The sequence below is a fragment of the Micromonospora sp. CPCC 205539 genome, from assembly GCF_036906815.1.
Classification (GTDB): Bacteria; Actinomycetota; Actinomycetes; order Mycobacteriales; family Micromonosporaceae; genus Micromonospora.
The window spans coordinates 112,973-153,489 of the sequence record NZ_JBAKHW010000010.1; the positions used below are offsets into that span (position 1 = coordinate 112,973).

Here is a 40,517-nt window from a genome sequence, read left to right on the forward strand (position 1 = left end):
TCATCGGCGTGGCGCTGCTGACCCCGCTGATCAGTCGGCCGGTGGTGAGCCTGCTCGGCGCGATCTTCTCCTGGTCGGTGCCGGGCAAGCTGGGCCGGCTCAACTCCGGGCGCAACCCGCGCCGGACCGCGATCACCGCCGCCGCGCTGATGGTCGGCATCGCGCTGGTCACCGGCGTCACGGTGATCCTCGACTCGGCCAAGGGCAGCATCAGCGCGCTCGCCAAGGACACCATCAAGGCCGAGTTGGTGATCGCCGGGCAGCAGGGTGGTCCGCGTCCGCCGAGCTTCGACCCGGGTGTGCTGGAGAAGGCGAAGGCCCTGCCCGGTGTGCGGCTGGTCGACGGCGAGTACGGCGACATGGCGAAGCTCGACGGCGAGAGCACCTGGGTCGCGGCGAGCAGCGAGATCGCGTCGCTGCGGCAGATCTTCGGCGCGAAGGCCACCGCCGGCGACATCGACCGGCTCGGGCCGACCGAGATGCTGGCCAGCTCCGACACCGCCAAGTCCCGTAACTGGTCGGTGGGGTCGACGGTGAAGGTGCAGCTCAACCGGGGCGAGGCACGGACGTACACGGTCAGCGGCATCTACGAGTCGTCCCAGCTCACCAACCCGGTGACGCTGCCGGCGCAGGCCGCGAAGGACTTCGCCATCCCGCAGCCCATCCAGGGCTTCATCCAGCTCGCCCCCGGTGCTCGGGTGTCCGACGTGCAGCCGCAGGTGGAGACGCTGCTGGCGGACAGCCCCGAGGTGTCGGTGGCCGACATGGACGCGTTCATCAAGCAGCAGACCAGTCAGCTCGACGGGCTGCTCACGATGATCCAGATCCTGCTGGCGTTGGCCATCGTGATCGCCGTGCTCGGCATCATCAACACGCTGGCGCTGTCGGTGCTGGAGCGGACCCGCGAGCTCGGGCTGCTGCGGGCGATCGGCCTGCGCCGGGGCCAGACCATGGGCATGATCACCGTGGAGGCGGTGGTGATCTCGGTGTTCGGCGCGCTGCTCGGTGTGGCGGTCGGCACCGGTCTCGGCGCCGCAGTGGTCGAGGCGCTCAAGGACGAGGGGATTACCGACCTGATCCTGCCCTGGGGGCAGATGGGTGTCTTCCTCGGTCTCGCCGCGATCATCGGGGTGGTGGCCGCGGTGCTACCCGCCATCCGTGCGGCGCGGATCAACGTCCTGGGCGCGATCGCCCACGACTGAACGGTGACACCCGGAGGCCCCCGATCGCCGCTCACGGCGGTCGGGGGCCTCCGGCGTTGACCTGGCCGAATCGCCCTCGTGACCGGCGTCGAGCTGCCAGGCTGGCCGTGCCAGCGTGCCGCGGCCTGGGGGCGGCGGCCTGGGGGCGGCGGCCTGGGGGCGGCGGTGGCCGAGCCGGGAGGGCGACATGACCGATCAGGACGCGTACCAGCGGGCACTGGGTCACGCCGAGCGGCTGCTCGGTAAGCCGCTCGTGCTGCCGCTCGGCGAGGGCGAGCCGCCGGTGGGGCACGACTTCCGCCGTCTGGCCACCGTGCAGACCTTCGGTGAGGTGTGGCCTCGGGAAGGGCTGGACCTGCGCAGCCGTTGCCTGGTCTCGGTGGCGATCGCCGCCACCCTCGGCACCCACGAGCCGCTGCGTGGCCAGCTGCGCATCGCCCTGGAGTCGGGCGTGACCAAGGAGGAGATCGTCGAGTTGTTCATCCACCTGGCCGCCTACGCGGGGGCGGCCCGGGCGTTCGACGGCTACCAGGTGGTCACGGCGGTCTTCGCGGAGCGCGCCTGACCGGTGGCGGTCAGCCGGTCGCGCCGGCCCGGGCGGCCAGCAGCGCGGCGAGCACCTCCAGGTCCACGGCGGTCAGGCTCGCCACCTGGTGTACGCCGTCGGCGTGCGGCAGCGGCACCTCCGCGGGCACCGCCAGGACCGCGGCGCCGGAGGCGAACGCACTGGCGACCCCGGTCGGTGAGTCCTCGATCGCCACGCAGTTCTCGATCGGCACGCCGAGCAGTCGGGCGGCGGTCAGGTACGGCTCCGGGTGCGGCTTGGCCGCGTCCACCTCGTCACCGCAGACCACCGCGTCGAAGCTGTCCCGGCCCAGTGTGTCCAGGGCGATCTCGACAAGTGGCCGGCCGCTGGAGGTGACCAGCGCGGTGGGGATTCCCGCCGCGCGGACCGCGCGCAGCAGCGCGAGCGCGCCGGGGCGCCAGCGCAGCCCGGTGCGGAACAGCTCCAGGATCCGGGCGTTGATCCACGCCGCGCTGACCGCCGGGTCCCGTTCGGGTTGACCCAGGTCGTCGTGCAGGATCCGCATCGACTCGGCCATGCTGGTCCCGATGATCGACTGGCGGGCGGCGGTGGACATCTGGCCGCCGTACTCGCGTGCCAGTTCCTGTAGCGCGACGTCCCACAGCTTCTCGCTGTCGACCAGCGTGCCGTCCATGTCGAAGAGCACGGCGGCGGGATGGTGGCTGCTCAGGGGATCCTCCAGGGTCGTGGTCGACACTGGCGATCCTGCCAGGGCGGGTCGCGGCCGATGGCGGCGGAGTGCGACCAGGTGATCCGGGCAACGCTGGTCAGCCCAGGTCGCAGGCACCCAGGGACTGCTCGTAGCCGCGGAAGAACGAGTCGGTGCGTTGCTCGGCGGTGCCGTGCGCGCCCTCGGCGAACCAGGGCTGGTCGGGGTCGTCACCGACCGCCGCCAGCCCCTCTCGGAACTCGTCCAGGTCGCCCTCGGCCAGGGTCAGGGCGCCCGAGCGCACCGAGTCGCCGAGGTACGCCCCGGCCATGCAGTCGGCCTGCAACTCCTGCTGGATGGTGAAGCTGTAGTTGATGCCGAGCCGCACCTGGATGCCGTGGGCGTACTCGTGGCCGAGCAGGTAGAACACGAACGCGTCGCCGACCTGGCGGAACGCCGCCACCGACCACCTGACGTCGTAGGCGATGAAGTCGCCCCGCGAGCAGTAGACGGCGTTGTTGCGGGGCAGCGGCTGCCCGCCGCAGGACACCTCGCCCTCCCGCTGGTACGGGGTGATTCGCTTGACCGGCTGGAAGCGCTGCCCGGACGCCTTGAACTGGGCCGCCCAGTACCGCTCGGCGATGGCCTGCGCGTCGGCGACGTCCTGCTCGAACTCGGCGACGCTGGTGGTGCTGTCGGCCCGGGTGGTGCTCGGCCCCGGGGAGGCCGCCGATCCGCTCGGCGCCGGGCGCTCACCCTCGGGATCGGCGAGGCCACCGCCGGAGCAGGCGACCGATACCACTGCGGCGATCAGCAGGCCCACCAGCGGCCACCGGACGTGCCGTCCCGACCGTGCCTCCACTGTGCCCTCCCCTGGTGCTGGTGCCGCGCTGGGCAGTACCCCGACGATACGACCGCCATGCCCACCACCACACTCACGCGCGTCGGTGCCCGCCGGTTCACCGCTGCCCTGTCCGTCAGCCGGTGGAGTCACGCCCGCGCTGCCACGTGTCGCCCTGCTCGCCGTGCCGCTGCGCCTCGTAGCGCTGCTGCCGGGTACGAGCGTCTCGACCGGCCACGCCGTCCTCGACCGACGTCACCCGTCCCCGATCACGCCGAGCGACAACCCCGAACAGCCCACCCCCGACCACCGCGACAAACCCGAGAACCACCCAGACCACCGTCATTCCCCCAACCTAACGACCTCCCGCCACCCGGCCCGGCCCCCGACCACGGCCCGGCCCCCAACCGCGGCCCGGCCCCCGACTGCGGCCCGGCCCCCGACCGCGGCCCGGCCTCGACCCCGCCGAGGATCCGGGGTGACCGGTCCAGTTGTCCGTCCTTTGCTCTGCTTCAACGGTCGCAACGAAAAGATGCCGCCCGTGTTGCGTCGGGTGAAGCAGAGCAAAGGACCCGAACCAGGGGTCCGGACCCGCCCCGGCAATCACGTGGTTGCGGCGGCCCGGCCCGGCGCGGCGGGTGGCAACGCCAACCTCAGGACCGACCACCCGGCCGGGTACTGGGGTCGTAGCGTGTCCGGATCGGGTTGGTGGCTTCGACGTCTCTGGTGAGCGGCGTTGGATGTCGGCGCCGGCGACAGAGGAGGCAGGCACGGTGAAGTACATGATCATGCTTTACGGTTCGCAGCAGGACTACGACATGCTGTCCGGCCGGGCGACGGACCGGCCGGCCATGTCGGCCGAGCAGATCGCGGCGATGCACAAGCACATGGAGACGGTTCACCAGGCGCTCGCCGAGTCCGGCGAGTTGGTCGACGCGCGGGGCCTCAGCGAGCCGGTGCACGCCCGCCGGGTGCAGGTGCGCGAGGGCGCGCCCGTGGTCACCGACGGCCCGTACCCGGAGACGCAGGAGGTCCTGGCGGGCTACACGATCGTGGAGTGCGCCAGCTTCGACCGCGCCACCGAGATCGCCTCGGGCCTGGTCGACCCGGACACCCCCGGCGCGTACGTGGACGTGCGGCCGGTGTTGGACGGCGTCGAGGACCTGGCCGGCTGATCCAGGGTGCCGGCGACCGGTCGACCCGTCGAGGACCTGCTGCGCGAGCTGGCGCCGCAGGTCCTCGGCGCGCTGGTACGACGCTACGGGCACTTCGACACCGCCGAGGACGCCGTCCAGGAGGCGCTGATCGCGGCGGTGGGCGGCTGGCCGCGCGACGGCGTACCGGCGAACCCCCGCGGCTGGCTGATCACCGTCGCGTCTCGCCGGCTCACCGACCTGCTGCGCAGTGAGCAGGCCCGGGTGCGGCGGGAGGACACCGTGGCGGGCTGGGCGCTGCCGGAGCAGTGGCACGCCGCCGCCGCCGACCAGCCGCCGGTGGACGCCGACGACACCCTCATCCTGTTGTTCCTGTGCTGCCATCCAGCGCTCTCGCCGGCCTCGCAGATCGCGCTCACCCTGCGCGCGGTGGGCGGGCTGAGCACCGCCGAGGTGGCCCGCGCGTTCCTGGTGCCCGAGGCCACGATGACCCGGCGGATCAGCCGGGGCAAGCAACAGATCCGGGACAGCGGGCTGCGGTTCGCGCCGCCCATCGGCCCCGACCGTGCCGACCGACTCGTCGCCGTGTTGCACGTCCTCTATCTGATCTTCACCGAGGGGTACGCCCGCACCGCCGGGCCCGGGTTGCTGCGCGGCGACCTGACCGCCGAGGCGATCCGGCTGACCCGGCTCGTGCACCGGCTGCTGCCCGACGATCCCGAGGTCACCGGGCTGCTCGCGCTGATGCTCCTCACCGACGCCCGCGCCCCGGCCCGGATCGATGCCAACGGCGAGCTGGTGCCGATGGCGGAGCAGGACCGGAGCCGCTGGCGGGCTGACCAGATCACCGAGGGAGTCGCTCTGATCAGCGCGGCGCTGCCGCGCGGGGTGGTCGGGCCGTACCAGCTCCAGGCGGCCATCGCGGCGGTGCACGACGAGGCGCCCAGCGCGGCGGCCACCGACTGGCCCCAGATCACCGCCCTGTACGAGGTGCTGCTCGGCATCTCCGACAACCCCGTCGTGGCACTCAACCACGCCGTGGCGGTGGCGATGAGCCGGGGCGCGCCCGCCGGGTTGGCGCTGCTCGCCGAGCTGGCCGAGGACGCCCGGCTGGCCGACGATCCTCGACTGCCAGCGGCGCGGGCTCATCTGTGGGAGCTGGTCGGCGAACGTACCGCCGCTCGGGACGCGTACCGGATGGCGGCCGCGCGGTCGACGAACCTGGCTCAGCAGCGCTACCTGTACGCCCGCGCGGACCGCCTCAGAGACGGCCCGCCGGCCGCCGACTGAGTTTGCACCGGGTCACGGGCTGGCGGCCAGGAAGACGAACGCGGCCAGCAGCACCAGGTGCACCCCGCCCTGCAACAGGGTGGCCCGGCCGGGCACCACGGTCAGCACGCCGGTCACCGCGGTGAGCGCGAGCAGCGCGAGCTGGGTGCCGCCGAGGCCGAGCAGCAGCGGCCCGTCCAGCCAGATCGAGGCGATCGCGATGGCCGGGATGGTCAGGCCGATGCTGGCCATCGCCGACCCGAGCGCGAGGTTCAGGCTGATCTGCACCCGGTCGCGGCGGGCGGCGCGGGCCGCGGCCAGGGTCTCCGGCAGCAGCACCAGCAGAGCGATGATCACGCCGACGAACGCGTGGGGCAGGTTGGCCGCCGCCACCCCGGCCTCGATGGTCGGCGAGACGGTCTTGGCGTCACCGACCACGGCGACCAGCGCGACCAGCAGCAGCCCCAGGCTGACCAGCGCGTCCCGGGTGGACGGCGGCTTGGCGTGCTCCTCGGCGTCGACCACCTGGCCCGCGCTGTCGACCGGCAGGAAGTAGTCGCGGTGCCGACCGGTCTGCACGAGCACGAACAGCCCGTAGAGGGCGAGCGACGCGACGGCGGCGAAGGTGAGCTGCGCCGGGCTGAACTCCGGGCCGGGCCGGCTGGTGGTGAAGGTCGGGATCACCAGGCTGAGGGTGGCCAGCGTGACCACAGTGGCCAGTGCGCCGCCGGTGCCCTCCGAGTTGAACACCGCCACCCGTCGGCGCAGCGCGCCGAGCAGCAGCGACAGACCGAGGATGCCGTTGCACGTGATCATGACGGCGGCGAAGACAGTGTCCCGGGCCAGCGACTGGGTCTTCTCCGGTCCGCTGATCATCAGCGTGACGATCAGGGCCACCTCGATCACGGTGACCGCGATGGCGAGCACCAACGAGCCGTACGGCTCCCCCACCCGGTGGGCGACCACCTCCGCGTGGTGCACGGCCGCCAGCACCGCGCCGCCCAGCAGCGCCGCGACCAGCACGACGACTACCGCCGGCAGGTCCCGGCCCCAGGTCACGAGAAGCACCAGCACGGCGAGCACGGGTACGGCGACGGTCCAGTCGGTCACGCGGGAGCGAAGCAGGGCAGCCATGCCCGCAAGACTGCCAGGCGAGGTGATCACCTGCCCACCTTCGACACAGGGCTGTCCCATCGCGCAAACCTGTAACCCATAGGTTACGCTTCTGCTGTGGACGAGGTGGTCACGGCGATCGCGGACCCGGTACGGCGGCAGATCCTGACCATGCTGCACGCCGAGCCCCTCGCCGCGGGCGACATCGCCCAGCGGTTCGCGATCAGCCGGCCGGCGATCAGCCGCCACCTGCGGGTGCTGCGCGAGGGCGGGCTGGTCCGCGACGAGCTGATCGGTCGGAAGAGGATCTACCGCCTCGATCCCGGTCCACTCGCCGAGTTGGTCGACTGGCTCACCGGGCTCGTCACCACCGATCGGTGGGAGCGGCACCTCGACGCACTGGAGACCGAGGTCTATCGAACCCGTCGGGAACGCCGCAGCGGCGCTCCGGCGGCGCACCGAAGGGAGCACACGGCATGACCCGTACGTGCAGCACCTGACCAACCTGGAGTCGATCGCCGAGATCGGTGCCGGCTGGGAGTACTACCTCGACATGTTCATCGCCGCCCGCGACGGCTCACCCCGCCCCCAGTTCGACGACTACCACCCCGCCATGCAGTCGTACTACCAGGCGTTGGTCGGCTAGCGCTCGGTCTGCGGGCGCTCGGTCGCCTGGCGCAGCAGCGCGAACTCGGCGGTCAGCGCCGGCAGCGGGAAGTGCGCGTTCAGGCCGCTGGGGTTGGGTAGCACCCAGACCCGGGCTGGGCCCAGTCGATCCGGCTGCGGACCCAGCCCGGCGCCGGGCCGCACAAAGGCGATCCGGTACGCGGTCACCCCGAGGATCGCCACCCACCGGGGCCGGTACCGCTCGGCCTTCACCGCCAACCCCGTCACCCCGGCCACCAACTCCGCCGACGTCAACTCGTCGGCGCGGGCGGTGGCCCGGTTGCTCAGGCTGGTGATGCCCAGGCCCTGCCGCAGCAGCTCGTCGCGTTCCCACGGCTGCACCTCCCGCTCGGTGAAGCCGGAGCGGTGCAGGGCCGGCCAGAAGCGGCTGCCCCGGCGGGCGAAGTGCTCCCCCACCGCCGCGGAGTAGAGACCTGGGTTGAAACCGCAGAACAGCACCCGCAGATCCGGCCCGATCACGTCCACCAGGCCCCGGCCGGCGGCCGCAGCGACCTGCGCCCGGGTCGGCCGCCGAAACGGCCCCGACCGGTCCGCGTCCATGGCACCGATTCTGCCGTACGCCCCGACGCACGGTTGCGGCTTCCGGCGTGCCGGGGCCGGCCCGGCGACCACCGACGATCACGACTGGCACCATCTACGGATGCAGTCAGCCGACGACCTCGCCGCCAGCCGCTACGCACGGATGCGCTGGAACACGCCGCTGTCGGAGGAGCACGCGGCGCTGCTCCTGCGCCGGCTCGACGTCCGCCCCGGAGCGCGCGTGCTCGACCTGGGCTGCGGCTGGGGTGAGCTGCTGCTCAGGGCCGTCGCCGCCGGTGGGGTGGTCGGCCCGGTCGCGACGAGGGGCGTCGGCGTCGACACCGACGCTGCCGCGCTCGCCCGGGGGCGGCAACTGGCCACGGCCCGCTCCCTCAACCGGCACGTCGCCTTCGTGATGGGAGAGGCGGCAGACTGGCACGAACCGGCCGACCGCGTCCTCTGCGTCGGCGCCACGCACGCCTTCGGCGGCACCGCCGCCACCCTCGACGCCCTCGCCACCCTGGTCCGGCCCGGCGGGCGGTTGCTGTTCGGCGAGGCGTACTGGGAGCGTCCCCCGACGCCGGGGGCCGAGCAGATCTTCGGCACCGAGGTCACCGCCCTGCCGGGCCTCATCGAGGCCGTCCGCGAGCGGGGCTGGCGGGTGCTGCACGTGAGCACCGCTGACCAACGGGAGTGGGACGACTTCGAGTCCACCTGGCTCGCGGGCCGCCAGGAGTGGCTGCTGCGGTACCCGGAGGACCCCCGCGCGGCAGAGGTCCGCGCGGAACTCGACGACCGGCTACGCCAGTACGTCGAGGTCTACCGCGGGGTTCTCGGTCTCGCCTACCTCGTCCTCGGTCGCTGAGGGTCCGCGGTTGACGCCGGTCGCTACGCTGCGCGTGGTGGACACGGTTCGCACCGCCCGCCTCGCCCTGCATTGGCGAATCCTCATCGTGTTCGCCGGCGCTCTCGTGGTGTGGCTGTTCCTCTACCACGGCGCTGTGCTCGGCCGGGACTACGACCGCCCGACCCATGTCATCCGGGCCATCGTCACGACGGCTCTCGTCGTACCCCTGGTGGTTGTCGCTCGTCGTCTGCTGGACCGACGCCCCTGGGCCGGCCTCGGCCTGCCCTCCCTGCGGACCGGCTGGCGGCACCTGCTGCTCGGCATGGCGTGCTGGCTCATTCCGGCCGCCGTCGGGTTCGCGCTCTGCCTCGGCTTCGACTGGGTCGAGATCGGCCTGCGCACCTCCGTCGGGGACGTCGTGCGCGTGGCCGCGCTCCTGGTCGTGCTCGTCTTCCTCTACGAGGCGCTGCCGGAGGAACTCATCTTCCGCGGCTACCTGCACCGCAACCTGGCCACCCGGCTGTCGGCCTGGCAGGCGGTCCTCGGGCAGGCCGTGTTGTTCACGCTGTTCGGGTTCCTCGTCGGCGCTGCCACGTCCCTCGACCGGCTCGCCATCTTCTTCGTCTTCGCGCTCGTCCTTGGTGGTTTCCGGGTCGCCACCGGCGACATCTGGGCCGGCATCGGCTTCCACCTGGCCTTCCAGACCGTTGCCCAGTTGGTCGGGGACATCGGCGCCGTCTTCGTCGTGACCGGCGCCGGCGTGCTGGCGCTCGTCGCCCTGGGCGGCCTGCCGTTCTCGCTCGGCTGGCTCTTCCTGGAACGGCGGTACCGGGATCGTTTGAACTGGCAGGTCATCGACCCGGACCCGGCTCACTGACCACTTCCTCAGGTGGCGGGGTTACCGGGCGGGGTGTACCGCAGGCGCATGAAGTAGGAGACGGCGGCGATCGTGACCGTCTTCAGCAGCGAAATGCCGACGACCGTCCAGTAGGCGCTGGTGAACGCGCCGTCCCAGCCGGACACCGCAGCGTAGATGGCGGGCAGTAGGGCGATGGCCACGTCGGCGCTGAGGCCCTGCACGAAGGTGCGGAGGGCCCGGTTGCGGGCGTCGAGCTTGGCGGGCAGCGGAGTGATGGTTGCGCTGGTCATGGTGCCTCCCTTGCTGCGCGGCCGCTGTACCGAGCGTTCCTCGATCGACAGAGGACCGCCACCCCCAAGACGGGACCGGTCGGGCCAAACCGTTAAAAGGAACAATCCCGGCGGCTGCCCGTGCCACGTGACATGGCCAGCGCCGACGTGGCAAGCTGCCGCAACGCGTCCGCGACCGGCAGCGTGACCGGCTACCGGCCGGTAATGTCATCGACGGAAGGCAGTGACATGACGGACGTAGCGACTCCCGATTGGCAACTGCCCGCGGCGCTGGAGCCGGCCGTCGTACGCCACGCCTGGCGGGTGACCGAACCCCTGCACGGGATGATCTACTTCGTGCCCGAGGCGCATGAGCGCTACGCCGCCCTCGGCCTCATGGGCCGGGCCGGCTACTTCGCCTCCCGGGCGGCCGCCCTCGGGCCCGTGGGCCCCGCCCCGGTCGTCGCGACCTTCTTCAACTTCAGTCCCGACCTCGTCACCAGAGCCCTGCCGGCAGCCTGGGAGCGGACAACGCCGGCGGCGGTGCTGGCCGCCCGACTGGAGGCCGCCGGCGCGGCCCTGACCCGTGCGCTCGGCGACACGATCCGCGGCCCGGAGATGATCGAGGCGGCCGAGTTGGCCCGTCGCGCCGCCGAATCCTCCACCGCCCACTCCGAAGGCAGGCCACTGTTCGCGGCCCACGCCGCACTGCCCTGGCCGGAGCAACCGCACCTGATCCTCTGGCAGGCCCAGACGGTCCTGCGGGAGTTCCGCGGCGACGGGCACGTGGCGGCGCTGGTGCTCGCCGGCCTGTCCGGGTTGGAGGCACTGGTGCTGCACGCGGCGTCCGGTGAGGTGCCGGTCAGCTTCCTGCGCCGCAGTCGTGGTTGGAGCGAGGAGCAGTGGGCGGACGCGGTCGAGCGTCTGCGCGGACGCGGGTTGATCGAGGGTGACGAGCCGGTGCTCAGCGACAGCGGACGGGCGCAACGCGAATGGATCGAGGCGGCCACCGACCGGCTCGCCACACCCGCGTACACGGTGCTCGGCGCCGACGGGTGCGCCCGTCTCGCCGCGCTGACCCGACCGATGAGCCGGGCCGTGGTCGCGGCGGGACTGCTCAACGTCGACAACGCCGTCTCCACGTCTGGGTGACGCAACGTCCATCAGCACCTCGGCCGCATAACGGCCGCGCCCGTCGACGCCGTCAGCATTCAGCGGACGGGTGACTATCCTTGACGTCATGGCGGCGGAGGTCGAAGCCAGGCTGTCGCGTCTGCTGGCACGTCGAGGTAACGAGATCGAAGCGCTGGCCCGGGCAGCCGGCCTCGCAGAGGTCGACCTGACGGCAGTCTGCGACGGCGCCGTGCCATCCCAATTGTTGGTGCGCAGGCTCGCGCCAGCGCTGGGGTGGCACGCGTCTGACCTGTTCCTGGTCGCCGGGCTCCGGGTGCCCGACGACCTGGCACCGGCCGAAAGACCCGTGGGGACGAGCGTCACCTCGCTGGTCTGGTCCCTGACCTACCTTCCAGCGGCCGGGCGGCGGGTGCACGAACTGCTCCGGGCCACGCTTGAGCGGGCGCACACCGTGCCGGCGACCGCACCTCAGGACGAGAGGTGGCGCCGGCCAGGCTTCGGAGCCCTGTTGCTGAGCCTCTTCGGCAATCGGAACATGACCGCCCTGGACGCCGTACGGATCCTCTACCTGCTGACCGGCTTCGGCCCGTGGTCGGCTGCCACCCTCAATCTCGTAGGCGTGGGGTCCACGGTGGCACCCAGCGAGTTGGTGGCCGCGTCCGCGATCGTGCTCGGCGTCCCGGTCGACGATCTGGCGGCGCTGGCCGGGATCGCCCGGCCGGGCCCGGTTCGGCACCTGGTCGCCACAGCGCCCGAAGCCGTCGAGTTGATCAGGCCCGCAGTGTCCCGGGCGATCAACTGTCCCAACTGGTCGAGCAGGCACACATCATCGAGCATGAGTACGACGATGCGCAGCCACCGGATTCTGTCTGTCACTGCCCCCTGTGGAGAGGCCCGGCCGCCACAAGGGACCTGGACACGGGCTAACCGGGCATCGACCGACATGGCACCTCGCCGGCCAGAGCGATCGCCGCGAAGCGGAGGTTCACCTGCTGGCAACGTGGCACGGCCTGCGGTCACCGCGCGCACGGTGCGACCATCGGGCGGTGGATCGACAGCTTCGAAACCAGCCGACGAGCCCGCCCAACCTGGGCTCCTCCGTGTCGATCCACACCGCCGTCTCGCGGGCAACGATTGGCCTGGCGGTCGGGGTTGTCCTCATCCTTACCCTGGGATTGATCTATTCCGATTCCGACGGGCTGCTCGCGATACTCGTCGCGTTGACCTTCCTGCAGGGTCGGGACGATCGACGTTTACGGTGGGCGCTCGGCGCGGCGGCTGTGACCGCCGTACCGGCTGCGTTCGCCGCGGCCGCGGTCTGGAAGGGTTGGCTGCCGCAGCCCTGGAACGACTTCCTGTTCGCCGGCCTCGGTGCCCTGCTCGGCAGCATCGCCTACGCCATCGTCACGCAGACCGGTCTGGGGACGGTCAGGAGTCCGCGGGCACCCCGGCTTCGAGTTGGCCGATCATCGGGGCGAGCAGGTCGTTGAGTTCGCGGGCCAGCACGACCACGGCTCTGCGCGCCGCAGTCGCCACCGAGTCGTCCGGGCCCTCTGGAGCTGGCGGCAGATCGTCGAGCGGGATCGGTGCCTCCACCTGGAGCATCGCCCGCAGGTGGGGACTGCGCGTCAGATCCTGCTCCGACGGTGTCGTGTACTGGCCGAACAATTGCGGCCAGTCCCGCCAGCCCCGGTCGCGCTGCCACTGCTTGGTCCAGGTCAGCTCCGCCGGCCAGCCGGAGATCACCGTCACCGCGCCGACCATGCTCCCGTCCCACGGGCTTCGCGCGCAGGTCGCCGAGACGATCCGCCGGTGCCAGCGGACGTAGCCCGGTGACAGCTCGCAGGCCAGCCGCCACGCGGTCGCCGCGAACGCGACCGGCGCTATGTCGCCCCACGCGTCGGTGAACTCGTCGAGGCGACCCAGCACCTCGGCCTCGAACCGACCGCGCCCGTCAGCGCCGCGCTCCCGGTCGAACTGCTCGTCCACCCAAAAGGCGCGAGGCTCAGGCATCGTCATCCCCGTCCATGCCAGCACCTGGCGTTGTTACGGCCCGACAAGCCTACGTGCCCCGTGTGGCCAACGCCGGCTCGCGCACCAGAAACACGTCCACCGGGTCCTCGGCCTCCGAGGTGAAACCGTGCCGCTCGTACAGCCGCCGGGCCGCACTGCCCCGCAGCACGTTGAGCCGGACCCGGGTGCCGTCGCGGTCGCACTGCCGCAGCAGCTCGCGCAGCACGGCCGTACCGATGCCGCTGCCCTGCAGGTGCGGCGCCAGGTAGAAGTGCTCCAGCCAGTGGGCGTCCTCGGCCGGTCGCAGCGACACGCAGCCGGCGAACGTTCCGCCCACCTCGATCACCCACGTGTGCGTCGGCACGAACCCGTCCCGCAGTCGCTGCCGTACCCGCTGCTCGTCGTACCGTCCGAGCCGTTCCAGATCCGCCCGCAGCACCACGGCGCGCAACTCGGCCACCGCCTCGACGTCCGCTACCGAGGCCGCTCGAAGCTCCCAGTCCCCCATGATCACCAAACTATCGCCATTCGTTCTAGCTTCGTCGTATCAGTCGACTCTCGTGCCGGGAACCGGTCAGTTCCGGTCGACCGGCGACACCGCGGCGGTGGCCACCTCGATCCGGGGTGACCGATCCGGCGGAAGGTGGGCGAGATCCGCGATCACGACCACGTCCACCTCTCCGTCGATCATCGTCTGCTCGACGGCTTCCCACGGTGCGCGGATGATCCCGTTCAGTCGGTAGTCGCGTCGGCGAATGTGGCCAAGACACTCCGCGACGGCGGTCTCCGACGGCTCGATGTCGGCCGGGATCCAGATGACGGCTATCTCCATGATCTCTCCTGATCAACGTCGTGGACGCGGGTGAGTGATCAGGAGCTACCGAGGTGGCGGAGGGCCCCGCTCGACTGGCCGGCTGGCGGCGTGCACGTCGACGGCGGCGGCTGTGCGCCCTCGGCACAGCGACGAGATGGGCGGCGGTCCCCCGGGCGCGGACGTCAGCAGGTCGGCACCGCCCGCGACTGCGCCGGCGGGTGCGGACGCGAGTGCCAGCACGAGCGCCGGCAGCCCCGGTTCGGGACGGGCGGGAGGGTTGGGGGCCGACGCGGTGAGAGTGGCGGTCGCCGCCCGCGTTCGACCGGGCGCCCGACCTTCACCGGCGTCGCGGGGGCCGCCAGGGAACACTGCCGCCGGCACGGAGGTCGACGGTGGTGGCGGCGCCGGCGCCGCCGCGCGTGCGGCCGGGGAAGCCGGGGCGGACGGGACGGGGGGTGACGAGGACGACGGCGGGGTCGAGGGCGGCCGAGTTGGTACGGCGATGGGAAGCTTGATCGACGGCAGAGGCAGGGGAATGTCCTCGACCAGGTCGGGCACCAGCGTTTCGATGACCTCCGGCAACGTGGGCGGGTCCGCCGTCGGAAGACTGGTTGGCAGCGGCAACGGTGGCGACGGGTTGGCGCTGGCAGGGTCGGGGCCCAGAGCCACGCCGACCGCCACCGCGCCGAACACCAGCGCCGGAAGGCAGTGCCGCACGCGCATCACGCGGCAGCTTGCGACGGTCGCGCCCGGTCCGACTCACCGCGTCGGTACCGCTGCCCGAGCAGTCGCCCAGCGCCCCCTGCCGCTCCACCCATGCGCGGGTTCTTGCCCCCGGGCCACGAGGGTTACACCTCTGTCGATGTCATTCCTGGTCGGGCGAGGCGAGATGGAGGGCCAGGAATTGGGCCGAGGAGACCGCCAGTTCCCGGTCGAGCACCTCGCCCCGGGGAACGAACACCATGGCTTGCCCCTCCCCGAGCACCACGTCCTCCTGCCTCGCCTGGGTGGTGCCTTCGAAGACGTGGACGGTCACGGTGTGGGGGAAGCCCTCCTCGTACGGACGCGGGCCGCTCCACAGTGGCCGCAGCTCCCCCGCGCTCAAGCCCGTCTCCTCCAGCAGTTCCCGGCGGGCCGCCGCCTCAGGGGCCTCACCGGGCTCGAGGTGACCGCCCGGCAGGCTCCACTGGTTGGGTGAGACGGGCGCGTCCGCGTCCCGGTGCTGCATGAGCACCGCGCCTGCGGGGTCGACAAGCAGTACGAGTGCGATGGAATAGGTGGCCACAGCGAGATCCTGCCACCCGGACCCGGCGGCCCCGCTCTCGTACCTCATGGGGTAGTTCAGAAGTCTTGGCCGGCACGGACGCTGGACACGAAGATGGCCCACTCCTGCTGGTCGAAGACGACCTGGATCTCGGGTCGCCGAGAGTTGCGGACGACCCGACTGAGGTCGACGTCGATCGCGACCTCAACACAGTTCGGGGCGTTGCTGTCACACCGCTTCGCACGAACGAACGTGAGCACGATCTCTCCTTGCGTCAGCCGGCCTGTGGGTCGCTACTGGCACTCACTCACGGCCGCTCACCCGTCGTCGTAGCGGCCAGGACGTCGACGCTGACGAGCACGTCCCAGCAGTACGGGGCCGTACAGTCGGCGGATTCCCAGGAGCACTCCGGGCCGTGTCCGTAGACCCAGGCGTACGCCGGATCGTGGGAGTCGCGGACGCTGACGATCCGGATCTCGTGGGACGTGTGGGCGGGGGTGCCGGGGTTGAGCTGCCACTCGCCGGGCCGCAGGAACAGAGGTGTGCCCGGCAAGGGCATCGAGCGACCGGTCACCGCGTCAGTCCGTTCTTGTGATGACCGCCGGCCCGCCTTTGCGGAGCCTCTCGGATGGATGTCGTCATGGATCGCCTCCCTTCGAGCGGACACGGTCGCGTCCGCGTCTGCGACTCACTATGCCGCCGATGAGTCGCCGAATGCGACGACACAATGCATGGCAAAGCGGCCACATTGGTGGCGACATTACGGCGACATTTGCCTATCGTAAGAGGCATGACTACCCCCAACGTCGCGCTCCGGGCGGTCCGCGCCGGCATGCGGATGAGTCAGGACGACTTCGCCCGCGCACTCCAGGCTGCGGGTCATCGAGCAGGCGAGCCCAACGACGCCAACAAGCGGCTCGTTCAACGATGGGAGTCCGGCGCAATTGCCGCGCCGAGGCCCGTCTACGCCCGCGCCTTGGAGGTCGTCACCGGTCTGCCCATCGCACTGCTCGGCTTCGCCGAAGTCCCCGGCAGCGACGTCGCCGAGGACGCCCACGGTGGCCACGACCTGATCTCACCGATGTCCGACCTGGCCACGCCGACCTCCACACGCCGGCCGACTGCGGCTCACGGCTCGTACGAGGGCGTGTGGCTCAGCCGTTACCAGTTCCATTCCAGCGGCCGAGGAGAGTCGTTCGCCGGGCAGCACTACGTGGTCGTGATCCAGCATGGTGATCGGCTGACCGCGCGCAGCCTCCCCGGCTCGGCGGCGTCGTCATTGTCGCTCGACCTGACGTTGGACGGCAGTGTCGTCACCGGGACGTGGGTGGAGCAGACCGACCCGGCCGGCTACTACCGGGGCGCCCGGTACCACGGGGCTATCCAGTTGCTCGCCGAGCCCACCGGCCGACGGATGGCTGGCAAGTGGGTCGGGTTCGGCAAGGACATGGACGTCAACACCGGCCCGTGGGAGCTGACCTTTCAGGACGCCTCGACGTCCAAGGCGACGCTCGACCGGTACAACTCCCCCGCCGGGTAGCCAACTTCCGCAGCTAGCGTGTGGGAGGTACGCGATTGCAGGATCCTTGCCTCAGCCGTCCTTGTTGACTGTGAAGGGCGCGTAGCCCTCCCCCACCGCCGTCACGTCAAGGTCACTGAAGACGAGAGTGATGGCGTGAGCGTTCGTCTTGAGGCGGACCTCGTGAAAGGGAATGCCGATCTTGTCAGCCCACGACCCTGCACGCTCGGAGTCCGCCACCACCTCTGCACCTGGGTAGAGCGGCTGCCAGCGCACTGCCCACACGAAGCCGTCCAGGTCCGGACCGATCTCCCGGTCGGTCAGTCGATCGTCGAGCGAGCAACGCCAGGTATCGGGACTCACCGCCGTCTGCACCTCGACTGTGACGCAGTACTTGAAGAGGTAGCGGAGGTGGGCGGGTGGGATGCCGGTACGCGGGTCTGCGGTGACGTGGACGATGACTTCGTAATCATTCACAAGGGACATCTACGAACCGCTGGTCACGGCGGGTTTATCGTTCCGTTACCAAGAGCGGACTTCGCGGGCTCCGCGACACCTCTACGGTTCCATCTGAAACATCCAAGAATATGGAGGCATCAATGATGAAAGTAACGAAGAAGCGGTTCGTCGCGGCAGGAGCAGCCCTCGCGCTCGCCCTTTACGGCAGCCTTGCTGGCGCGGCACCGGCTTCTGCGGCGATCGCGCCCGTCTCGGGTGCAACGGCGATCGCGATGGACGTGGAGCCCATGGCGACGTGCACGAGCTGGACGCCGCACATGAGACGAGTCATCGTCGGCAGCGCTGCCGTGCACACCAGCTATACCGGGTCGTCCCCGGTGATCGCCCACTGGAAGTCTAAGACGCTCTTCCGCATCGACAAGCGTTGCGTGAACAGCGCCGGAAACCTGTGGTGGCACTCGGACTGCTGCACTGGCGTTAAGGGCTACATCTGGAACGACTACACCGAGTTCGCTCACTACAACTGACGGAGCCCACCCGCTGCGACCAGGGCTCGACCTCGAGGGTCGGCGCCTGCGGCTCGGGCTCGTGGCGCGCCTCGAACTTGAAGAATGGCGAGGAATTCATCGCCTCAGACGCCACCATCACCGGCAGATAGAGCCCCTCAAGCGATCAGTCTCAGCATTTGTCAGTAGAGCGGTTAGGGCGACAAGGCAGAGCGTCTTACCGGATAGACGACCTTGTCGTCCTAACGCCTTGGGTCGCATCGAATCTGACGCCGGACACGTTCGTTCGTCATCGAAGGCCCGTAGGGACGCCGCCAAAGCATACCGTGTGGATTTCCGGACGAGAGAGAACTGCTGTCGCACGTCCACATCGACGGTCGATCGATACGACTCCCCCACCGAGCAACTGCACCCGTACACCTAGAATCTCCTCCATGAGACGCTTCGCTTGCCCACCGCCCTTGTAGGGCCGCCGACCGCGCGGCCCCAGACAAGGGGCCAACATGTCTCGCACCGACAAGGACCGTCCGCGCCGTTTCCGCGACGACCCTCCGTGGCGTTGCTGGTGGAAGCGTTCCGCACCGCACTGGTACATCAATCAACGATGGTCCGCCCGGGACCGCCTGGCCGTCCGCCTGGCCGGGCAGCTCGCCCGTGCCGAACACCGGGCGGGCCGCACACCCGAGGCGGAGCCTCCGACGCTTCAACACCGGCACTGCGCGTCCTGGGAGTGGAACTGACGCGTTGGACGGGCGTCCTGCCGAATCAGCGGCGCAGGGCGGTCTCCCGGTCCATGTGCGACAGCTTCTCGGGATTGCGCACGGCGTAGAGCCCGGTGATGAGCCCGTCGTCGATGCGTACCGTCACCACGGTGTCGATCTCGCCGTCGAGCCGGACGATCAGCGCCGGGTACCCGTTCACCTGCGCCGGCCACAGCGACGCGGCGGCGGCGACCTTACCGAGCCCGGAGGCCAGCACACGGGCCACCTTCTCGGCGCCCACGATGGGTCGCAGCACCGCCTGCTTGATCCCGCCACCGTCGCCCAGCAGAACGACGTCCGGGGCGAGGACGTCGAGCAGGCGTTGCAGATCGCCCGTCTCGACCGCCCGCTGGAACGCCGCGAGCGCGTCGCGGGTCTCGGCCGCGGAGACGACCTCGCGTGGACGACGCGCGGCGACGTGTGCCCGAGCACGGTGCGCGATCTGGCGGACCGCGGCGGGGCTCTTCTCGACGGCGTCGGCGATCTCGTCGTACTCAAGGTCGAACACCTCGCGCAGCACGAACACGGCCCGCTCGGTCGGGGTGAGGGTCTCCAGCACCAGCAGCATCGCCATCGAGACGTTGTCGGCCAACTCGACGTCCTCGGCCACGTCGGGCGCGGTGAGCAGCGGCTCGGGCAGCCAGGAGCCGACGTAGGACTCTTTGCGCCGCCCGAGCGTACGCAGCCGGATGAGCGCTTGGCGGGTGGCGATCCGGATCAGGTAGGCGCGCTGGTCCCGTACGGCGTCGAGGTCGACGCCCGACCATCTCAGCCAGGTCTCCTGGAGAACGTCCTCCGCGTCCGCCGCCGAGCCGAGCATCTCGTAGGCGACGGTGAACAGTAGGTTGCGGTGCGCGATGAACACCTCGGTCGCGGGATCCTGACGCTCGTCGCGGCTGCCGCTCATGCCTCGATCGTCGGGTGCGGTCTGCGGCGTGCTGGCCATGGAGGGCTCCCGTCACTCTCGGCTGTGTCACCCACCAGATGCCGGACCCCGCCGTTCTGTGACACCAGGACGATGTGGGGCGCGTCACGCAGCCGCTCTGTCACAGGGATCGGGTCGCCGGCATCTCGTGTTCGTCCAGCCAACACGACGAGTGAGGACGACGCCATGGACGCTCGATTCGACCTGTTCGGCAACGAGATCGCCGCCAAGTTCGCCAAGCGGTTCGCCAACGCCGGCCTGGTGATCCAACAGTCGCCGCTGCCGAAGTCCACGCAGGAACTGGTGTCGCTGCGCGCCAGCCAGATCAACGGCTGCGGCTGGTGCATCGACATGCACACCAAGGAGGCGGCAGCGGCCGGCGAGACCGCGGTCCGGCTCAACCTGGTCGCCGCCTGGCGCGAGGCCACCGTGTTCACCGAGGCCGAGCAGGCCGCGCTGGCACTCGCCGAAGAGGGCACCCGGCTCGCCGACGCCGACCTGGGCGTCTCCGACGAGACCTGGGCCCAGGTACGCAAGCACTACGACGATGACCAGATCGCCGCGCTGGTCGCCCTGGTCGCACTGATCAACGCGGCCAACCGGCTCGCCGTGATCGTCCACCAGAAGGGCGGTTCCTACGAGCCCGGTATGTTCGCCGCGTTCACCTGACCGGCGCGCGACTTCCGGCCCGGGACCACTCCGGTCCCGGGCCGGTCCCGCGCCGTGGCCCCCTGTGCGCCCCGCCACCGGCTACGCGAAGGCAATCCACCTGTCCGTCGGTGTCCGGCGACGCTTGCACCACAATCACGGCACGTCGACGTACGAGCGCTCATCGCGTGGAGGTTCCGTGGGGTACGAGTTACACGTCAGCCGCGCTGAGGAGTATTACGACAGCGAGGAGCACCCAATCGGCTTAGATGAATGGCTATCCCACGCGGAGGGCAATCCTGCGCTCATGGCAGACGGATGGCTCGGCTGGGACGAGGACCGTCAGCCGATCTACGTGTACACCTGCACAGACGGCAGCGTGGTTTCGCTGACCTGGTTCGAGGGTGCCATCGAGATCAAGGGCCACTTCGACGGCGACGCCTACCAGGAGTTCGGGAGCATCGGCGAGGCGTTGCAGGCCAATCTTCAAGGCGACGACGGCGAGCGGTACACGGCAGACGGAGTGCGGCCCCCCGCGCGGTAGATTGTGGGCCGCTACCTCTGCGCTGGCACGGATGCGCCGGTGGCCCGGAGGAAGCGGGCACCCCACTCCTGGATGTGTGCGGTGAACTCCGGTGGCTCCAGGACCTCGAACTCGGCGCCCACGTTGCCCAGGGCCTGGGTCGGCCAGTCGAGCGAGGTCGACGTCATGGTGAGCCGGCAGCTGCCCTGATCGACGGGTTCGATCGTGCCCCAGCGACCGACCGCCTGCCGCACCTGTTCGGAGGGGGCGTGCACAAGGACCACGACCGTGTACGGAGCCGGTGCCCCACTCGCGGTCTGAACGAAGGCCACCGCGTCCTCCGCCGGGAGCTGGCGTGGCCGGAAGCGCATGCCGGTGGCCGTCGGGTCGGTCAGCCGGTCGAGGCGGAAGCTACGCCAGTCGTGCCGGCCCAGGTCGTAGGCCACCAGGTACCAGCGTCCGCCGAGTACGACGACGCGGTGCGGCTCGACCTCGCGTTCGGTGGCCGCGGCGCCCCTGGCCGTGTAGCCGAACCGCAGCCGCTCCTCGTCCCGGCATGCCTGGGCGACCGTGGTGAGCACCCCCGCCGAGACGACTGGCCCGGACGCCGAGGTGGAGAGCGTCATCGCCCGCAGGGCGTCCACCCTGGCCCGCAACCGGGGCGGCAGGACCCGCACCACCTTGGTGAGCGCACGCAGTGACGCCTCCTCGATCCCCGCGATGCCGCTCGCGTCGCCGACGCCCACCGCCAGAGCCACCGCCTCCTCGTCGTCCAGCAGGAGCGGCGGCAGGACCGCGCCGGGTGCGAGCTGGTACCCGCCGTCGGTGCCCCGGGCCGCGGTGACCGGGTAGCCGAGTTCGCGCAGGCGCTCGACATCGCGGCGCAGCGTCCGCTCCGAGACCCCGAGCCGGTCGGCCAGGTCCAGACCCGACCAGTGCCGATGGGTCTGCAGCAGCGAGAGCAGTCTGAGGGTCCGTGAACTGGTGTTCGCCATGCTCCGATCTTGCCTCGACTTCCGGTCAGGAACTGGCCGGAAGCCTCCCTAAAGTCGATCTCGACGGCCCCGCAACACGAGGTAAGGACAGTAATGATCACCCGTGAGATTCAGTTGACTGCCCAGATCGCCGGCGCTCCCGCGCTCGACCACTTCACGGTGGCCAAGACCGAGGTGGACGGCGAGGTTCTGGTGCGCACCGACCAGATCGGGCTCGCCGCGACCTACCTGGAGCTCATGCGGGCCGACTGCACCATCCCGGTCCCGGCCTGGCAGCCGGGACAGCGGGTAGGGGTCGCCGCCATCGGCACCGTGGTGCGGTCCGACAGCCCCGAACTCGAGGTCGGCGATCTGGTCCAGTCGATGACCGGCTGGAGCGAGTACTCCGCCGGACCTGCCGGCTCGTACCTCAAGCTCGACCGTGAGCTCTTCGCCGACCCCGGTTACCACCTCGGTCAGGGCCCGACCGCCTACCACGGGATGGCCGAGGTGGCGGCCGTCGGTGAGGGCGATGTGGTGTTCGTTTCCGGTGCCGCGGGCGGAGTTGGCTCGCTGGCCGGACAGATCGCCAAGTGCCTCGGCGCCGCGCGGGTGATCGGCAGCGCGGGCAGCCCGGCGAAGGTCGACTACCTGGTGAACGACCTCGGCTACGACGCCGCCTTCGACTACCACGAGGGCTCCACGGCCGACCGGCTGCGGGAGCTCGCGCCCGAGGGCATCTCGGTCTTCTTCGACGTCGTGGGCGGCGAGCAGTACCAGGGCGCGCTCCAGGCGGCCCGACCCGGTGCGCGTTTCGCCCTTGGCGGCTCACTGTCGAGCCAGCTCGGTGACGCGGCGCAGCGTTTTCCGCAGCCCGATCGCGCGGCGGCCGAGGCCAGGGGCGTTGAGCTGCTGCCGTTCTCCTGCCACCACACGCCCGACCAGATCGCGGCCTGGCGTGAGCACTTCAGCCGATGGCTCGGCGAGGGCCGCTTCGTCTACCCGCAGACCGTGGTCGAGGGCGGGATCGAGGACGTGCCGCCGGCGTTCCTCTCCCTCCTGCAGGGCTCGTATCGGGGCAACGTCTCGGTGCGGCTGTCGTGACCGCGCTCACCCTCCGCGCCCTGAACCGGGCGCTGATGGACCGCCAGTTCCTGCTGCGGCGCACCGAACGCACCCCGCTGAAGGTCATCAGGCGACTGGTTGCGCTGCAGGCACAGGAACCCAACTGGGCCTACGTCGGACTGTGGAGCAGAGTCCGCACCTTCGCGCAGGCCGAACTCACCGCACTACTCGAGGACCGGCAGGTGGTCCGCTCCGCGCTGCTCCGCAGCACCCAGCACCTCGCCGCAGCCGACGACTTCCGTCGGCTGCGGCCGCTGCTGCAGCCCGCGCTCGACCGTACGGCCAGCGCGCCCTACTTCACCCGCAACAGCAGCGGCCTGGACGCGGCGTCGTTGGTGACCGAAGGGCTCGGCCTACTGGCAGGAGGGACGCTGTCGCGCAAAGAGCTGGCTCGGCGGCTGGCCGAACGCCATCCAGGGCGCAACGGCCGGATCCTGGCCGGGCAGGTGGAGTTGCGTACCCCCCTCGCCCACGGCACGGCCACCGGCGCCTGGGGCTCCTGGGGCAACCGGTCCGCGGTCTCGGTCACACCTGCCGCGGTCTGGCTGGGACAACCAATGGTGACTGCCAGCAAGGATTCGGCCAGGGAGCTGATCCGCCGCTATCTGGCCGCCTTCGGCCCGGCCGGAGTGAAGGACGTCCAGGCCTGGTCCGGGCTGACCCGATTAGGCGAAGTCATCGCGGACATGCGGGCCGAACTGCGCCGCTACTCCGGGCCCGACGGCAGGGAACTCATCGACCTGGCCGACGCTGAGCTGCCCGACCCCGAGACGCCCGCCCCGGTACGGCTGCTGCCCGCCTTCGACAACGCCCTGCTCGGCCACGCTGACCGCACGCGGATCATCAGCGACGAGGACCGCAAGCGTGTGATGCCGGGCCAGGCTCAGGTACGGCCCACCTTCCTGGTGGACGGCTGGGTGCACGGGACATGGTCCCTCGACGCCGGAACGCTGCGGCTCACTCCGTTCCGGCCGCTCCGCGCCAACGATCGGGCGGCGCTGGAACAGGAAGCCGACCGGCTGCTGCAATTCGTGGGCGAGGCTCCAGGTGACCAGCAGTCGGACCCGCCCTCGACGGTCGTGGCGAGCGGGCTGACTGCCGGCCCTTGACCGGCCAGCCATACAGTGACGGTCGTGGACGTTGACGACAAGCCGATGCCGGTCCGGGCCTGCTGGTTGTCATGGCTGGCCGTGGCCACCTCGGCCCAGGCAGAGGTGGTCCGGCTGCTCGGCGTCACGAATGTCCGGCCGAGCACATGGTCGGACGGCGTGAGTCTGGTTGACGAAGTCGCGCACAGCGGTGACAGGCGGTTCTCGACCGTCGTCGTCACTCCAGCCCTGAACGGATGGATCCTGGTGTTCGGGGCGTGGCTCGGCCTCCCGTACCTCGCTCGCACCGACCGGGTCACTCAGTTGTGCACAGAGCTCAGCACGCGGTTCGGCAAGGCCCAGGCGTATTTTCACAGCGAACAGAACGATGGCGAGGCATGGCTGATCGCTGAGCATGGCGTCGTGCTCCGACGGTGGGTCGCGGAGTACCCGGAACTGGCCTTGGGTGAGCCGTTCGGTGTCGAGCGCAACCTGCTCGACGCGTCCGGCATTGTCGGCAAACCCGAAGATCTCGACCCGGACGACGACCTGGCCTCATCCTGGGCGGCGACATGGGGCGACTGCTGGGCGACGACCGTGGCATCCGAGCACAGTCTCGATCCCACCTCCATCGAGGCATCCATGTCGGCGGACGGGCGTGTCCTGGTCGCCGATACTCCCTCGATGACCTGTACGAACGCTTCGGTCACGTCTCAGCCGGGTTTGACCTGAGCAAGCAGCACGAGGAGTTGCACCACGTCGTATGCCTCGGCGACGTCTCGCCCGGTGAACACGACCGTCCGTGCTCCGTCGACGCGGTCGACGCCGGGTATCAGTGTCGCCGTATCGACGGTGGCGGGACTGTACAGATCCACCTCTAACGTCACCGGGCTGGTGATCGACAGCGGCACGATCTGTGTGCGTCTCCTGATGGCTGCCCCCGCCCCCTGCCGGAGGCGGTCCCGGGCGACCGCTGGATGCATCGTCTCGGCAGCGGCCTGGCCCAGCGCCCTCTTGACCGCGACTGTTGTCGCGGTAGGCACCAGGTCCAGCAGCTCGGCGCAGGCGACGTCATCACCGCTCAACAGCACCACGGGAACCCCGTGATGACCGGCCAGCGCGGCGTTCAGGCCGATCTCGCCGACCTCGCGACCGTTGAGGCGCACGCTGAGCACCGCGTCATTGATCGTGTGGGCGATCACTGCTGGGCCGCTGCCGGCTCGTGCGTGGTAGCCGATGAAGAGCACCGCGTCCACGTCGTCGGCAAGACCACCCAGCATGCCGTGGGGGCGAGGCCGACCCCGGATCAGGCGTACGCGCTCGTCGAGGTCCTCCGGTAGGAGGTTCCGGAAGAGGCCGTGTGCGTCGGCGACCAGTACGTCGGCTGACGGCTCAGCATCGAAGACACCGGCGATGACCGCGTTGACGTCGGCTGTCATGAGCGCGCGTCCACGCTCGTACTCGTGCCTCTCAGGGTTGGTCTCCGCCGAGTGGACGATGCTCGAGACGCCTTCCATGTCGGCTGAGATCAACACCTTCGGCATACCTGACCCTAACGTGCGCTGCTGTCGAGCCCCGCGAGCCTGCTGCACGAAGAACTCTCGGTCGCGTGTCGATGCACCTCCTCGTCAGCAGGGATCGCGCGCGGCTGGATGGCCAATACCGCAACGGCAGTAGCTGTCATCGGTCGCCGGGGGTCACCACGCCGGATTCGTAGGCGAGCACGACAAGCTGCGCGCGGTCGCGGACGTGCAGTTTGGTCATGGCACGGTTGACGTGGGTCTTCGCGGTCACCGCAGTGATCACCATCCGTTCGGCGATCTCGCCGTTGGAGAGGCCCTGGGCGACCAGGGCGACGGCCTCGAGTTCGCGGGCGGTCAGCTGCGCCAGCGCGCCGGTGGCGGACCGCCGCGGTGGCTGAGCGATGTACCGGGCGATGAGTTTGCGAGTGATCGCTGGTGCGAGTAGCGCGTCGCCGCGTGCGGCGACGCGAACGGAGTGAAGAAAGTCCTCCGGCTGGATGTCCTTGACGAGGAACCCGGCAGCGCCGGCTCGTAAAGCGTTGAAGACGTACTCGTCCAGGCCGTAGTTGGTCAGGATGACCACGTGCACCCCTGCCAGGGCCGGGTTGGCGGCGATGCGTCGGGTTGCCTCGATACCGTCGACGACGGGCATCTGGATGTCGATGAGCGCGACATCGGGCCGGTGCCGCTGGGCCAGCGCCACCCCGTCACGGCCGTCGGCGGCCTCGGCCACCACCACGATGTCGTCTTCGGCGTCGAGCAGCGCGCGGAACCCGCTGCGGATCAGCGGCTGGTCGTCGACCAGCAGGACACGGATCACGACGCTCGAGGCACCGGAAGCTCGGCGTGAACCGCGAAACCGCCCTCGCTGCGAGCCTCGGCGCGCAGTTGTCCGCCGAGGGCGCTTATCCGTTCACGCATCCCGAGCAGCCCGACACCGGGCACCCGGGCGGACGCCGGCGTGGCCACGCCATCATCTTCGACCTGGACGATGATCGCGTCGGGGCGGTACTCCACACGGACCGACGCGGTGGCGGCCGCGGCGTGCCGGCTGACGTTGGTCAGCGACTCCTGCACGATCCGGTACGCGGTCCGATCAACCGTGGCCGGCACTCCCATGCGGTGTCCCTCGATCGTCAGCGATGTGTCGAGGCCGTTCGCCCGCGCCCTCTGCACCAGGTCCATAACCTGGTCGAGCCCGTGCACGAGGGCGCCGCCGTCGTCGTCGCGCAACGCTTCCAAGGTCGCGCGCAGCTCGCGGGCCGCCTCGCGACCGGCGTCGCGGATCGTCAGCAGCGTCTGCGGCACCGGCTCGCCGCGCTTGCGGGCCAGGTGCACGGCGGCTTCGGCCTGCACCTTGATCACCGAGATCTGGTGAGTGAGCGAGTCGTGCAGCTCCCGCGCGATGTGCAGCCGCTCCTCGTCGGCGCGGCGCAGCGCGCTCTCCTCGCGGGTGCGCTCGGCCTCGTCCGCCCGGCGCTCGGCCTGGCGCAGCGCCTCACCGGCGGCGCCGGCGGCAACCAGCCAGGCAAGTTCGAGGACACCCCTGGCCTGTATCAACGCGTCGCCTACGGGCAGGCCGGAGGTCATCGCCGCCACGGGGAGTGCGGCCAGCATGATCACGCTGGTCACCACGGTGGCGGTACGGTGCCCGGCCCGCATCGCCGCGTACACCGCGACCAGGTACGCGACCGCGAACACCTCAAGACCGGCGGCCTGATAGCCCACCGCGCACACGCCGGTCACGACCAGCACGGCGACCGGAGCGCGTCGCCGCGCGGCCAGCGCCAAGCCGCCCGCACCCAGCAACGCGAAGCCCAGCGGGTTGTCCCCCAGGCTGGAACGATCCGCGGACAGCCCGGTGAGCAGCAACACCGCCGCCACCCCGACCGCGATCAACCAATCCCGGGGACCGATCCGTGCGCGATTCATGCGCGGACCATAGCCCGATAACGGCCCCGGCGAGTCGTGCCGACGGCGGACCAGTCCCTACCGCGTGCGCGGTATCGCCGTGCCCCGCCACCCGCAGCCGCAGCAGCCGAGTGCCGCGCACGCGGCAGCGTGAATGTCCACGTCTGCACGACGCCGTGCTGCCGGCCAACGGACAGGATCAGCGACATCGAACAGGAAACGAAGGAGACCTCATGCCCATCAGTGAGCTGCTCGCCGCGCCCACCGTCGACGCGTACACCCTGACCGGCGACCGTGTCGTGGCCACCGCCGCCGCCTTCGTGGCGCTCGCCGGCGCGCTCCTAGGCGGGCTGGCGCTGGCCCGCCCCACCAAGCGCAACGCGACGTGGACATCGGCGGTGGCCCTCGCGGCGGGAGGCATCGGGATCGTCGCCGGTGCGCTGGTCGTGGCCACCGCCGACGGTGGACCCGGCACTGGCAACGGCATCGTCGGTGGCTACGCGGCCCTCGGTCTCGGGCTGACCGCTGCACTGCTCGGCGGGATCGCGCTTGCCCGCACCCGCCGCGCCGGCTGACGACGGCCAAGCCCAGAACCGCCACTGCCGGCGACACGGCTACCCCTAACCGATTGCCGTGGTAGGACTCCTGGATCATGGCTGGAGTGACCCGCCCAGGGTGCGGGCGACGATGGGGTCACCGAAGCTCAGGTCGAAGGTGAGGGCCGGGCGTCGATCCGCGCAGATCCGGCGCCGCGGCACGGGGCATCAACCGCCGCTGACGTGGCGGAGGACGGCCAGGACGCGGCGGTTGTCGCTGTCCGAGGACGGCAGACCGAGTTTCGCGAAGATGTTCGCCACGTGCTTTTCCACGACTCCGGACGTGATGACAAGAGCCGCCGCGATCCCGGCGTTGGATCGGCCCTCGGCCATCAGCGACAGCACATCACGCTCCCGGGGAGTCAGTGACGCCACCCCGGCCGTGTCCTGCCCGGCCCGCATCAGGTGGCCGACCACCTCCGGATCCAGCGCGGTGCCACCCGATGCCACCCGGGTCAGCGCGTCCACGAAGTCGGCGACGTCGGCGACGCGGTCCTTGAGCAGATACCCGACGCCGGTCGGCCGGTCGGCGAGCAGGCGGGTGGCGTAGCGGGTCTCCACGTACTGGGAGAACATCAACACACCGACGTCGGGATGGTCACGCCGGATGTCGATCGCGGCGCGCAGGCCCTCGTCGGTGTGCGTCGGCGGCATCCGAATGTCGATGATGGCCACGTCCGGTGCGCTGACGGCGATCGCGGAGCGCAACGCATCCGCGTCGGCCACCGCCGCGCACACCTCGAAACCGCGGTCGGTGAGCAGCCGGACCAGCCCCTCGCGCATCATCGCGGCATCCTCCGCGATCACCACCCGCATGTCGTCGCCTCCGTTCACACCTGTGTGGGCAGCGTGATCTCGACCCGGGTCGGACCGCCGGTCGGACTGTGTACGCGCATCCGGCCGTCCGCGACGGCGATGCGGCGGGCCAGGCCGGACAGGCCGGGACCGCCGGGGTTGGCCCCGCCGATGCCGTCGTCCTCGACGGTCACCATCAGGTACGCGCCGGACCGGACGACGCCGAGCCCGATACGGGTCGCCCGGCTGTGTTTGGCAGCGTTCGCGAGCAGCTCGGAGGCGCAGAAGTAGGCGATGGTCTCGATTGCGGGCGCCGGGCGGTCGGGCAGCTCGACGGTCACCGCGACCGGGATGGCGCTGCTCGTCGCGAGCGTCGCCAGCGCGTCGCCGAGACCGTTGTCGAGGACCGGTGGGTGGATCCCACGCACCAGGTCACGCAGGTCGGCGAGGGCATCCTTCGCTCCGCGGTGAGCGAGCGCGACCAGTTCGCGGGCCTGCGCGAGGTCTGGTGGCGGGCCGTCGACACCGAGCTTCTCGGTCGCCATGCCGAGGTTCATGGCCAGCGTGGCCAGCCGGATCTGCGCACCGTCGTGCAGGTCGCGTTCCAACCTGCGCATCATCGCCGCCGCGTCGTCGATCGCTCGGGCGCGACTGACCTGCAGTTCGCGTACCCGCTCGGCGAGCCGACGCGGACCGAGCAGCCGTCGCATCGCGGCGACGTCCAGGGTCGTACCGGCCCGCATCAACCACGGTGCGGCCAGCAGCATGGCGAGACCGGCCGCGGCGATGAGGAACGTCCCGGCGAACGTCCGCGTACCGATGGTGCCGAACGGCGTCAGCGCCCACACCGGCCCGAGGCGCGTCCCGGTCGGGTGGTTGCGGAACAGCGGCCACCACACCGGGTAGCTGAGGTTGACCAGGCCGAACACGTAGCAGAACGCGCCGTAGCCCTCGAGGATGGCCAGTGGCACCTTGAGCAGGCCGTACCCGACGGCACGCCAGCCCGGTCCGTCCGAGACCACCGCGCCGACCCGCTTCGAGAGGCGGGGCGGCGGGGCGTCCACCTGCACGTCGAGCAGCCGGTCGGCGAGCGAGCGGTGCACGGCTCCCATCACGCGCCCGAGCGGGGCGGCCAGCACGACCAGGAGCGCGACGGTGAGCGGGAAAAGGACCAGGAAAACCGGCGCGACGGCAGGTGCGGGCTGGCGGGACAGGGCTCCGGTCGCCCACAGGATGAGGACGCCCACGGCCGGCACGATCGCCGGAACGCTCAGGAGCGCGGCCGCACTGACCACGCCCACGACGCAGAACACCGCCTGGCGCACGGCCATGATGGTGAACGGAGCGCGCAGCGCGGTCATCAGCCCATTGTCGCTGGTCACGCGTCGCGATAACGAAGCAGCACTCCGCCGCACAGAATCGCCACCGCCGCGTACCCGCACATCAGCAGCGCGCTGATCCAGCTGGCGAACAGCCCAGGCAGGGGCGACGTCACCGCGATCGAGTTGAGCAGCATCAACAGCGGGACGAAGCGGCCGATCTGGATACCGCTCTCGCCGAACAGGCCGGCCACGATCATCGGAACGAACATCAGAGCGAACAGCGTGCCGATCGCGGCGCCCGAGTGCCGCACGATCGCCCCGATGCCGACCCCGATCAGCGCGGTCGCGCCCAGATAGACGCCGGTCAGCACGACCGCGCGCAGGATCGCCGGGTCCCCGAGGGATGCCGCCGGGATGGCGGTGCCGCGGATCGCGAGCTGCCCGCTCAGATAACCGGCGAAGCTCGCGACCAGGCCGACGGTGAGCGCCGCGCCGCCGCACACGGCGACCTTCGCGGCCAGGACGGTCCGACGCCGTGGGACGGCGGCGAACGTGGAGCGGATCATCCCGGTGCCGTACTCGCCGGTCACCACCAGGACGCCGAGCGCTCCGAGGAGCAGTTGCGCCACGATGGCGCCGCCGAGGCTGTTGTTCAGGATCTGGGCGGCGGTGGCGACCGGAGTGTGTGATCGGTACCCGAGTCCCACTCCGGCCCCGGCCGCGGCCATCACCACCACCGCAGCGACCGCCAGCCACCACGTCGACCGGACACTGCGCAGCTTGATCCGCTCCATCCGGGCCGCGTGCCGAAATCCGTACCCGTTCATGACGCTCCCACTCCGCGATAGTCGGTGTCCTGTGCCGTGAGCCGGAAGAACGCGTCCTCCAGGCTGTCGCCGCCAGCGGCGAGTTCGGCGACGGTCGTCTCGGCCAGCAGCCGGCCACGGCCGATGACCACCAACCGGTCGGCGGTCAACGCCATCTCGGCGATCAGGTGGCTGGACACGAACACCGTCCGGCCTTCGGCGGCGAGTCCGCGCAGCAGGTCCCGGATCCAGCGGATGCCCTCCGGATCCAGGCCGTTGACCGGCTCGTCGAGCAGGAGGACGCCCGGGTCGCCGAGCAGGGCGACAGCGACGCCGAGCCGCTGGCGCATGCCGAGGGAGTACGTACCGGCGCGCCGCGTCGCCGCGTCGGACAGACCGACGACGCGCAGCACCTGCTCGACCCGGGAACCGGGGATGTCGTTGCTCGCGGCCAGCGCGGTCAGGTGTGCCCGGGCGCTGCGGCCGGGATGGAACGCCCCGGCATCGAGGAGCGCGCCGACCGTCTTCAGCGGCCAATCCAGGTCCCGGTACCGGACGCCGCCGATCAGGGCCTCACCATGGTCCGGAGCGTCCAGGCCGAGGATCATCCGCATCGTCGTCGACTTGCCCGACCCGTTGGGGCCGAGGAAGCCCGTCACCACCCCCGCCTGCACCCGTACGCTCAGCCCGTCGACGGCGACCCGGTCGCCGTACCGTTTCGTCAGCTCACGTAGTTCGATCACATGATCGACGCTAGGCAACGCCGTCAGCGGTCGGAAGCCGGAAACCACCCGACTCCACCTGGGGGTTTTCCACCCCGCCCCACCGCCGTGGCCCGATCGACGCCGGGGTTACCGCCCGAACGGAGATGCCGGCAGCTCGGGGAGCGGCGGGGCGTCCCTCGCCGCGTCGGTCCTCGTGATCTGCCATCTGACGAGTGTGGGTGCCGCCAGCCGGCCGACGTGCCAGGCGACAATGCCGGCGGCGACGATGAGCGACACCATCGCAGCAACCAGCAGCCACTGCCGCAGCAGCGCTCGGCGGTCGGGGCGACGGTGGTGTTGCGGGTTCTCCGGAGAAGGTGCCCACGGAAGCGGAGGGCCAGTCATAGCCACGACAGCACCTCCTGTGCGGCGGTGGTGGCCGATTCGACCATCGCCGTGTCGGCGACGGCGGTCGCCTCGTATTCGACCAGCACTCCGTAGGTGCCGAAGCACGTCGAAAAGTTGATGCGCCGGCCAGTTTCGCGGTCACCCGAGAGGAAGTAGACGGAGCGGTCGCCGAGGGCGACGGGACGGTTCTTGTTGTTGATGACCATCCGCAGCCCATCTCGGTCCAGGCAACGAGGCCCGCGGCCCTCGTGCCGCCCGAAACGCGCGAGTGACACCCACAGGGACGCGCCTGCGCCCTCCTTCGTGGACGCGCTGCGGGCCAGGCAGTAGTTCGAGCGCATGCCCGGCCCGTTCTGCTCCGCGGCCTCCAGGGCGCCGTGCGCAGGAACGAGGAGGCCGAACACCTCCGACCGGATGAGCGGGCAGACCGGGGGCGGCGCGGGCGGGTCCACCGTCGCGTTCCGCCAGCTTCGCCACCCGCCGACGGCCGCTGCGAGCAGGACGCAGACGGCCAGGGCCACGACGCGAACCCCACTCCCCCGTCTCACACCGTCAGTGTGGCCGGACGTGGCAAGAGGACGATCGGCTGACCACCGGTATTGCGGAACAGGCCATCACTGTTCGCTCGTTGCCGACGTTTCACGATGCCCCCACCTGCGCCCTCTGGCGTGTGCAAGGACCAGCCTGCTTTGCGTGACGGGCGGCCGCGGCGTTGTGCGTGGGCACGTCGGATGGTGAGCGCTCGACGCCGCCTCCCTATCGGCGTTGGCGCCGTGCCCGCCGCCACAGGTCCGCGCGGATGGTTGGCCACCGCTGTTGAAACGCCTGTTGGGCGTACCACAACGTGTCCGGTGGGTATGACCGGCCACGGGAGCCGGTTACCGTCGCCGCGAACGCTTCAGCGGCGCGCATGCGGTAAAAGTGCCGCCAGCGCTCAGGCGACATTCCCGGGCTCGCGTTGACCTCGTTGTTCAGCCGGGCTCGCAGCTCGTTCATCTGGTGTGATAGATCCTCGCCGGTCGGCCAGTGCTGGGCCAACGCGTCGAGCACGATGCGGACCGCAGGTTCGCTGCGCAGATCCTGCTCATCGGCGAGCAGGTCGAGCACCCACCGCAGCGCGGAGCGCTGTGTGGACTCGTCGGCGAGCAGGAACATGGCCGCCAGATCCGGATCCGCCGAGCCGTGCGTGCCCGGCGGGCGCGGGTCGTCCGGGATCGGCGTACGTATGATCACCGTGGCGTGGGGCTGCTCCAACCAGGCGGGATCCAGCCGGATGCCGGTGCGCCGCTCGACAAAGGCCAGCTGGGCTGGGTAGCCCAGATCGTCGCGCAGCGGAGCGCGATCCTCGTCGAGGGCCGTGGGCTGCTCGCCGGAGGCCTGGTTGTCGTCGAGGTACTCGAGTCGCGTCAGCACCAGACCGAAGGCGGCGTAGCACAGGAAACTGCGTCCGTTGGCATCGCTCCACCACGAGCTATGCACCGAGGTGCCATCAGATAACCACCGCAGGGCCTCGTCACGGACGCCTTCCCAACCCCCCGTCTGACACATGACCACGGCGGGTCCCACCTGGTGCAGGTGCAACGTGCCGTCAGGTTCCTCGAAGTCCCACCCGGCACGCTCCTCAATATTGGCCGGGTCCCCGCCGAGCCGCCGTACGACCTCCGCCACGGTGACTGGCTTGGTCAACGGCTGGACGACCGTCCAGCACCAGGGGAAGTCGACCAAATCCGGCTGCGCGTCGAGCAGCCTCTGGTACCACGCCACGTCGTCGTCAGCCATCGACGCCCTTCTTCAACCCGTGATCGGCCGGCCTGAGACCACGTTGCCCGGACTGTGCAGGATGCTCGCACATCAAATGACTACGTGCAGCACCGAGTCGAGATCCAGGGCGTACCTGAGCCGCGACTGCGACCGGCCGGCGGTATCCGCTTCTGCCGCTGACCGCGCGTCTGACCGGCATCGAGAATCGCATGCCCCAGCGATCGGCGGCACTCCAGTTACGCACTGTGGCAGCCGAGCCCGAAGAGTCGGCGACCTGTCACCCTTCCAAGTGAAGCCGGTGTGTAACGGAACAAGTGGAGCCCGGCATCGCTGGCAGCCCGGCTGTCCGCTACGAAAGATGCTTGACCCCTCGCGTGCCACCAAATGCTTGACATGATCGATAACGGCTGGGCGGGTGGCTTGCTTAACCGGGGAGATGGTTACTGCGGAAAGGTTGAAGACGTGGAGGTGCTTGACGTCTTGGCAGCGTTCGGCTCAACTGGCCGGGTCGGCCTTCTTCATCCCGGCGCCCATCTCCGGACCGTCGTCAGTGACTACGGCCTGCCGTGGGACATCGGGCGGATCGACACACGCCGCAGGTGGCCGCACCTGTACTCCTACGGTGACGTCGAGTTCGTCGTATGCCGCTGTCGGATCATCACCTCAGTGACGGTCCAGACCTGGCGACGGACGGTTGAGCTGCCGAGCCAAGCACAGTCGAGCGAGGTCATTGCCCTGCCCGCGCGACTGACCTTCGCTCAGGTGACCGACGCCCTGGCCGCCTCAAGCTGTCAGTGGGAAAGGCTCAAGCCAATCGAGGGACAGCGGGCTCTGCGCACCCTGCCGCAACGCGTCGATTTCACCTTCATCACCGATGACGGACCCGATCCCGTGCTGCATGTTGCAGGCACGTGGGCCCACGATCACGAGTGCATGCCGCCGGCAGCCGTCGACGCTGCCTTCGCCGACGGCTTCCCACCCGAGCGGGCCGACTGACCATCTGCTCGGCTTGCCCGGGTCGCCGGCTGGGCGGAATGGCCCTGCGCGACCGCCCATGGAACGCGACGCACCGGCGGACCCCCGGCCATCATCAAGGCCCTGTCGACGTACCTCGGTCATGCCGACCCGGGATTCACCTGCGGGCCTACACGCATCTCCTGCCGACCAGCGAGGCCGCACACGCCGGGCCATCGACACCGCGTTCGGCGAGGACCAGGCCGCCGAGGACGGCCCGGAAGCCGTTGACGGCCTGGAGACGGCATGATCCTGGTTCAGCGGCCTTCCGGACGCCCTCAGGTGCAGGTCAAGGCACCTGCGCCCGTCACTTCGCGTTGAAGTAGCTGGCCTCCGGGTGGTGGACCACGATGGCGTCGGTGGCCTGCTCCGGCATGAGCTGGAACTCCTCGGACAGCTCGACGCCGATCCGCTCCGAGTCGAGCAGGTCCACGATCTTCGCGCGGTCCTCCAGGTCGGGGCAGGCCGGGTAGCCGAACGCGTACCGACAGCCCCGGTAGTCGTTGCGCAGCAGGCCGGCCAGGTCCGTCGGGTCGTCGTGGCCCAGCGGACGGCCGTCGGGCAGGGTCAGCTCGGAGCGGATGCGCCGGTGCCAGTACTCGGCCAGGGCCTCGGTGAGCTGCACCGAGAGCCCGTGCACCTCCAGGTAGTCGCGGTACTCGTTGCGGGCGAAGAGCTTCGCCGCGTACTCGCTGACGGGCTGGCCGACGGTGACCAGTTGCAGCGCGACCACATCGAGCTGGTCGCCCTTGGGCTTGAAGAAGTCCGCGAGGCAGAGCCGCCGCTCCTGGCGCTGGCGGGGGAAGGAGAACCGGGCGCGCTCGGCATGCCCGTTCTCGTCCAGCACCACCAGGTCGTTGCCTTCGGAGTACGCCGGGAAGTAGCCGTACACGACGGCGGCCTCCAGCACCTGGTCGGAGATCAGCCGGTCCAGCCAGTAGCGCAGGCGCGGCCGGCCCTCGGTCTCCACCAACTCCTCGTAGGACGGACCGTTGCCGCCCCGGGCGCCGTTCAACCCCCACTGGCCGCGGAAGGTGGCCCGCTCGTCGAGCAGCGACGCGTAGTCGGCCAGCGGCAGACCCTTGACCACCCGGGTGCCGAGGAACGGCGCGGTGGGCACCTCCACATCGGTCGCCACGTTCGAGCGGACCGAGGAGTCATGCAGCTCCGGCAGCGACTCGGTGACCATCGACCGCTGCCGCTCCCGGCGTTCCCGCCGGGCGGCCAGGGCCGCTTCCCGCTCCGGGTCGATCACGGGTGCCCCGCCGCGCTTGGCGGTCATCACCCGGTCCATGAGGGACAAACCCTCGAACGCGTCCCGCGCGTAGTGCACCTGCCCGGGGAACATCGACCGCAGGTCGTCCTCGACGTACGCCCGGGTCAGCGCCGCGCCGCCCAGCAGCACCGGCCAGCGCTCCGCGACGCCGCGGGTGGCCATCTCGGCGAGGTTTTCCTTCATGATGACCGTGCTCTTGACCAGCAGGCCGGACATGCCGATCGCGTCGGCGCGGTGCTGCTCGGCGGCGTCCAGGATGGCGTTGATCGGCTGCTTGATGCCGATGTTCACCACCTCGTAGCCGTTGTTCGACAGGATGATGTCGACCAGGTTCTTGCCGATGTCGTGCACGTCGCCGCGCACGGTGGCCAGCACGATCCGACCCTTACCGCCGTCCTCGGCGGTCTCCATGTGCGGCTCCAGGTACGCCACCGCGGTCTTCATCACCTCGGCGGACTGGAGCACGAACGGCAGCTGCATCTGCCCGGAGCCGAACAGCTCACCGACCACCTTCATCCCGTCCAGCAGGATGTCGTTGATGATCGAGAGCGGGGCCCGGCCGCCGGCCATCGCCGCGTCCAGGTCGGCCTCCAGGCCGTTGCGCTCGCCGTCGATGATCCGCCGCTTGAGCCGCTCGTCCAGCGGCAGCGCCGCCAACTCCTGCGCCCGGCTGGCCCGGGCGCTGGTCACGTCGACCCCCTCGAAGAGTTCGAGGAAGCGCTGCACGGGGTCGTACCCCTCGCGGCGCCGGTCGTAGACCAGGTCCAGTGCGACCTCGCGCTGCTCGTCAGGGATCTTCGACATCGGCAGGATCTTGCTGGCGTGCACGATCGCGGAGGTCAGCCCGGCCTGCACGCACTCGTGCAGGAACACCGAGTTGAGCACCTGCCGGGCAGCCGGGTTGAGCCCGAAGGAGATGTTCGAGATGCCCAGGGTGAAGTTGACGCCCGGGTAGCGGCTGGCGATCTCGCGGATCGCCTCGATCGTCTCGATGCCGTCGCGGCGGGTCTCCTCCTGCCCGGTGGCGATCGGGAAGGTCAACGCGTCGATCAGAATGTCGGCGCGGTCCATGCCCCAGCGGCTGGTCAGGTCGTCGATCAGCCGGGCCGCGACCCGGACCTTCCACTCCTGGGTACGGGCCTGCCCCTCCTCGTCGATGAGCAGCGCCACGACCGACGCGCCGTGCTCGCGGACGATCGGCATCACCCGCGCGTACCGGGAGTCGGGGCCGTCGCCGTCCTCGAAGTTCACCGAGTTGACCACGCATCGGCCGCCGAGCATCTCCAGTCCGGCCTCGACCACGTTCGGCTCGGTGGAGTCCAACATGATCGGCAGCGTCGACGCGGTCGCGAAGCGGCCGGCCAACTCGCGCATGTCCTGGGTGCCGTCCCGGCCGACGTAGTCGACGCACAGGTCGAGCAGGTGCGACCCGTCGCGCGCCTGGCTACGGGCAATCTCCACGCAGGCCCGCCAGTCGCCGGCGAGCATCGCGTCCCGGAACGCCTTCGAGCCGTTGGCGTTGGTCCGCTCTCCCACCATCAGCACCGAGGCGTCCTGGGCGAACGGCACCGGGTGGTAGACCGACGAGACGCCCGCCTCGTGTTGCGGCTCGCGCGCCGTGGGGGTGACACCGTGCAGCCGCTCCGACAGCACCCGGATGTGCTCCGGGGTGGTGCCGCAGCAGCCGCCGATCAGCGACACGCCGTACTCGCTGATGAACCGCTCCAGCGCGTCGGCCAGCTCCACCGGGGTGAGCGGGAAGTACGCCCCGTCGGCGGTGAGCACGGGCAGGCCGGCGTTCGGCATCACCGACAGCCGGATCCGGGAGTGCTGCGACAGGTAGCGCAGGTGCTCGCTCATCTCGGCCGGGCCGGTGGAACAGTTCAGCCCGATGAGGTCCACGCCCAGCGGCTCGATGGCCGCGAGCGCCGCGCCGATCTCGCTGCCGACCAGCATGGTGCCGGTGGTCTCCACGGCGACGTGGCAGATGATCGGCACCGACTGGCCCAGCTCGGTCATCGCCCGCTTCGACCCGACCACCGCCGCCTTGACCTGGAGCAGGTCCTGGCAGGTCTCGATGATCAGCGCGTCCGCGCCGCCGGCGATCAGCCCGGCGGCGTTCTCCTGGTACGCGTCGCGCAGGGTGGAGTAGTCGGCGTGCCCGAGGGTGGGCAGCTTGGTGCCCGGCCCGATCGAGCCGAGCACGAACCGGGGGCGCTCCGGCGTGCTGGCCGCGTCGGCGGCCTCCCGCGCGATCCGCGCCCCGGCCTCGGACAGCTCACGGATCCGTTGCGGGATGTCGTACTCGGCGAGATTGGCCAGGTTGGCCCCGAACGTGTTGGTCTCCACGCAGTCGGCGCCGGCGGCGAGATAGGCGTCATGCACCCCGCGGACCACGTCCGGACGGGTGACGTTGAGGATCTCGTTGCAGCCCTCCAACCCGTCGAAGTCGTCGAGTGTGAGGTCTGCGGCCTGCAGCATCGTCCCCATCGCCCCGTCGGCGATGAGGATCCGGTCGGCCAGCACATCCAGCAACGAAGTCCGCACCCGTTCAGGTTAGTGCGACGCTTGTCGCACCATTCGCCTCCCACCCCCCTTCCCAGATTGTGTCAGCGAGATCACCCTGTCCGGTTCTTCACCGTATGACCAGGGGTGGTCCGCCGGACCGGCGCGGCCAGCGGGCCGCATCCCTGCTCGACACGTAGGCTGACGGACGTGAAGGACAACAGGGACGCCGCCGTGCCCCACGGTTCGACGACCGGGCACGGTCCCGGCGCGGGCCGCGAAGAGCAGGGTGAGGTGACGGCGTGACCGAGTTCGACGGACTGCCGGTACTGCGGTCCCCGGTGGCCATCGCGGCGTTCGAGGGCTGGAACGACGCCGCGGACGCGTCCACCGCTGCGGTCGAGCACCTGGAGCAGGTCTGGCAGGCCCGGCAGATCAGCGAATTGGACCCGGAGGACTTCTACGACTTCCAGGTGAGCCGGCCGACCATCACCATGGCCGACGGGGAGACCCGTCGGGTGGAGTGGCCGACGACCCGGTTCATGGTGGCGAGCCCCGAAGGCACCGAGCGTGACGTGGTGCTGATCCGGGGCATCGAGCCGAGCATGCGTTGGCGGACGTTCTGTGAGCAGGTCCTGGAGATCTGCCACAGCCTCGAGGTGGAGCGCGTGGTGCTGCTCGGCGCGCTGCTCGCCGACGTTCCGTACACTCGACCGCTGCCCATCAGCGGCAGCGCCTCCGACGCGCAGGCCGCCGAGCGCTACCAGCTCACGCCCACGCGGTACGACGGGCCGACCGGCATCGTCGGCGTGCTGCACGACGCCTGCACCCGCGCCGAGGTCGACGCGGTCTCGTTCTGGGTGCATGTGCCGCACTACGCCAACAACCCGCCCTGCCCCAAGGCCACCCTCGCCCTGCTGCACCGGGTCGAGGAGGTCGTCGACCTGCCGGTGCCGATGGCCGACCTGGCCGAGGAGTCCGCCGAGTGGGAGCAGCGGGTCAAGAGCGCCGCCGAGCAGGACGCCGAGCTCGGTGAGTACGTCCGCGAGTTGGAGGAGCGCGTCGGCGACGAGGGGATCACCCCGTTGACCGGTGACGAGATCGCGCAGGAGTTCGAGAAGTACCTGCGGCGACGGGGCGGTTCGGCCGGCCCCACCGCCGGCTCCTGGTAGCAGCTTTTCTCTGCGGGCCCTGGACCTTCGTGGTCCGGGGCCCGTCTTCTTGTGCGCGTGTCCGGGGTGGCGCGGTCACACCCGCTAGGGCATCCTAGGAACCTAGATGTGATCAAGGAGGCGGGCATGCAGATCAATCCGGGGGCCGCCGAGTTCCCGCACCGACAGATCGCCGCGCAGCTCAAGGCCCAGGTGCGCCGCGGCGACTGGGCGCCGGGCGAGCGACTGCCGTCCATCCCGGCCATCGCCGAGATGTTCGGCGTCGCCAAGCAGACCGTGCAACGCGCCGTCGACCAGCTGCGGGTCGAGGGCATCCTGATCACCAAACCCGGCTCCGGTACGTACGTCCGCGGCACCCGCCGCCGCCTCAACCGACTCTCCCGCGGGCGGTACGGCGGTTTCCGCGGCTACCACACCGACCTGGCCGCCCGGTACCGCCAACAGCTCGTCTCGGTCGGCCGCTCCCCCGCCCCAGCCGAGGTGGCCGACGCGTTCGGGCTGCCCGACGGCACCGACCTGCTCTGCCGCCGGCACCTGGTGCGCACCGAGGACTCCCCGGTCGAGGTGGGCGCCTCCTGGTTCCTACCCACCGACACCGCCGGCACCTCGCTGGAACGCGCCGAGGCGTTCGGCCGGCCGCTCTACCAGGAGGCCGAGGAGGCCATCGGCCGCCGCTACGTGTCCGCCACCGACACGATCAGCGCCCGCCAGCCCAGCCGGGAGGAGGCCGAGACCCTCCAGATCCGGCCGGACACCCCGGTGCTGCACCTGCTGCACATCGCCTACGACAGCCACCGCAAGCCGATCGAGGTGGCCCAGGCCACCTGGCCCGGCCCGATGACCACCCTGACCGAGGAGTACCAGATCCCCGCCCCGACCCCCGACCCAGACCCCGACCCGGGCCTAGTCCTCGGCTAGCCAGCGCCCCGCCCGGGCCCGCCCCGGCCCGCCCGGCCCGCCCCGCCCGGGCCCGCCC

Annotated in this window: 46 protein-coding genes and 1 pseudogene (1 of these 47 cut by a window edge); 22 read left to right on the plus strand and 25 right to left on the minus strand. The window is 70.5% G+C overall.

All coding sequences use genetic code 11. The features are described 5' to 3' along the window. Together V6V47_RS11620 and V6V47_RS11625 are read left to right on the plus strand one after the other, a co-directional pair. Window positions 1–1,202, plus strand: partial view of an ABC transporter permease gene (locus tag V6V47_RS11620; RefSeq protein WP_334628127.1) — the 3' end only. Its footprint begins 1,354 nt before the window's first position; 1,202 of the gene's 2,556 nt are visible here — the last part of the coding sequence; its start codon lies beyond the left edge, outside the window; its stop codon occupies window positions 1,200–1,202. A 187-nt stretch (window positions 1,203–1,389) separates the two neighbouring features. Next, window positions 1,390–1,767, plus strand: a complete 378-nt coding sequence (locus V6V47_RS11625; RefSeq protein ID WP_334628128.1) for a carboxymuconolactone decarboxylase family protein — start codon at window positions 1,390–1,392, stop codon at window positions 1,765–1,767. Between the two features lie 10 nt (window positions 1,768–1,777). On the opposite strand, the gene V6V47_RS11630 is transcribed toward V6V47_RS11625, so the two are convergent. The 3 genes from V6V47_RS11630 to V6V47_RS11640 form a co-directional block, all read right to left on the minus strand. After that, entirely contained in the window at window positions 1,778–2,434 is a 657-nt protein-coding gene (locus tag V6V47_RS11630; protein ID WP_334628188.1) for an HAD family hydrolase, read from the minus strand. A 121-nt stretch (window positions 2,435–2,555) separates the two neighbouring features. Further along, window positions 2,556–3,299 (minus strand): neutral zinc metallopeptidase, encoded by a 744-nt coding sequence (locus V6V47_RS11635; RefSeq protein WP_334628129.1) that lies wholly within the window; start codon window positions 3,297–3,299, stop codon window positions 2,556–2,558. 115 nt (window positions 3,300–3,414) lie between these two features. Then, window positions 3,415–3,624, minus strand: coding sequence for a hypothetical protein (locus tag V6V47_RS11640; protein ID WP_334628130.1), 210 nt, complete (start codon window positions 3,622–3,624; stop codon window positions 3,415–3,417). Between the two features lie 436 nt (window positions 3,625–4,060). On the opposite strand from V6V47_RS11640, the gene V6V47_RS11645 reads away from it, so the two are divergent. Both V6V47_RS11645 and V6V47_RS11650 read left to right on the plus strand, forming a co-directional pair. Next, window positions 4,061–4,453: a YciI family protein gene (locus tag V6V47_RS11645; protein WP_334628131.1), complete on the plus strand. Its 393-nt coding sequence runs from the start codon at window positions 4,061–4,063 to the stop codon at window positions 4,451–4,453. 6 nt (window positions 4,454–4,459) lie between these two features. Beyond that, a complete protein-coding gene (locus V6V47_RS11650) occupies window positions 4,460–5,722 on the plus strand; it encodes an RNA polymerase sigma factor (protein ID WP_334628132.1) in 1,263 nt (420 codons plus the stop codon). A gap of 12 nt (window positions 5,723–5,734) precedes the next feature. Here the strand turns inward: V6V47_RS11650 and V6V47_RS11655 are convergent, their stop codons facing one another. Further along, window positions 5,735–6,835, minus strand: coding sequence for a calcium:proton antiporter (locus V6V47_RS11655; RefSeq protein WP_334628133.1), 1,101 nt, complete (start codon window positions 6,833–6,835; stop codon window positions 5,735–5,737). Window positions 6,836–6,931: 96 nt separating this feature from the next. Between V6V47_RS11655 and V6V47_RS11660 the strand changes: the two genes are divergently transcribed. Both V6V47_RS11660 and V6V47_RS11665 read left to right on the plus strand, forming a co-directional pair. Further along, window positions 6,932–7,294, plus strand: a complete 363-nt coding sequence (locus V6V47_RS11660) for a metalloregulator ArsR/SmtB family transcription factor (protein ID WP_334628134.1) — start codon at window positions 6,932–6,934, stop codon at window positions 7,292–7,294. Window positions 7,295–7,301: 7 nt separating this feature from the next. Continuing rightward, window positions 7,302–7,460 carry a hypothetical protein gene (locus V6V47_RS11665; protein WP_334628135.1) on the plus strand — a complete coding sequence of 53 codons (159 nt, stop codon included), beginning with the start codon at window positions 7,302–7,304 and terminating at the stop codon, window positions 7,458–7,460. Here the strand turns inward: V6V47_RS11665 and mug are convergent. Continuing rightward, window positions 7,457–8,041 (minus strand): G/U mismatch-specific DNA glycosylase, encoded by a 585-nt coding sequence (gene mug, locus V6V47_RS11670; RefSeq protein ID WP_334628136.1) that lies wholly within the window; start codon window positions 8,039–8,041, stop codon window positions 7,457–7,459. The two genes, V6V47_RS11665 and mug, sit on opposite strands and share 4 nt — an antisense overlap. A gap of 100 nt (window positions 8,042–8,141) precedes the next feature. On the opposite strand from mug, the gene V6V47_RS11675 reads away from it, so the two are divergent. Then, window positions 8,142–8,885 carry an SAM-dependent methyltransferase gene (locus tag V6V47_RS11675; RefSeq protein ID WP_334628137.1) on the plus strand — a complete coding sequence of 248 codons (744 nt, stop codon included), beginning with the start codon at window positions 8,142–8,144 and terminating at the stop codon, window positions 8,883–8,885. A 37-nt stretch (window positions 8,886–8,922) separates the two neighbouring features. Continuing rightward, entirely contained in the window at window positions 8,923–9,744 is an 822-nt protein-coding gene (locus tag V6V47_RS11680; RefSeq protein WP_334628138.1) for a CPBP family intramembrane glutamic endopeptidase, read from the plus strand. Between the two features lie 8 nt (window positions 9,745–9,752). Here the strand turns inward: V6V47_RS11680 and V6V47_RS11685 are convergent, their stop codons facing one another. After that, window positions 9,753–10,016: a hypothetical protein gene (locus tag V6V47_RS11685; RefSeq protein WP_334628139.1), complete on the minus strand. Its 264-nt coding sequence runs from the start codon at window positions 10,014–10,016 to the stop codon at window positions 9,753–9,755. A gap of 228 nt (window positions 10,017–10,244) precedes the next feature. On the opposite strand from V6V47_RS11685, the gene V6V47_RS11690 reads away from it, so the two are divergent. Together V6V47_RS11690 and V6V47_RS11695 are read left to right on the plus strand one after the other, a co-directional pair. After that, a complete protein-coding gene (locus tag V6V47_RS11690; protein WP_334628140.1) occupies window positions 10,245–11,147 on the plus strand; it encodes an SCO6745 family protein in 903 nt (300 codons plus the stop codon). Between the two features lie 1,028 nt (window positions 11,148–12,175). Then, window positions 12,176–12,619, plus strand: a complete 444-nt coding sequence (locus V6V47_RS11695; protein ID WP_334628141.1) for a hypothetical protein — start codon at window positions 12,176–12,178, stop codon at window positions 12,617–12,619. Here the strand turns inward: V6V47_RS11695 and V6V47_RS11700 are convergent. From V6V47_RS11700 to V6V47_RS11725, 6 genes are all read right to left on the minus strand, one after another. Beyond that, complete coding sequence (locus V6V47_RS11700; RefSeq protein ID WP_334628142.1) at window positions 12,558–13,142, minus strand: hypothetical protein; 585 nt, start codon at window positions 13,140–13,142, stop codon at window positions 12,558–12,560. The two genes, V6V47_RS11695 and V6V47_RS11700, sit on opposite strands and share 62 nt — an antisense overlap. A 49-nt stretch (window positions 13,143–13,191) precedes the next feature. After that, window positions 13,192–13,650 carry a GNAT family N-acetyltransferase gene (locus tag V6V47_RS11705; protein WP_334628143.1) on the minus strand — a complete coding sequence of 153 codons (459 nt, stop codon included), beginning with the start codon at window positions 13,648–13,650 and terminating at the stop codon, window positions 13,192–13,194. A gap of 66 nt (window positions 13,651–13,716) precedes the next feature. Further along, window positions 13,717–13,974 (minus strand): hypothetical protein, encoded by a 258-nt coding sequence (locus tag V6V47_RS11710; protein WP_334628145.1) that lies wholly within the window; start codon window positions 13,972–13,974, stop codon window positions 13,717–13,719. 847 nt (window positions 13,975–14,821) lie between these two features. Next, complete coding sequence (locus tag V6V47_RS11715) at window positions 14,822–15,241, minus strand: NUDIX hydrolase (protein WP_334628146.1); 420 nt, start codon at window positions 15,239–15,241, stop codon at window positions 14,822–14,824. Between the two features lie 56 nt (window positions 15,242–15,297). Further along, window positions 15,298–15,480, minus strand: coding sequence for a DUF397 domain-containing protein (locus V6V47_RS11720; RefSeq protein WP_334628147.1), 183 nt, complete (start codon window positions 15,478–15,480; stop codon window positions 15,298–15,300). A gap of 47 nt (window positions 15,481–15,527) precedes the next feature. After that, window positions 15,528–15,794 (minus strand): hypothetical protein, encoded by a 267-nt coding sequence (locus V6V47_RS11725; RefSeq protein ID WP_334628148.1) that lies wholly within the window; start codon window positions 15,792–15,794, stop codon window positions 15,528–15,530. A 216-nt stretch (window positions 15,795–16,010) separates the two neighbouring features. Between V6V47_RS11725 and V6V47_RS11730 the strand changes: the two genes are divergently transcribed. Beyond that, a complete protein-coding gene (locus tag V6V47_RS11730) occupies window positions 16,011–16,760 on the plus strand; it encodes a helix-turn-helix domain-containing protein (RefSeq protein ID WP_334628149.1) in 750 nt (249 codons plus the stop codon). A gap of 51 nt (window positions 16,761–16,811) precedes the next feature. Here V6V47_RS11730 and V6V47_RS11735 read toward each other — a convergent pair. Continuing rightward, a pseudogene (locus V6V47_RS11735) lies at window positions 16,812–17,216 on the minus strand (YxiG-like protein); the annotation flags it as partial. Between the two features lie 122 nt (window positions 17,217–17,338). On the opposite strand from V6V47_RS11735, the gene V6V47_RS11740 reads away from it, so the two are divergent. Next, a complete protein-coding gene (locus V6V47_RS11740; protein WP_334628151.1) occupies window positions 17,339–17,725 on the plus strand; it encodes a hypothetical protein in 387 nt (128 codons plus the stop codon). Window positions 17,726–18,207: 482 nt separating this feature from the next. Then, window positions 18,208–18,444: a hypothetical protein gene (locus V6V47_RS11745; RefSeq protein WP_334628152.1), complete on the plus strand. Its 237-nt coding sequence runs from the start codon at window positions 18,208–18,210 to the stop codon at window positions 18,442–18,444. 25 nt (window positions 18,445–18,469) lie between these two features. On the opposite strand, the gene V6V47_RS11750 is transcribed toward V6V47_RS11745, so the two are convergent. Continuing rightward, window positions 18,470–19,372: an RNA polymerase sigma-70 factor gene (locus tag V6V47_RS11750; protein ID WP_334628189.1), complete on the minus strand. Its 903-nt coding sequence runs from the start codon at window positions 19,370–19,372 to the stop codon at window positions 18,470–18,472. A 204-nt stretch (window positions 19,373–19,576) separates the two neighbouring features. Here V6V47_RS11750 and V6V47_RS11755 point away from each other — a divergent pair, with 204 nt between their 5' ends. Both V6V47_RS11755 and V6V47_RS11760 read left to right on the plus strand, forming a co-directional pair. Further along, window positions 19,577–20,059 (plus strand): carboxymuconolactone decarboxylase family protein, encoded by a 483-nt coding sequence (locus tag V6V47_RS11755; RefSeq protein WP_334628153.1) that lies wholly within the window; start codon window positions 19,577–19,579, stop codon window positions 20,057–20,059. A 286-nt stretch (window positions 20,060–20,345) separates the two neighbouring features. Beyond that, on the plus strand, window positions 20,346–20,582 hold the full coding sequence (locus V6V47_RS11760; protein WP_334628154.1) for a hypothetical protein: 237 nt from the start codon (window positions 20,346–20,348) through the stop codon (window positions 20,580–20,582). Window positions 20,583–20,593: 11 nt separating this feature from the next. On the opposite strand, the gene V6V47_RS11765 is transcribed toward V6V47_RS11760, so the two are convergent. Beyond that, window positions 20,594–21,556: a helix-turn-helix transcriptional regulator gene (locus V6V47_RS11765; RefSeq protein ID WP_334628155.1), complete on the minus strand. Its 963-nt coding sequence runs from the start codon at window positions 21,554–21,556 to the stop codon at window positions 20,594–20,596. A 93-nt stretch (window positions 21,557–21,649) separates the two neighbouring features. Here V6V47_RS11765 and V6V47_RS11770 point away from each other — a divergent pair, with 93 nt between their 5' ends. From V6V47_RS11770 to V6V47_RS11780, 3 genes are read left to right on the plus strand one after another with little or no spacing between them, the layout of a single operon-like run. Further along, window positions 21,650–22,639, plus strand: a complete 990-nt coding sequence (locus V6V47_RS11770; protein WP_334628156.1) for an NADP-dependent oxidoreductase — start codon at window positions 21,650–21,652, stop codon at window positions 22,637–22,639. Beyond that, window positions 22,636–23,769 carry a winged helix DNA-binding domain-containing protein gene (locus V6V47_RS11775; RefSeq protein ID WP_334628157.1) on the plus strand — a complete coding sequence of 378 codons (1,134 nt, stop codon included), beginning with the start codon at window positions 22,636–22,638 and terminating at the stop codon, window positions 23,767–23,769. Before V6V47_RS11770 ends, V6V47_RS11775 begins: the two co-directional genes overlap by 4 nt. 24 nt (window positions 23,770–23,793) lie before the next feature. Further along, entirely contained in the window at window positions 23,794–24,480 is a 687-nt protein-coding gene (locus tag V6V47_RS11780; RefSeq protein WP_334628158.1) for a hypothetical protein, read from the plus strand. On the opposite strand, the gene V6V47_RS11785 is transcribed toward V6V47_RS11780, so the two are convergent. The 3 genes from V6V47_RS11785 to V6V47_RS11795 form a co-directional block, all read right to left on the minus strand. Continuing rightward, window positions 24,462–25,292, minus strand: coding sequence for a M55 family metallopeptidase (locus tag V6V47_RS11785; protein ID WP_334628159.1), 831 nt, complete (start codon window positions 25,290–25,292; stop codon window positions 24,462–24,464). The two genes, V6V47_RS11780 and V6V47_RS11785, sit on opposite strands and share 19 nt — an antisense overlap. Before the next feature lie 136 nt (window positions 25,293–25,428). Then, a complete protein-coding gene (locus V6V47_RS11790) occupies window positions 25,429–26,091 on the minus strand; it encodes a response regulator transcription factor (RefSeq protein ID WP_334628160.1) in 663 nt (220 codons plus the stop codon). Beyond that, window positions 26,088–27,203: a sensor histidine kinase gene (locus tag V6V47_RS11795; protein WP_334628161.1), complete on the minus strand. Its 1,116-nt coding sequence runs from the start codon at window positions 27,201–27,203 to the stop codon at window positions 26,088–26,090. Before V6V47_RS11795 ends, V6V47_RS11790 begins: the two co-directional genes overlap by 4 nt. 212 nt (window positions 27,204–27,415) lie before the next feature. On the opposite strand from V6V47_RS11795, the gene V6V47_RS11800 reads away from it, so the two are divergent. Then, window positions 27,416–27,757 (plus strand): DUF6223 family protein, encoded by a 342-nt coding sequence (locus V6V47_RS11800; protein ID WP_334628162.1) that lies wholly within the window; start codon window positions 27,416–27,418, stop codon window positions 27,755–27,757. 189 nt (window positions 27,758–27,946) lie between these two features. Here V6V47_RS11800 and V6V47_RS11805 read toward each other — a convergent pair whose 3' ends face one another. The 6 genes from V6V47_RS11805 to V6V47_RS11830 form a co-directional block, all read right to left on the minus strand. Then, window positions 27,947–28,594, minus strand: a complete 648-nt coding sequence (locus tag V6V47_RS11805) for a response regulator transcription factor (RefSeq protein ID WP_334628163.1) — start codon at window positions 28,592–28,594, stop codon at window positions 27,947–27,949. A gap of 14 nt (window positions 28,595–28,608) precedes the next feature. Further along, a complete protein-coding gene (locus V6V47_RS11810; RefSeq protein WP_334628164.1) occupies window positions 28,609–29,934 on the minus strand; it encodes a sensor histidine kinase in 1,326 nt (441 codons plus the stop codon). Window positions 29,935–29,951: 17 nt separating this feature from the next. Beyond that, window positions 29,952–30,722, minus strand: a complete 771-nt coding sequence (locus tag V6V47_RS11815) for an ABC transporter permease (RefSeq protein WP_334628165.1) — start codon at window positions 30,720–30,722, stop codon at window positions 29,952–29,954. Then, window positions 30,719–31,444, minus strand: a complete 726-nt coding sequence (locus V6V47_RS11820; protein ID WP_334628166.1) for an ABC transporter ATP-binding protein — start codon at window positions 31,442–31,444, stop codon at window positions 30,719–30,721. The genes V6V47_RS11815 and V6V47_RS11820 overlap by 4 nt, the downstream gene beginning before the upstream one ends. A gap of 362 nt (window positions 31,445–31,806) precedes the next feature. Next, entirely contained in the window at window positions 31,807–32,334 is a 528-nt protein-coding gene (locus tag V6V47_RS11825; RefSeq protein WP_334628167.1) for a hypothetical protein, read from the minus strand. Between the two features lie 235 nt (window positions 32,335–32,569). Beyond that, window positions 32,570–33,592 carry a hypothetical protein gene (locus tag V6V47_RS11830; protein WP_334628168.1) on the minus strand — a complete coding sequence of 341 codons (1,023 nt, stop codon included), beginning with the start codon at window positions 33,590–33,592 and terminating at the stop codon, window positions 32,570–32,572. 444 nt (window positions 33,593–34,036) lie between these two features. On the opposite strand from V6V47_RS11830, the gene V6V47_RS11835 reads away from it, so the two are divergent. Next, complete coding sequence (locus V6V47_RS11835; RefSeq protein ID WP_334628169.1) at window positions 34,037–34,570, plus strand: hypothetical protein; 534 nt, start codon at window positions 34,037–34,039, stop codon at window positions 34,568–34,570. A gap of 325 nt (window positions 34,571–34,895) precedes the next feature. On the opposite strand, the gene metH is transcribed toward V6V47_RS11835, so the two are convergent. Continuing rightward, window positions 34,896–38,411, minus strand: coding sequence for a methionine synthase (gene metH, locus V6V47_RS11840; RefSeq protein ID WP_334628170.1), 3,516 nt, complete (start codon window positions 38,409–38,411; stop codon window positions 34,896–34,898). Between the two features lie 260 nt (window positions 38,412–38,671). Here metH and V6V47_RS11845 point away from each other — a divergent pair, with 260 nt between their 5' ends. Beyond that, the gene (locus tag V6V47_RS11845; RefSeq protein WP_334628172.1) at window positions 38,672–39,541 is read left to right on the plus strand and encodes a PAC2 family protein; all 870 of its coding nucleotides are present in this window, start codon (window positions 38,672–38,674) and stop codon (window positions 39,539–39,541) included. A gap of 126 nt (window positions 39,542–39,667) precedes the next feature. Further along, window positions 39,668–40,459 (plus strand): GntR family transcriptional regulator, encoded by a 792-nt coding sequence (locus V6V47_RS11850; RefSeq protein WP_334628174.1) that lies wholly within the window; start codon window positions 39,668–39,670, stop codon window positions 40,457–40,459. Window positions 40,460–40,517 lie beyond the last annotated feature (58 nt).

Bases quoted from the DNA above. Each gene is read 5' to 3' on its own strand.
- V6V47_RS11625 (WP_334628128.1), top strand. From the start codon at position 1,390: ATGACCGATCAGGACGCGTACCAGCGGGCACTGGGTCACGCCGAGCGG.
- V6V47_RS11640 (WP_334628130.1), bottom strand. From the start codon at position 3,624: ATGACGGTGGTCTGGGTGGTTCTCGGGTTTGTCGCGGTGGTCGGGGGT.
- V6V47_RS11645 (WP_334628131.1), top strand. From the start codon at position 4,061: ATGATCATGCTTTACGGTTCGCAGCAGGACTACGACATGCTGTCCGGC.
- V6V47_RS11655 (WP_334628133.1), bottom strand. From the start codon at position 6,835: ATGGCTGCCCTGCTTCGCTCCCGCGTGACCGACTGGACCGTCGCCGTA.
- mug (WP_334628136.1), bottom strand. From the start codon at position 8,041: ATGGACGCGGACCGGTCGGGGCCGTTTCGGCGGCCGACCCGGGCGCAG.
- V6V47_RS11675 (WP_334628137.1), top strand. From the start codon at position 8,142: ATGCAGTCAGCCGACGACCTCGCCGCCAGCCGCTACGCACGGATGCGC.
- V6V47_RS11685 (WP_334628139.1), bottom strand. From the start codon at position 10,016: ATGACCAGCGCAACCATCACTCCGCTGCCCGCCAAGCTCGACGCCCGC.
- V6V47_RS11690 (WP_334628140.1), top strand. From the start codon at position 10,245: ATGACGGACGTAGCGACTCCCGATTGGCAACTGCCCGCGGCGCTGGAG.
- V6V47_RS11700 (WP_334628142.1), bottom strand. From the start codon at position 13,142: ATGCCTGAGCCTCGCGCCTTTTGGGTGGACGAGCAGTTCGACCGGGAG.
- V6V47_RS11705 (WP_334628143.1), bottom strand. From the start codon at position 13,650: ATGGGGGACTGGGAGCTTCGAGCGGCCTCGGTAGCGGACGTCGAGGCG.
- V6V47_RS11710 (WP_334628145.1), bottom strand. From the start codon at position 13,974: ATGGAGATAGCCGTCATCTGGATCCCGGCCGACATCGAGCCGTCGGAG.
- V6V47_RS11730 (WP_334628149.1), top strand. From the start codon at position 16,011: ATGACTACCCCCAACGTCGCGCTCCGGGCGGTCCGCGCCGGCATGCGG.
- V6V47_RS11740 (WP_334628151.1), top strand. From the start codon at position 17,339: ATGATGAAAGTAACGAAGAAGCGGTTCGTCGCGGCAGGAGCAGCCCTC.
- V6V47_RS11745 (WP_334628152.1), top strand. From the start codon at position 18,208: ATGTCTCGCACCGACAAGGACCGTCCGCGCCGTTTCCGCGACGACCCT.
- V6V47_RS11750 (WP_334628189.1), bottom strand. From the start codon at position 19,372: ATGAGCGGCAGCCGCGACGAGCGTCAGGATCCCGCGACCGAGGTGTTC.
- V6V47_RS11755 (WP_334628153.1), top strand. From the start codon at position 19,577: ATGGACGCTCGATTCGACCTGTTCGGCAACGAGATCGCCGCCAAGTTC.
- V6V47_RS11760 (WP_334628154.1), top strand. From the start codon at position 20,346: ATGGCAGACGGATGGCTCGGCTGGGACGAGGACCGTCAGCCGATCTAC.
- V6V47_RS11765 (WP_334628155.1), bottom strand. From the start codon at position 21,556: ATGGCGAACACCAGTTCACGGACCCTCAGACTGCTCTCGCTGCTGCAG.
- V6V47_RS11770 (WP_334628156.1), top strand. From the start codon at position 21,650: ATGATCACCCGTGAGATTCAGTTGACTGCCCAGATCGCCGGCGCTCCC.
- V6V47_RS11785 (WP_334628159.1), bottom strand. From the start codon at position 25,292: ATGCCGAAGGTGTTGATCTCAGCCGACATGGAAGGCGTCTCGAGCATC.
- V6V47_RS11795 (WP_334628161.1), bottom strand. From the start codon at position 27,203: ATGAATCGCGCACGGATCGGTCCCCGGGATTGGTTGATCGCGGTCGGG.
- V6V47_RS11800 (WP_334628162.1), top strand. From the start codon at position 27,416: ATGCCCATCAGTGAGCTGCTCGCCGCGCCCACCGTCGACGCGTACACC.
- V6V47_RS11805 (WP_334628163.1), bottom strand. From the start codon at position 28,594: ATGCGGGTGGTGATCGCGGAGGATGCCGCGATGATGCGCGAGGGGCTG.
- V6V47_RS11810 (WP_334628164.1), bottom strand. From the start codon at position 29,934: ATGACCGCGCTGCGCGCTCCGTTCACCATCATGGCCGTGCGCCAGGCG.
- V6V47_RS11815 (WP_334628165.1), bottom strand. From the start codon at position 30,722: ATGAACGGGTACGGATTTCGGCACGCGGCCCGGATGGAGCGGATCAAG.
- V6V47_RS11830 (WP_334628168.1), bottom strand. From the start codon at position 33,592: ATGGCTGACGACGACGTGGCGTGGTACCAGAGGCTGCTCGACGCGCAG.
- V6V47_RS11850 (WP_334628174.1), top strand. From the start codon at position 39,668: ATGCAGATCAATCCGGGGGCCGCCGAGTTCCCGCACCGACAGATCGCC.